34 protein-coding genes are annotated in these 40,529 nt (G+C 39.0%); 22 read left to right on the forward strand and 12 right to left on the reverse strand.

What is annotated here, in order from left to right; translation table 11 throughout:
• Positions 1-213: 213 nt before the first annotated feature.
• From ACIQ6T_RS07780 to ACIQ6T_RS07790, 3 genes are all read right to left on the reverse strand, one after another.
• Positions 214-780 (reverse strand): 50S ribosomal protein L25/general stress protein Ctc, encoded by a 567-nt coding sequence (locus ACIQ6T_RS07780; protein WP_395785332.1) that lies wholly within the window; start codon positions 778-780, stop codon positions 214-216.
• A 61-nt stretch (positions 781-841) separates the two neighbouring features.
• Entirely contained in the window at positions 842-1,783 is a 942-nt protein-coding gene (locus tag ACIQ6T_RS07785; RefSeq protein ID WP_395785333.1) for a ribose-phosphate pyrophosphokinase, read from the reverse strand.
• Positions 1,784-1,855: 72 nt separating this feature from the next.
• Positions 1,856-4,120, reverse strand: coding sequence for an aconitate hydratase (locus ACIQ6T_RS07790; protein ID WP_395785334.1), 2,265 nt, complete (start codon positions 4,118-4,120; stop codon positions 1,856-1,858).
• Positions 4,121-4,524: 404 nt separating this feature from the next.
• Here ACIQ6T_RS07790 and topA point away from each other — a divergent pair, with 404 nt between their 5' ends.
• Positions 4,525-7,017 carry a type I DNA topoisomerase gene (gene topA / locus ACIQ6T_RS07795; RefSeq protein ID WP_395785335.1) on the forward strand — a complete coding sequence of 831 codons (2,493 nt, stop codon included), beginning with the start codon at positions 4,525-4,527 and terminating at the stop codon, positions 7,015-7,017.
• A 6-nt stretch (positions 7,018-7,023) separates the two neighbouring features.
• Positions 7,024-7,914 carry a bifunctional 5,10-methylenetetrahydrofolate dehydrogenase/5,10-methenyltetrahydrofolate cyclohydrolase gene (locus tag ACIQ6T_RS07800; protein ID WP_395785336.1) on the forward strand — a complete coding sequence of 297 codons (891 nt, stop codon included), beginning with the start codon at positions 7,024-7,026 and terminating at the stop codon, positions 7,912-7,914.
• Here the strand turns inward: ACIQ6T_RS07800 and ACIQ6T_RS07805 are convergent.
• Genes ACIQ6T_RS07805 through ACIQ6T_RS07825 form a run of 5 tightly spaced genes read right to left on the reverse strand, consistent with a single transcriptional unit; the run spans position 7,911 to position 12,110 of the window.
• A complete protein-coding gene (locus ACIQ6T_RS07805; RefSeq protein WP_395785337.1) occupies positions 7,911-8,819 on the reverse strand; it encodes a class I SAM-dependent methyltransferase in 909 nt (302 codons plus the stop codon). The genes ACIQ6T_RS07800 and ACIQ6T_RS07805 overlap by 4 nt on opposite strands.
• A gap of 3 nt (positions 8,820-8,822) precedes the next feature.
• Complete coding sequence (locus tag ACIQ6T_RS07810; RefSeq protein WP_395785338.1) at positions 8,823-10,421, reverse strand: hypothetical protein; 1,599 nt, start codon at positions 10,419-10,421, stop codon at positions 8,823-8,825.
• Between the two features lie 3 nt (positions 10,422-10,424).
• Positions 10,425-10,829 carry an EVE domain-containing protein gene (locus ACIQ6T_RS07815; RefSeq protein WP_395785339.1) on the reverse strand — a complete coding sequence of 135 codons (405 nt, stop codon included), beginning with the start codon at positions 10,827-10,829 and terminating at the stop codon, positions 10,425-10,427.
• Positions 10,830-10,831: 2 nt separating this feature from the next.
• The gene (menB, locus tag ACIQ6T_RS07820) at positions 10,832-11,656 is read right to left on the reverse strand and encodes a 1,4-dihydroxy-2-naphthoyl-CoA synthase (RefSeq protein ID WP_395785363.1); all 825 of its coding nucleotides are present in this window, start codon (positions 11,654-11,656) and stop codon (positions 10,832-10,834) included.
• Complete coding sequence (locus ACIQ6T_RS07825; RefSeq protein WP_395785340.1) at positions 11,646-12,110, reverse strand: DUF2452 domain-containing protein; 465 nt, start codon at positions 12,108-12,110, stop codon at positions 11,646-11,648. Before ACIQ6T_RS07825 ends, menB begins: the two co-directional genes overlap by 11 nt.
• 84 nt (positions 12,111-12,194) lie before the next feature.
• Between ACIQ6T_RS07825 and ACIQ6T_RS07830 the strand changes: the two genes are divergently transcribed.
• From ACIQ6T_RS07830 to ACIQ6T_RS07885, 12 genes are all read left to right on the forward strand, one after another.
• A complete protein-coding gene (locus ACIQ6T_RS07830) occupies positions 12,195-13,232 on the forward strand; it encodes an AMP-binding protein (RefSeq protein WP_395785341.1) in 1,038 nt (345 codons plus the stop codon).
• Between the two features lie 2 nt (positions 13,233-13,234).
• Positions 13,235-14,005: a hypothetical protein gene (locus ACIQ6T_RS07835; RefSeq protein WP_395785342.1), complete on the forward strand. Its 771-nt coding sequence runs from the start codon at positions 13,235-13,237 to the stop codon at positions 14,003-14,005.
• A gap of 10 nt (positions 14,006-14,015) precedes the next feature.
• Entirely contained in the window at positions 14,016-15,416 is a 1,401-nt protein-coding gene (locus tag ACIQ6T_RS07840) for an aldehyde dehydrogenase family protein (protein ID WP_395785343.1), read from the forward strand.
• 26 nt (positions 15,417-15,442) lie between these two features.
• A complete protein-coding gene (locus tag ACIQ6T_RS07845; RefSeq protein WP_395785344.1) occupies positions 15,443-18,169 on the forward strand; it encodes a hypothetical protein in 2,727 nt (908 codons plus the stop codon).
• Positions 18,136-19,218, forward strand: coding sequence for a hypothetical protein (locus ACIQ6T_RS07850; protein WP_395785345.1), 1,083 nt, complete (start codon positions 18,136-18,138; stop codon positions 19,216-19,218). Before ACIQ6T_RS07845 ends, ACIQ6T_RS07850 begins: the two co-directional genes overlap by 34 nt.
• 49 nt (positions 19,219-19,267) lie before the next feature.
• On the forward strand, positions 19,268-21,208 hold the full coding sequence (gene thrS / locus ACIQ6T_RS07855; RefSeq protein WP_395785346.1) for a threonine--tRNA ligase: 1,941 nt from the start codon (positions 19,268-19,270) through the stop codon (positions 21,206-21,208).
• A gap of 99 nt (positions 21,209-21,307) precedes the next feature.
• Positions 21,308-21,868: a translation initiation factor IF-3 gene (gene infC / locus ACIQ6T_RS07860; RefSeq protein WP_395768265.1), complete on the forward strand. Its 561-nt coding sequence runs from the start codon at positions 21,308-21,310 to the stop codon at positions 21,866-21,868.
• A 77-nt stretch (positions 21,869-21,945) separates the two neighbouring features.
• A complete protein-coding gene (gene rpmI / locus ACIQ6T_RS07865; protein WP_395785347.1) occupies positions 21,946-22,140 on the forward strand; it encodes a 50S ribosomal protein L35 in 195 nt (64 codons plus the stop codon).
• Positions 22,141-22,221: 81 nt separating this feature from the next.
• Positions 22,222-22,566 (forward strand): 50S ribosomal protein L20, encoded by a 345-nt coding sequence (rplT, locus tag ACIQ6T_RS07870; protein ID WP_377982564.1) that lies wholly within the window; start codon positions 22,222-22,224, stop codon positions 22,564-22,566.
• A 72-nt stretch (positions 22,567-22,638) separates the two neighbouring features.
• Positions 22,639-23,745 carry a cysteine desulfurase family protein gene (locus tag ACIQ6T_RS07875; protein ID WP_395785348.1) on the forward strand — a complete coding sequence of 369 codons (1,107 nt, stop codon included), beginning with the start codon at positions 22,639-22,641 and terminating at the stop codon, positions 23,743-23,745.
• Positions 23,746-23,747: 2 nt separating this feature from the next.
• A complete protein-coding gene (locus tag ACIQ6T_RS07880) occupies positions 23,748-24,719 on the forward strand; it encodes an XdhC family protein (protein ID WP_395785349.1) in 972 nt (323 codons plus the stop codon).
• The gene (locus tag ACIQ6T_RS07885) at positions 24,716-25,471 is read left to right on the forward strand and encodes a DUF3050 domain-containing protein (RefSeq protein ID WP_395785350.1); all 756 of its coding nucleotides are present in this window, start codon (positions 24,716-24,718) and stop codon (positions 25,469-25,471) included. The genes ACIQ6T_RS07880 and ACIQ6T_RS07885 overlap by 4 nt, the downstream gene beginning before the upstream one ends.
• A gap of 93 nt (positions 25,472-25,564) precedes the next feature.
• Here ACIQ6T_RS07885 and dnaK read toward each other — a convergent pair whose 3' ends face one another.
• Positions 25,565-27,451 carry a molecular chaperone DnaK gene (dnaK, locus tag ACIQ6T_RS07890; RefSeq protein ID WP_395785351.1) on the reverse strand — a complete coding sequence of 629 codons (1,887 nt, stop codon included), beginning with the start codon at positions 27,449-27,451 and terminating at the stop codon, positions 25,565-25,567.
• Positions 27,452-27,611: 160 nt separating this feature from the next.
• Here dnaK and ACIQ6T_RS07895 point away from each other — a divergent pair, with 160 nt between their 5' ends.
• Entirely contained in the window at positions 27,612-28,607 is a 996-nt protein-coding gene (locus ACIQ6T_RS07895; RefSeq protein WP_395785352.1) for a fatty acid desaturase, read from the forward strand.
• Between the two features lie 35 nt (positions 28,608-28,642).
• Here the strand turns inward: ACIQ6T_RS07895 and ACIQ6T_RS07900 are convergent, their stop codons facing one another.
• Both ACIQ6T_RS07900 and pgmB read right to left on the reverse strand, forming a co-directional pair.
• A complete protein-coding gene (locus ACIQ6T_RS07900) occupies positions 28,643-30,943 on the reverse strand; it encodes a family 65 glycosyl hydrolase domain-containing protein (RefSeq protein WP_395785353.1) in 2,301 nt (766 codons plus the stop codon).
• Between the two features lie 78 nt (positions 30,944-31,021).
• Positions 31,022-31,669, reverse strand: coding sequence for a beta-phosphoglucomutase (gene pgmB, locus ACIQ6T_RS07905; protein WP_395785354.1), 648 nt, complete (start codon positions 31,667-31,669; stop codon positions 31,022-31,024).
• 35 nt (positions 31,670-31,704) lie between these two features.
• Between pgmB and ACIQ6T_RS07910 the strand changes: the two genes are divergently transcribed.
• The 7 genes from ACIQ6T_RS07910 to ACIQ6T_RS07940 are packed head-to-tail and all read left to right on the forward strand — an operon-like array spanning position 31,705 to position 39,872.
• Complete coding sequence (locus ACIQ6T_RS07910; RefSeq protein ID WP_395785355.1) at positions 31,705-33,567, forward strand: alpha-amylase family protein; 1,863 nt, start codon at positions 31,705-31,707, stop codon at positions 33,565-33,567.
• 3 nt (positions 33,568-33,570) lie between these two features.
• Complete coding sequence (locus tag ACIQ6T_RS07915; protein WP_395785356.1) at positions 33,571-34,893, forward strand: MFS transporter; 1,323 nt, start codon at positions 33,571-33,573, stop codon at positions 34,891-34,893.
• Positions 34,875-35,651: an N-acetylmuramoyl-L-alanine amidase-like domain-containing protein gene (locus ACIQ6T_RS07920; protein WP_395785357.1), complete on the forward strand. Its 777-nt coding sequence runs from the start codon at positions 34,875-34,877 to the stop codon at positions 35,649-35,651. The genes ACIQ6T_RS07915 and ACIQ6T_RS07920 overlap by 19 nt, the downstream gene beginning before the upstream one ends.
• On the forward strand, positions 35,648-36,778 hold the full coding sequence (locus ACIQ6T_RS07925; RefSeq protein WP_395785358.1) for a MalY/PatB family protein: 1,131 nt from the start codon (positions 35,648-35,650) through the stop codon (positions 36,776-36,778). The genes ACIQ6T_RS07920 and ACIQ6T_RS07925 overlap by 4 nt, the downstream gene beginning before the upstream one ends.
• Positions 36,771-37,412, forward strand: coding sequence for a hypothetical protein (locus ACIQ6T_RS07930; protein ID WP_395785359.1), 642 nt, complete (start codon positions 36,771-36,773; stop codon positions 37,410-37,412). The genes ACIQ6T_RS07925 and ACIQ6T_RS07930 overlap by 8 nt, the downstream gene beginning before the upstream one ends.
• Positions 37,405-39,120, forward strand: coding sequence for an IlvD/Edd family dehydratase (locus ACIQ6T_RS07935; protein WP_395785360.1), 1,716 nt, complete (start codon positions 37,405-37,407; stop codon positions 39,118-39,120). The genes ACIQ6T_RS07930 and ACIQ6T_RS07935 overlap by 8 nt, the downstream gene beginning before the upstream one ends.
• On the forward strand, positions 39,120-39,872 hold the full coding sequence (locus tag ACIQ6T_RS07940) for an SDR family NAD(P)-dependent oxidoreductase (protein ID WP_395785361.1): 753 nt from the start codon (positions 39,120-39,122) through the stop codon (positions 39,870-39,872). The genes ACIQ6T_RS07935 and ACIQ6T_RS07940 overlap by 1 nt, the downstream gene beginning before the upstream one ends.
• Here the strand turns inward: ACIQ6T_RS07940 and ACIQ6T_RS07945 are convergent.
• A partial coding sequence (locus ACIQ6T_RS07945) for a dipeptidase (protein ID WP_395785362.1) occupies positions 39,869-40,529 on the reverse strand: 661 nt, incomplete at its 5' end. The genes ACIQ6T_RS07940 and ACIQ6T_RS07945 overlap by 4 nt on opposite strands.

Below are 40,529 nucleotides of genomic sequence, written 5' to 3' on the forward strand. Positions count from 1 at the left end.
CCCGTGCTGGCTGATGATCGTCAATAAATGCTTTAACACTTGAAAGCTTGAGATCGTAGGAGTACTTGATTTTTCTTGACATAAAAAAACACCCAATAAGTTGTCCAACTTTTTGGGTGCAGTTCAATTAGAGGCCTTTTTTTATGAATTATACAAAATAAAATAGCCTGGCAGAAGCCAGGCTATTTCGATCTATCATTCTCTCCTGAAAATTTAAGCGGTTAATTTACCTCTTAATGCTCTTGGGATTTCAATTGTTGCTACTGGGTTGGATAATGGATTTAAAATTTCACATCCTTCAACAACTAATTTGTTTACTTTAACTGTCTGACCTAAGTCTAAACCTGAAATATCAGCTGTAACAAAATCTGGAATATTGGACACTAAACCGCGTAAAGAAACTTTACGTAATTTTTGGACCATTTTACCTCCTTTGATTACACCTGGTGAGTTACCAACAATCTTGATTGGTACTTCGATTTTAATTGGCTTTTTAGAATCGATTTCTAAGAAGTCAACGTGTAAAATCATTTCATTCACTGGGTGAAATTGGGCATCTTGTAAGATGGCCCGGTGAATATCACCTTCAATGTTTAATTCTACTTCATATACGTCTGCAGAATATAATAATTCACGGAAAAGTATCATTGGTACAGCAAAGTGTACTTGCTCCTCACCACCGTAAAGAACACATGGAGCTAATGCTTCTAAGCGTAAATCTTTAGAACCTTTTGTTCCTAGTGTAGATCTCTTGTATCCTACAATTTCTAACTTTTTCATTTTGTTTTTGTTAGTGTTTTCAGTCTTTCGCACGTAGGCTATCCCCCGAAAACGGTTAAAATTAATATTTAATAAATAATGAACTGATAGATTCGTGATCACGGATACGACCGATTGCTTTAGCAAATAATTCAGCAACCGATAGCACCTTAATTTTTTCCGATACATTCTTTTGAGGAATGGTATCCGTTACCAATAATTCAGTCAAAACTGAGTTGTTGATATTATCATACGCTTTACCCGAAAGTACAGGATGGGTAACAACTGCACGTACTGAATTTGCACCCTTATCCATGATTAACTGAGCTGCTTTACATAATGTACCACCGGTATCAATTAAATCATCAACAAGAATGACGTCTGCACCTTTAACATCACCAATTAGTTGCATGGATGCAATTTCATTAGCCCGTTTCCGATGCTTATCGCAAATGACCATATCTGCATTAAAGAATTTGGCCATGTTGCGCGTACGAACTACACCACCCACATCGGGGGATGCAAATAAGATATTTTCTAAATTCAAAGATTTCAAATAGGGAACAAAGATGGCATTTCCCTCCAAGTGATCCACTGGAAAATCCATAAACCCTTGTATTTGACCGGCGTGTAGGTCAATCGTCATTAAACGATCTGCCCCAGCGGCGGTTAATAAATTACCTATCAACTTAGCACCAATTCCAACCCGTGGACGATCTTTACGATCTTGACGTGAATACCCAAAATATGGGATGACAGCGGTTACGTAATGGGCGGATGCCCTTCTAGCGGCATCTATCATCAATAATAATTCCATTAAATTATCCGCTGTAGGAAATGTCGACTGAATAATAAACACATCACAACCTCGCACAGACTCATCAAAACTAGGTGACATTTCACCATCTGAGAATTTTAAAGTAGTAACTGCACCCAAATCCTTTCCGTAAAATTTTGCAATATCCTTTGCCAAATAATTCGATGCAGATCCAGAAAATATTTTAACTGCGTTAATCGCTGCCATGTGTGTGTTAAAAAAGGGCTTAATTATAAAAATTAAGGCGCAAAATTAGTAATTCTGCGCCTTAAATCAAATCTATTTTACAGAAGCACGAATAATATTCAATGCACCACCTGCTTTGAACCATTCGATCTGTTGTTCATTATACGTATGATTTACAGCAAAGCTCTCCTTAGAGCCGTCACCATGCACTAATTCAATCGTTAATGGTTTACCCGGTGCAAATGTTTCTAAACCTAAAATGTTGATTGTATCATTTTCTTGAATCTTATCGTAATCTGATTCAGTAGAGAAAGTCAATCCCAACATCCCTTGTTTTTTCAAATTTGTTTCATGTATACGTGCAAATGATTTAACTAACACTGCACGGACTCCAAGGTGACGAGGCTCCATGGCAGCGTGTTCACGTGATGAACCTTCGCCATAATTTGTATCTCCTACAACAATAGTTCCTACACCTGCTGCCTTATAGGCGCGTTGGGTTGCTGGTACAGGCCCATATTCTCCAGTTAATTGATTTTTTACATTGTCAGTCTTCTCATTAAAGAAGTTAACTGCACCAATCAACATGTTATTAGAAATATTATCCAAGTGACCACGGTATTTTAACCAAGGACCTGCCATGGAGATATGATCTGTCGTACATTTTCCTTTGGCCTTGATCAATAATTTCAATCCTGTAATATCAGATCCTTCCCATGCTGAAAATGGGTCTAATAATTGTAAACGGTCTGAAGTAGGTGAAACTTTAACCTGAACTCCTGAACCATCCTCCGCCGGTGCCTGATATCCCGCATCCTCTACAGCAAATCCTTTTTGTGGTAGTTCATCCCCAAAAGGCGCATCTAATTTAACTTGTTCTCCTCTTTCATTCGTAAGGGAATCTGTTAATGGATTAAATGTTAAATCTCCAGCAATGGCTAAAGCCGTAACTATTTCTGGTGAAGCTACAAATGCAAATGTGTTTGGATTACCATCCGCACGTTTCGCGAAATTTCGATTAAATGAGTGAACGATAGTGTTCTTTTCGCCTTTTTCAGCACCTGGTCGCGCCCATTGACCAATACATGGTCCACAAGCATTGGAGAAAACGGTAGCACCAATGGAATTAAACATATCAATAAAACCGTCACGTTCAATTGTGTAACGCACTAATTCTGAGCCTGGCGTGATTGTAAATTGAGCTTTTGTTTTTAATCCTTTGGCAGCAACTTGTTTAGCTAGGGACGCAGCACGTGCGATATCTTCGTAAGATGAGTTGGTACATGAACCGATTAGGCCAACTTCTACTTTCGTAGGCCAACCATTTTTCACGGCCAATTCTTTCATTTTAGAAATTGGCGTAGCCAAATCTGGTGTGAATGGACCATTTACATGAGGTTCTAATGTATCTAAATTTATTTCGATTACTTGATCGAAGTATTTCTCAGGGTTTGCGTAAACTTCTGGATCAGCTGTTAAATGTTCGCGTACTTGATCAGCCATGGCAGCTACATCCGCACGACCCGTTGACTGTAAATAACGGGCCATTGAATTATCGTAACCAAAAGTGGATGTCGTTGCACCAATTTCAGCACCCATATTACATATAGTACCTTTACCCGTACATGACATGGAAGTTGCTCCTTCTCCGAAGTATTCAACTACACAGCCAGTACCACCTTTTACGGTTAAAATTCCTGCAACCTTTAAAATAACATCTTTGGGAGCGGTCCAACCATTTAATTTACCTGTCAACTTAACGCCAATTAATTTGGGGAATTTTAACTCCCAAGCTAATCCAGCCATCACGTCACATGCATCTGCACCACCAACACCGATAGCGATCATACCTAAACCACCCGCATTTACCGTGTGTGAGTCAGTACCAATCATCATTCCACCAGGGAAAGCATAATTCTCTAGAACTACTTGGTGAATAATTCCTGCACCTGGCTTCCAGAACCCAATGCCATATTTGTCAGAAACCGACGATAAGAAATCGTAAACTTCTTTATTTTTATCTACTGCAACAGCTAAATCGGATTTAGATGCCACTTTAGCTTCAATTAAATGATCACAATGCACAGTTGAAGGCACGGCCACTTGAGGACGACCTGCTTGCATAAATTGCAACAAAGCCATTTGAGCAGTTGCATCTTGCATAGCTACACGGTCTGGAGCGAAATCTACATACGAATTTCCACGTTCGTGTGCCGCAGAAGGAGTTCCCTCCCAAAGATGACTGTAAAGGATTTTTTCAGTTAATGTTAGCGGTTTTCCCGTTAATGCACGTGCAGCAGCAATGCTTGCAGGCATTTTATCGTAAACCGCTTTAATCATTTCAATGTCAAAGGCCATGTTAATTATTTTAAAATAAGAAATTGCTCGCAAAATTAATAGATTCAGAGCAAAATTGCCAATTTTGATTACTTGATTTGCTCTGTTTTATTTTTTATCAATATATTTCTATTTAGACAGATTTTCATTTAAAGTTTTTTTTTCGGAATTAACTAATTTTCTTCATTGGGACTTTTTATATCACGTCGAAGCATTATTTGTTGGGACAAATATTCAAGACTATCCTCTATTTACACCTTGCTTATATGTAGAAATCTATAGGTATAACCCAAATTCAATTGAGTAAAAAAAATAATATCATTATTTAGTTTTTTTTTAGTGCTTTGTCTCGAATTGTGTACAAATACATTTTAAGGTTCTATATTTGAAATCTTTTCTAAAAAACAACTTGTAAATAATATCTAATGGCAAAAAATTTGGTCATTGTTGAGTCCCCTGCTAAAGCAAAAACGATAGAAGGTTATTTGGGTAAAGATTTCATTGTTAAATCTTCCTTCGGTCATGTTCGGGATTTACCTACCAAAGGTGATAAAGCCATTGATATTGAGCACGATTTTCATCCTACATATGTTGTCTCCCCAGATAAAACAAAAGTAATATCTGAATTAAAAAGTCTGGCAAAATCATCTGATGAAGTATGGTTAGCGACTGACGACGACCGTGAGGGAGAAGCTATTTCATGGCATTTAAAAGAAGCTCTTAATTTAAAAGATAATACGAAACGTATCGTGTTTCGTGAAATCACGAAAAGTGCAATTCTTAAGGCAATTGAGCAGCCTCGTGAAATTGATATGGATTTAGTGAATGCCCAACAAGCGCGTCGTATTATGGACCGTTTAATTGGCTTTGAACTCTCTCCTGTATTGTGGTCCAAAGTTCAAAAAGGTCTTTCTGCAGGTCGCGTGCAATCAGTTGCCGTACGATTAATCGTAGATCGTGAGCGTGAAATTGAAAAACACGAAGCGGCTGCTTCTTTTAAGGTGGCTGCCCTATTTGATCTTCCGGGTAAAAAAGTATTAAAAGCTGAACTTTCTAAAGCATTTGCGACGGAAGGTGAAGCACTTGAATTTCTAAAAAAATGTGTTGGTGCGCAGTTTTCGATTAAAAATTTAGAGACAAAACCAGCGAAGAAAACACCAGCTCCGCCGTTTACCACATCCACTTTACAACAAGAAGCTTCGCGTAAATTGGGGTATGCTGTCGCGACAACCATGTCAATTGCGCAAAAATTATACGAATCAGGGCGAATTTCATATATGCGTACCGACTCAACCATGTTGTCTCAAGAAGCGCGTGATAAGGCAAAAGTAGCCATTGAGAATGCTTATGGTGCCCCATTTCATCATACGAGGCAATTCAAAACAAAATCTGACAGTGCTCAAGAGGCACACGAAGCGATTCGGCCTACAGATTTTGCGCTGAGTACTTTAAATGGAGATTCGCGTGAACGGAAGTTATATGAGTTAATATGGAAACGTGCCATTGCTTCTCAAATGTCGGATGCACTTTTAGAACGCACGACAGCACAAATTGAAATTTCAACCACGACCGAGATATTAGTTGCTCATGGTGAGGTTATCGCCTTTGAAGGTTTTTTAAAAGCCTATCTAGAAGGAAAAGATGATGAAGATGATGAGGAAAACAAGGATATGTTACCTCCTTTGTCCATTGGACAACTATTATCGCTTGATGAATTAAAAGCGCAAGAACGTTTTACGCGTCCAGCTCCTAGGTATACAGAGGCTAGTTTAGTAAAGGCCATGGAAGAAAAAGGAATTGGAAGGCCATCTACGTATGCTCCTACTATTTCCACAATTATTAAACGCGCCTATGTTGAGAAGGAGGATCGTGCAGGTCGAGAGCGTGCTTTTCAAACATGGACGTTAAAAGACGATGAAATTTCCGGTGTTAATGCGACCGAAATTGTAGGTACAGAGAAAGCTAAACTTTTTCCAACCCATATTGGAACGCTTGTCACCGACTTTTTAGTTGAAAATTTTCAGGATGTAGTCGATTTTACATTTACGGCTGAAATGGAAGATGAATTCGATAATGTTGCCAAAGGAAAGCTTCCTTGGGTGAAATTAATGAAGGATTTTTATGGCTCTTTTCATAAGACAATCGAAGACAGTAAATCTATCTCGCGCAGTTCAGTTGGTGGTGGCCGCGAATTAGGTGTAGATCCTGAATCTGGTAAAAAGATATCTGTGCGTTTAGGGAAATTTGGTCCTTTCGTTCAACTAGGTGAATCCGGAGATGAGGATAAACCTGTTTTTGCTAATCTAGCTAAAAGTCAATCCATTGCAACGCTATCTTTAGAACAAGCTATAGTGTTATTGGCACGCCCTAAACTACCTCGTGAAATTGGAATTTTGGATGATATGCCTGTCATTATTGGTGCAGGAAAATTAGGTCCTTACATTAAATATGATGGTAAATTTACTAGTTTGCCTGAACCAAATGATCCGTTTACCATTGTGTTAGATCAAGCTATTTTGGTCATGAAAGCCGCTCAAATTGCAGCTGAATCAGCTGGTTTAGGTTATTTTGAAGACCAATTAATTGAAACTGGTAAAGGCCGATTTGGTCCTTATGTCAAACATAATGGAAAGTATGTATCCCTTGGGAAGACAGATAATTTAGAATCATTAACTCAAGCGCGTGCTATTGAATTAATTATGGCTAAGCGTAATACAGAAGCTAATAAATTCATTAAAGAATTTCCAGAAAATGCGGCCATTAAAGTTGTTAATGGAATGTATGGACCTTATATTCAAATAGGTAAACGGAATGTTAAAATTCCTAAAGATCAAGATCCTGCTTCCCTTACTTTGGAAGATTGTATCGCTTTAGGTGACGCTGCTCCCGCACCTAAAAAGACAACGAGAAAAAAATAAGTACCTATGAGCCAAATTATTGATGGAAAGATGGTTGCCGAATCTATGAAATCGGCTATCGCTCAAGAAGTAAATGAATTAGTCGCTTCCGGTAAACGCCCCCCTCATTTAGTAGCTATTTTAGTTGGTGAAAATGGCGCATCTGAAACCTATGTAGCTAATAAAGTTAAGTCCTGTGGTGAGCTAGGCTTCGCTTCTACCCTACTACGATTTGACCCTACGATTACTGAAGCAGAATTATTGAAGGCTGTTCAAGATGTAAATGATAATCCAGAAATGGATGGTTTAATTGTTCAATTACCTTTGCCAAATCATATTAATCCTGATCGTGTGATGGAAACGATTCATCCGTCAAAAGACGTCGACGGTTTTCATCCAATCAATATAGGCCGAATGGCCAAAGGTTTACCGGCATACATCTCGGCTACTCCGCAAGGAGTTTTAGATTTGTTGGCCTATTACAACATTGAAACAGCAGGAAAACACTGTGTGGTTGTTGGCCGCAGCCAAATAGTCGGCTTACCTATGTCAATTTTAATGCAACGTAATCATCCACAAGGAAATTGTACGGTCACATTGACGCATTCAAGGACGGCTAATTTGGAGGAAATGTGCCAGCAAGCCGATATATTGATAGCGGCTTTAGGTAAACCTGAATTTATTAAGGCAGCGCACATTAAACCGGGTGCTGTAGTAATCGATGTGGGTTTGACACGTATTGTGGATACAAGTAAAAAATCTGGCTTTGCGCTAAAGGGAGATGTAGATTTTGATGAAGTATTTCCTCTATGCTCTTATATAACGCCCGTTCCGAAGGGTGTAGGTCCTATGACGATTGTGTCACTTATGAAAAATACACTTCTAGCTGCTAAAGGAGTTATTTATTCGAAGAATTAAGACTGGTATAAATAGCGATGGAAAACACCCAAAGGTAGTTTTTTATCGTATTGGTCATTTAAGTATAATTCGCCAGATTGAGCATTTTCAGGTACATTGAAAATGCCATTAACAAGGTTTTCTACTACGAGCGTTGAGAATCCCAATGAGTATACATTTGTCAGTAAAATATGTTCTTTAGGATCTAAAATCTCCTTTACAGAACGCAATAAATCATCTATCTGCTCTTCTAACACCCATTTCTCTCCTTCTGGACCACGGCCATAAGCCGGAGGATCTAGTAAAATTCCTTGGTAATGGTTACCCCTTCTTGCCTCTCTTTTGACAAATTTTAACGCATCTTCAGCCATCCATCGAATCGAATCAAGTTTTGAAACTTCCATATTTTCGCGTGCCCAAGATAAAACGGGTTTTACTGAATCTACATGGGTTACATCTGCACCCATTTGCCGACAAACTAAACTGGCTCCTCCTGTGTAGGCAAATAAATTTAAGAATTTAGGCTTGGGCGTAGTTAATTTGGGAATATTGGTGGCTAAAAACTCCCAATTGGATGCCTGCTCAGGAAACAGACCCACGTGCTTAAAAGATGAAAGACTAATTTTGAAATTTAATGCTAAATTCTTTGAATTATAGGGAATGAACCATTTATCGGGTACCCCTTTTTTTATATCCCAAACGCCCCGCTCATTACTTCCTTTTTCTTTTCTAAAGTGAGCATTTGCCTTTAAAGACCAAAATTCTTCGGATAATGATTTTGTCCAAAGTGCTTGTGGTTCGGGTCTTCGAACACAAAATTCACCAAACTGCTCAAGCTTTTCAAAATTTCCTGAATCAATTAATTCATAACTCTTACCCCAATATTCGGGTGTTTCAATGGTAATAGCAGCTTGTTTGTTTTCCAAAATTTAGGGATTGAATTGAATCTTATTGATAAAAAATACGTCTCTTTTTCCTTCTTCCGTATTACTAATGGATTGAGTACCATGTGCAATGAAATATGGACCGTACCAATAATTTAAATCTAGTTTTGATGATTTCCGAACGCGGTCAGATTCATTTTCTGTCTGTATGGTTAATATGCGCTCTTGTTCAACTGTTCCGGATTGGCTAATTATTTTACTAATTATTTGATTATCCTTACTGTATGAAAGTGTAACCTGATCGTCCAATACGGAAGTTTTGATTTTTTGAATTAACTTTTCTTCTTTGGCATCATTTAATGGAATTGAATGATCCCAAAGTACTTGGCCATTTTCATCAAGTTCAGCCACAATTGCGTGCGTGTAAACCCAACCATCAAACTGCTGATTACTACCATAAGAATTATACCCGCGATATCCCCATGGACTGTAATAGCTTGAAAAAGGTGAATACAAGCCATAGTAACCGTATCCCCAGCGATACGGATTATACAACATGCTCCATGGGGAATAAAAATTAGAAAAACCTCCCATGCCCATCATGCCAGGTCCATAGAGTCCCATGTTATTGTATCTATAATCAGGATAAAAAGCTTCCGCTACAACGATGTAATGATCTCCTTTTCGGATTACTTCATGCATCAGTAAGCGGTAATCAAGACGTAATTCCTCTCCTTTTGCAGCTTTTTCCTTTATTTTTTTGGCTTGTCTTTCCTGTTGCTTTGGACTAAGAAATTCAAAGAAATTCGTGAATTTGGTGAAGCTCTGAAAGTTTGTATGTTGTAATTCACCGTCAATAAATGATTGGAAATAAAATCCTTGCGAACTTGGTCCCTTAGAAGACCCAATCGTATTTTTATGTCCATAGGTGCCCACTACGATTTGCAATGAATCATTCATTTGACTTAGTTTCCCGTTCATCATCGCGAACTCCTCAGATGGTTTCATTTGGACAGAACCCAATAAGTTTCCATCTTCATCAAACGAACGAATAATTAGTTGATAATCCTTGGCCCGTTTTCCTACTGAATAAGTCACATTGACTTGCTGGAACGCAGTATCTAAGTCCATGGATTGTATTTCAGCATCCCCTTTCACAACCGATGGTAGGATTTGCGTTTTCTTTTCGTTCAAATTAGTGAAAAGTATCACGGCTTGACTATTGACGATTCCGCCAATAAATAAGGAGGAATTTAGGGCTTTGAAATTAGAGATTTCGATGCGGTCAACAGATATAATCTGGAATTTTTCAATTTTACCACTAGTCGTATTTACGCGAAAAATGATGTACGAATTACTTTTAAATCTACTAAATAATAAAAACAAGTATTTACCATCGAAGCTATGTGTTACAAAATCCTGAGATGCTTCTACTGTTGCATTATACGACCAAGACTGTACTAAACCCGTGTTGAATTTTCTAATATTGAACTCTTGCTTATTTAATTGGCTAATCAATACAACCCCTTGATCACCAATAGGAATCGTGAAATTCTCAATATTGCTATTGGCTTGAAGAACTTCGATGCGCTGGCCACAAATTAAATGGCTAGTAATTAAAAAGAGCAGGAGTAACTTTTTCATAATTTATTCAGCAAGGCTTAAAATAATGTCAAATTCTGCTTTGAGTACCGGAGTTACGGATAATCTAGATTGTTTGATTAACGCCAAATTACTCAAACGCTCATCGGATTTCATTGATTTTAACGTAACAGTTTTAGCTAATTTTTTAATTGGTATTAATTCAACAACTACCCAGCGGTCATCTTCGGTTGTAGGGTCTTGGTAAAATTCCTTGGATATTTCTGCTAAACCAACGACCTCAACTCCTTCATTTGAATGGTAAAAAAATACCCAGTCCCCCTTTTTCATCGCCTTCATATTATTTCGTGCCTGGTAATTTCGAACACCGTCCCAAACAGATTTCCCCTCTTTAACGAAATCATCCCACGAATATTTGAATGGTTCTGATTTAACTAACCAATAATTCATGATTACGGGAATTTAGGGAATTTTGAGAAATCAGGTTTGCGTTTTTCCAAAAAGGCATTTTTACCTTCTTTGGCTTCATCAGATAAGTAATACAATAACGTCGCATTTCCTGCTAATTCTTGAATACCTGCTTGGCCATCTAACTCCGCATTAAAGGCCGATTTTAACATACGAAGCGCTAACGGGCTCTTTTCTAATATTTTTTCACACCAAGCAACGGTCGTATTTTCTAACTCCTCTAATGGGACTACTTTATTAACCAATCCCATTTGTAATGCATCTTGTGCATCATATTGATCGCAAAGAAACCAGATTTCACGTGCTTTTTTTTGCCCTACAACCCGAGCTAAATAAGAAGCACCAAATCCACCATCAAATGAACCTACATTTGGTCCTGTCTGACCAAAACGAGCATTTTCAGCCGCAATGGACAAATCACAAATTACATGCAAGACATGTCCACCTCCAATGGCCCAACCAGCCACCATAGCTACAACAGGCTTTGGAATCGTACGAATTTGACGTTGTAAGTCTAATACGTTTAAGCGAGGAACATAATCTTCGCCAACATACCCTCCCTCACCGCGTACGCTTTGATCACCACCCGAACAAAAGGCTTTACCGCCTTCTCCCGTTAAAATTATAACCCCGATTGACGTGTCTTGTCTAGCCAATTCCATTGCCTCAGACATCTCTTGAACGGTCAGCGGAGTAAATGCATTATGCTTGTGTGGGCGATTAATGGATATTTTAGCAATTCCGTTGTATTGCTGAAACAAAATTTCTTTGTACTCTCTTATTGGTTTCCACGGAAAATTAGAAATCATCATGTTGTTTGGTTTCTTCGTTATATGTTACATCCCACGTGTGGTCTGCAAGTAAAATTACCTTGGCTAGATAGCGACTATATTTAAACGAGCGACCCCACTCATGTGGAGCGACTAAAGATAATAAATCACTGCCATCCTCTTTTTCGTACATATAATACGTTTCACTAATAATAGGCTCAAAACCCATTGCAGTGTCATATATACGTTCTGAAATTTCTTTTCGATCGGCAATCATTTTGGCTTGTTTTGCCAAAACTTCCATTTGCTCGTAAAGCTGATTCATTTGTCGGTCCGTCTGCTGACGCATCGCTTGAATAGATCTCCCTTTTGTTTTGCCTATATCTTCCGGTTTAATTACAGCTCCTCCTGCCGTGTGCGCGTAGGGAAGTAAGCCCGGATTTTGGGCAACTTTATCTGGATTAATGGGATTTACAAATGGATCTTCGCTCATGTACATAAGGTTAAACTGATTAACCTTTTATTAACTCACGAAATTAGAGAATGTTTGGCTATTTTTGGAATGATTTAATGTTTTATGCTTCTTTTCTCTCCGAGTGCTTTAGAATATCCCATACCTGCTACTGAATTTGAGAAGCAGGTTTTTGACTTTTGTCAAAAATGGAAAAAGGGACAAGCATATTTTCATTTTATGACGTCCGGCTCAACCGGTTCCCCAAAACCAATTCAAATCTCTCGAGAAGCCATGATTGCCTCAGCAAAGGTGACTGGTGAATGGTTACAATTAAAGCCAAATGATGTGGCTCTTGTGTGTCTACCGATACATTATATCGCTGGATCTATGGTTTTAGTCAGGGCATTGGAATTGAATTTACAACTACTTTTAATAGAGCCATGTATTAATCCGCTCAAGGATTTACTGCCAATTTCTATCCAACTTGCCTCTTTTGTTCCAAATCAATGGTATGCTATTTTAAATGATGGTATTGATTTGCCAACCTATTTTTCAAAAGCAAAGGCAGTGCTGCTCGGAGGAGCTGCTTTAAATCCCACGATTATTTCGCAAACCAATTTCCAATTTCCAATATTTGCAACATATGGAATGACAGAAACCGTTTCGCATGTGGCTTATCAAATGCTTAGCCCTACTCCTTCTACTTGTTATAAAATTTTACCATATATAGATTTTGAAGTTGGCGTAAATAACTGTGCCCGCTTCAAGGGAGCTGTGACGGGCCAACAATGGGTTCAAACAAACGATATCGTTGAACAAATTGATTCGTGTCATTTTAAGGTACTCGGACGTGCAGATCGTGTCATTAATTCGGCTGGGCGTAAAATTCAAGCGGAAAAGGTCGAGCAAGAAATAGCGTCCTTATTTTCTGAGCGTTCAATTTTTATCAGCGGTGTACCCAATGAAGTTGTAGGTCAAAAAGCAGTACTATTTATTGAAGGATTGGGTTTGGTTGATGAAAGTTTGGTGAATCAAAAATCACTTCCGGCATTGCAATCATGGGAAATTCCAAAGCAGGTTGTCTATCTGCCTAAATTTGAAACTACGGAATCCGGTAAAATCGACCGACTAAAATCCGTAGCTTTGTACCTTAATTCGTAAAAATGAACCCAGCCAAATTAGAAAAGAAGTTTCAGTTGTTTTATGAAAGTCCAAACAACGTACCTCCACCCTATCATTTAGAGGCGGCGTTTGAGTTTACTGATTTTTTGTCGGATGCACCTACCCTTAAATTAACTATTCAATACATTGACCGAGATGACTTTTCGCGGGAAGAGTTGCTAGCCGAAGGTTTAAATACGGAAGATACATTTGTGTGGGAAGGATCTTTACCCACGGCGTGGCGTAATCGCTTAGAAGATTCGTTTCGATTATATAAATCAGGTTCCTGTGATCCACGTGATGAGGAGCCATTTATTACATTGGAAGCGGCTGATACTACAACGGCATTACCCGTTATATTGGAATTAGATGATACGCTTATTCAAGAATTCATGCAGGCTATTTTGGAAAATGCGGGGAAAGAAATGCCCTTATATTTGGGATTTCAATTTGCGGATGAAGATGGTTTATGGGTTCGTATTGAAGGCGAATTGTCATTCTATAATTTAAGTTTTAGGTATTCCAAAGATGCGAATGACTTAATTCGATTTACGGATGATTGGAAAGGTCTTCAAGAATTAATGGCTGTTTTATTTATAGGAGAATTTGTTTTTGAAAAAGGAGTTGAAGAATTGAAACCTAAAACTGAGTTTGCCATATATCCTGGCGATGGTAAATGGTATGTTGCGGGTGATACGTGGTTTAGACCATCAGGGAATAAAGGATATTTCGATTTGATTGAAGAAAAATTAAGAACATTGTTTACCATTTAATTGATGTACTATGGAACAACAAATTAATGCTATTTATGCGTTACAAAAATCTTCATTACAGCGTTTAAAAAATGCGAGTGCAGCTTCGCGTATTGAAAAATTACGATCTATCGAGACGTATATGCTTGCGCATAAACAATCTTTATTTGATGCGCTTTATGCTGATTTTAGAAAGCCGAGCTCCGAAGTAATAATCGCTGAGCTTTTAGGCGTTAAAAAAGAGATTAATTACATGATTAAGCATTTGAAATCATGGATGAAACCACAGAAAGTAGGCACGCCGCTTATGCTGATGGGGACTCAAGGGCAAATACAATTAGAGCCCAAAGGTATGTGTCTTATTATTGCCCCATGGAATTATCCGTTCAACTTAGCGATTAATCCCTTAGTTCATGCTATTGCGGCAGGGAATGCAATCATGCTAAAGCCTTCTGAAATGAGCGAGCATACGTCAGCATTTATAAATAAAATGATTACTGCCTTATTTGATTCATCGGAAGTAGCCGTATTTGAAGGAGATGCATCAGTGGCTAGTTATTTGTTGGAGCAGAAATTTGATCATATTTTTTTCACAGGTAGTCCTATGATTGGGAAAAAGGTAATGGAGGCGGCTTCCAAACATCTTTGCTCGGTGACATTGGAATTAGGTGGAAAATCACCTGCGATTGTTGACGAATCTGCCGATATTTCTTCTTCAGCTCAGAAAATTGCTTGGGGTAAGTTTTTAAATAACGGACAGACATGCATAGCTCCTGATTATTTATATGTGCATGAAAAAGTCAATTTTCAATTTTTACAGGCCTTAGAGCTTTCAATAGCTAGTTTTTATGGCACAGGAAGCGAAATTGCTACGAGTAAAGATTATGCGCGTATTGTAAACAAACGTCATTTTAATCGCATAAAACATTTAGTGGATGAAGCCGTTTTGCAAGGAGCTAAAATTTTGATTGGTGGAGATTTTGATGAATCCACTTGTTTTATGAGTCCTACGATCTTAACCAATTGTACGATTGATATGCAAATTATGCAGGAGGAAATTTTTGGACCAATATTACCTGTGATGACTTTTAAAAATGAAGTGGAAATTACAGGATACTTAAGTCGGGAAGAAAAGCCTTTGGCTCTTTATATATTTAGTCAAAATCAAATTTTCTCGGACTTTATCGTTCAAAACACTTCATCAGGTTCTTGCTTAATTAATGATTGTTTGATTCAATTTGGACATGATGAACTACCTTTTGGTGGTGTTAATAATTCAGGAATTGGCAAGTCGGGTGGAAAATTCGGATTTTTAGAATTTTCGCATGCTAAATCAGTTTTAGTCCAACGAACAAATTTGGTACGTTATTTTTATCCTCCATATACGGCGAAAAGAAAGTGGCTCATCGAACAAGTCTTGAAATGGTTTTAAGGTTTTTTGCCTTATTGATATTATGTATGTGTGGTCAATTAAGTTTGGCGCAGGTGAATTATTCCATACTAGATCAAAATCCTTTTTCGGTACGTCATCGTCAAATCCAACTTCAACGATTTCCTGTTCAAATCATATATCCTGAAGGGTTAGATTCACTTGCTCAGGTTACAGCGAACCAATTGGATCGATCGCTTTCAGCGGTTGGTCTTGGATTGTCCGCATCCTTACATCCGTGGAAAATTGTCCTGCAAAATCAAGGAATGGTTTCCAACGGTTTTGTTTCATTAGCTGCTCCAAGAGCTGAATATTTTATGCTTCCTCCACAGGATCCAAGTTTGCTTGGGACGAACGATTGGATTAGTTTGTTAGCTGCGCATGAATCTCGGCATATGTTTCAAAATGAAATTGGACGTACCGGTCTTGCCAAATGGATGTACTATTTGTGGGGTAATAATGGTCAGATGGCATACACTAATTTGCTGATTCCTAATTGGCTTTGGGAAGGTGATGCGGTGGAGACAGAGACGCGCGTTACTGGTTTCGGCCGCAGTGTAATTCCTCAATTTCAAATGCCTTTAAGGGCCTATTTAGATTCTTTTGGTGCGCCAAGCTATGCTAAATTAATGGGACGTTCGTTTCGAGAATATGTTCCGAATCATTATGTTTTTGGTCAAAAATTTTCACATCTTTTACAACAGCGTTACGGCCAGGATGTAATTGGGCGCATTTGGCAACAAACTTTAAATACACCCATTCCCTTCTCGTTTTCAAGATCTGTAAAAAAAATAACGGGTAAATCGGTAGATAATTTTGCTAAAGAAATACTAAGTACCACATCTGTCATTAAAAAAATCAAGCTAAAGCAAAAAGGATTTACAAATTATTTTTATCCAAATCCAGTTAATGATTCAACTTTTGTAGCCATAAAAAATGGATTTGATGCGAATATCCAATTGGTTTTGCGGACACCTAATTCGGAGAAAAGACTCGTATTCATTGGTCCTTATTTTGAAAATGCAATGTTGGCAGCTTCTTCAAACTACGTCATTTGGTCGGAATATGTCTTTAACCCAAGATGGGGCCAAAAGAATCAAACCGTTTTTTATTTATATGACTTGGTGAATCATAAACGAATAAAATGGGGGTCACTTGGTCAAGCAACTAACCCAAGTATTTCTGCTGATTCAAAATACATTGGGGCATTAGTGTATCGTTTGTCAGGTGCGTCAACGTTACAAGTTATAGATCGAATTTCTAAACAAGTAGTTTCTCAATTAGTCGCCAAACCAGGGGAACAGTTTGTTCAGCCTCGTTTGCAAGGAGAATCTGATTATGTATTTATCAAGAAAAAAGGCCAGTCCAAATCAATTATAGTATGGAATTGGAAAGAAAATATCGTGCGCGATTCTATTCAATTAGGGCCTATTAATGCGTCTCACCCCTATTTAGCGGGTGAAAATATCTACATTAATTTACCCGTTGATGGTGTAGATCAGATCGTAGGCATTGATTTAAAATCTAAACAGGCCCGAGTTCTCACAGATGAAAAGTATGGTGCCTATTTCGGAATTCCCGTGGGCAATAAATTAGTTTATTCGAATTACACCGCGACTGGACATGCTGTTGTTATGGGTGATTCGACAGCTAAAAAAACCGTTAATATTTCTTTTGCTCCCCTTCCAATTGTAACAGATACACTGAGTTCGTATGTCTCATCCTCTTACTCCAAGTGGAAGATTTTCAACCCATATGCTTGGGGGCCTTTGGTAAGTTCTCAGGGGAATAAACTAGATGTAGGCATTGTTAGTAAAGATGTTTTGAATAATCTGCAAGCGAGTTTTGGGTATCAATGGAATGCAAATGAACAAGTAGCAAATACGTTCGCACGTTTGTCTTATCAAGGTTTTTTTCCAGTTATTGATTTTAATTATGAATCGGGGAATCGTTTTTCTGAGTTGAATTTGCCTACGCCAACAAATCCAAATGCGGTGAGTTCGGATCAATGGAGTCAAACAAAATATTCGTTGGGTCTACGTATTCCACTTAATTTGACACATTCTGCATTTTTGGAATCTTTAGAGATAGGTTCAAAAATTGATTTTTTACAAGTTTCCGGATACGATTTAAAGAGGCGTTACATTACAGAAGCTTTTAATGGGACCTATACGTCAATAAATTATCATGTTTCCTATTCTAAAATGTTCAATCGAACTTACCGCGATTTACAATCAAAATGGGGTATTCAAGTTGTTGGCAGATTTAATTCAACTCCTTTTGCTCAGTCTCTGCAGGCTGAAATTTGGTCGATTCAATCAAAACTATTTTTTCCAGGATTTTTGAAACATCATGGATTGAGTTTACGAACGGGTTACCAACAAGAATCTAAGGGAAATTACCGATTTGGGAGTTATTTGAGTTTTCCTCGTGGCTATTCGTACGCTTCTTTCGATCAAATGTTTAGCTATAGTTTGGATTATCGATTCCCGTTGGCATCTACAGATTTTAACGTAGGTCGTTTTATTTATTTAAAGCGTATAAATGTGGATTTATTTGCTGATGGTGGCCAAGGACGTGTTATGCAAAAATCTAAATTGTTAGTTCGTGATTATCAATCCTTAGGTGTAGATTTGTCTTTCCAACTGCATTTAATGCGGTTTTCGCAAGAATTTGAACTTGGTGTTCGAGGTGTATATTTGCCACATACAAAAGAATTTGCATGGTTTCCTTTGGTACTCGATATCGGTTTTTAATCGTTATTTGTTCTTTTTGGCTTTATTCATGCGAACCATCGGCGGATCAGCGTGGTGAAATTATTCCGCCGAAATCAGCGTATAGTCAAACACAGCGTCCAAGTCTTGTTGTTTCTTACATGACGCAATTGCTTCGTGAAAATGAAAGTCCTCATTTGTATTATTTGCGCGCCAAAGCCTATTTTCAATTACGTGATTACGTGCATGCTGAAAATGATATTGAGCGTTCATTAGAGAAAAGTCCGGGTGATGTGGATTACTTGTTGTTGTCCTCTCAAATAAAATGTCAATTGGGTTGGTATTCTCAAGCTCTTGAGGAAGCCAAAGCGTTGGAATCTTCAGGAAATAATTCGCCAGCGCTATTTTTGGTATTAAGTGAAATATACGTGGCATCTAATTCAAAACGTGTTGCAGCGAATTATTTACAGCAAGCAGTTACACAAGGGATACCTGTTTTGGATAAATCATATAGTTCCTATTTACAGAATTTGGTTCGTGGGGATAGCTTGTTGGCCATGCAATCGATTCAACAAAAAGATTTGGTTCATCCCCAATTAAGCTCTGCTTATTTTAGATATCAATTGCCTCGTATGGCTCATTTATCGTATCAAAATTTAATTTTAACTGAACTTAAGAAGTATCCATTTGATCCGTATCTCTTATTAAATTGGGCGCGTTTTTTAAGTCAAATTGGCCAATATGAACGAGCTGAGAAGGTTTATCTCCACCTTTTGCCCCTTTTGCCGAAAAATCCATTTGTTGTGTTGGAGCTCGGACAATTCTATGTTCGTATTGGAAATAATAAAAAAGCGCTTGTTTATTTAAGTCAGGTACCCAGGCAATCTGGGGGTTACCGAGATGCCTTGTTCAATCAAGCGTTAGCTTATTTGAATATGGGTGAAAAATCACGCAGTTTGGTTGTTTTAGATTCAGGCCGACTTCTATTTAAGGCTGATGTTAGATTTATGCAAATGCGTGACAGACTGCTTGGTAAGCGATTAGATAGCATGCAACTTGTTGTGGATTCTACCGCACAAAAAAGCGATTAACAGCTGTTAAGATTGCGGCTTAATTTGTACCTTTGCAAAAATTTTTTCTATGATTAAGATATCTTTTCCTGACGGTCAGGTTCGTGAGTTTGAACAAGGAATCACTCCTATGGATGTGGCATTGTCCATTTCAGAAGGTTTGGCTCGTAATGTATTAGCAGCAAAATTAGATGGTGAAGTTGTGGATGCAAATGCTGCTATTTCAGGCGATGCTACCTTACAATTGTTGACCTGGAATGACACGGAAGGTAAAAAGACATTTTGGCATTCATCTGCTCACTTAATGGCAGAGGCAATTGAGGCGCTATATCCTGGAACTAAATTTGGTATTGGGCCAGCGATTGAGAATGGTTTTTATTATGATATCGATTTAGGTGATCAAGAATTTGGATCGGATGATTTTAAAGCTATTGAGGATAAGATGGTGGAGTTGGCACGTCAAAAGAGTGCTTATGCGCGCAAATCGGTAGCTAAGGCGGATGCTATTGCCTACTTTAAGGAGAAGAATGATGAATATAAATTAGAGTTGCTTGAAGGTTTAGAGGATGGTAAAATCACTTTTTATACTCAAGGTAACTTTACAGATTTATGTCGCGGGCCACACATTCCATCGACTGGATTTATTAAGTCGGTGAAGTTATTAAGTGTGGCTGGTGCATATTGGCGGGGAGATGAAAAGCGCAAGCAGATGACGCGTATTTATGCCATTACGTTTCCTAAGGCAAAGGAGTTGGAGGATTATTTATTCTTATTGGAAGAAGCGAAGCGTCGGGATCACCGGAAATTGGGTAAAGAATTAGAATTGTTTGCGTTTTCGGAGAAAGTGGGTATGGGATTACCTTTGTGGTTACCTAAAGGCACTATTTTACGCGAGCGTTTAGAAAATTTCTTAAAGCGTGCACAGGTTCGTGCGGGTTATTCCCCAGTAGTGACGCCTCATATTGCAAGTAAAGAATTGTATGTTACTTCGGGTCATTATGCGAAATATGGAAAGGATTCATTTCAGCCAATTCGTACACCAGATGAGAATGAAGAATACTTATTAAAGCCAATGAATTGCCCGCATCATTGCGAGATATACAAGACAAAGCCTCGATCGTATAAGGATTTGCCTTTGCGTTTAGCTGAGTTTGGAACCGTTTACCGGTATGAGCAATCGGGTGAATTACATGGGTTAACGCGTGTGCGTGGCTTTACGCAGGATGATGCCCATATATTTTGTCGGCCAGACCAAGTCGAGGAAGAGTTTATGAAGGTTATCGACCTTGTTTTATATGTGTTTAAAGCGCTTGGCTTTTCTGAATATTCAGCTCAAGTATCACTACGTGATCGTGAGAATCGCGAGAAATACATTGGAAATGATGAAGATTGGGATCGTGCTGAAAACGCAATTATTCATTCGGCAGCTGAGAAAGGTTTACCTACGGAGGTGGTTTATGGGGAGGCTGCGTTTTATGGCCCAAAACTAGATTTCATGGTGCGTGATGCATTAGGTCGTAAATGGCAGTTGGGTACTATTCAAGTTGATTATCAATTACCTCAACGTTTTGAATTAGAATTTACGGGTTCTGATAACTTGAAGCATCGTCCGGTTATGATTCACCGGGCACCTTTCGGTTCTTTGGAGCGATTTATTGCAATTTTGATTGAGAATACGGCGGGTAATTTCCCATTGTGGCTTTCGCCTGATCAGTTAGCAGTTTTGCCTATTTCAGAGAAGTATGAAGATTATGCCAATGAAATTTATTTACGTCTCCAAGAAGGAGATTTACGTGGGTATGTAGATCATCGGAATGAAAAAATGGGACGTAAGATTCGGGATGCAGAAGTTGGTAAAGTGCCATTTATGATCATTGTGGGAGAAAAAGAGCAGGCAGATGGGATGGTTAGTATTCGCAAAAAAGGAGAAGGTGATTTAGGCATGATGACCTTGGATGCGTTTATGGCATTGGCTGGGGAAGAAATAAACCAACAATCTTATTCGAATTAGAAAAAAATGATAATTTAGGCCCTCGAGTGTCATTTGTTTGCAATTATGCGGTTTTTAAATTAGCTTCGAAGTGATTTTTATTTTAACAAATTATAATTTATGGCTTTACGCCCCAACAACAATTACAGAGGAAATAAAAGAGAAGAAGAACCTTACCGCATAAATCAGTTGATTCGTGGTGTTGAAGAGGTTAGATTAGTGGGTGAGAATATCGAGATTGGTGTTTATCCGTTCGCGAAGGCTTTAGAGATTGCAGAATCCCAAAATTTAGATTTGGTTGAAATATCGCCCAAGGCTGTTCCTCCGGTTTGTAAGGTCATTGATTATGCTAAATTCAAGTATGATCAAAAGAAAAAGCAAAAGGAGATTAAAGCCAACGCCACTAAAACTGTAATTAAAGAAATCAGATTCGGTCCGAATACGGATGAGCATGATTTTAACTTTAAGTTAAAACATGCGGTTAATTTCCTTAAAGAAGGTGCTAAAGTAAAAGCCTATGTTCACTTTGTAGGTCGTACTATTGTTTTCAAAGAGCGTGGCGAGATGTTGTTGTTAAACTTTGCCAAAGGTCTTGAGGACGTAGGTAAGCCTGATGACATGCCGAAATTAGAAGGAAAACGTATGAGCATCATCTTCTCCCCTAAAGCAGCTAAGAAATAATTATTAATTATCGTGGAATGTAGAGGTAATTTTATTACTTTTGCGTTCCAATTTTTACATGTCTAATCAATTAAAGAATGCCAAAAATTAAAACCAACTCTGGAGCGAAGAAGCGTTTCAAAGTAACGGGAACTGGTAAGATTAAGCGTAAACACGCTTTTCATAGCCATATCCTTACTAAAAAAACAACGAAACAAAAGCGTAATTTAGTACACGCTACATTAGTTTCACCAGCTGATATGGGTCGCGTAACATTAATGTTAGGACTATAATAAGCGAATTCAGTTATTGTTAAACCAGAAAGTAGGCTAAAGTAATCGAAAGATTCGCCTCATTTCAAAAAACAAAAAATTATGCCAAGAAGTGTCAATCACGTAGCCTCAAGAGCTAGAAGAAAGAAAATCCTTAAGTTAGCGAAAGGATTCTATGGTCGCGGTAAAAACGTTTGGACTGTAGCCAAAAACAAAGTAGAGAAAGGTTTGCAATATGCATACCGCGATCGTAAAGTTAAGAAAAGAGATTTTCGTGGACTTTGGATTCAGCGTATCAATGCAGCAGTTCGTACGGAAGGAATGTCTTATTCTGCGTTCATGGGCAAATACAATAAATCTGGAATGACTTTAAATCGTAAAGTTTTAGCTGACTTAGCGATGAATCACCCAGAAGCTTTTAAAGCTGTCGTTAAGAAATTAGCGTAAGCCAAATGAAAAGTCCCGATTTAGTCGGGACTTTTTTTTTATCCATTATCTTTGTTGCCTAATCTGGTAACGTTGCAAAAGCCCATCTATTTCGATTATGCCGCAACCACCCCTGTTCATTCAGCGGTGCTTAACGATATGCTCCCCTATTTTTCAGAGGATTTCGGTAATGCAGGTTCTAATCAGCATTATTACGGTTGGGTCGCCGAAGAAGCGATTCAAAAGTCACGCGCATCCATTGCGAAGTATTTCAGTTTACCTGCATCAAGTATTGTATTTACTTCTGGTGCAACAGAATCAAACAATCTGGGTATTCAAGGATTCTTGTCTGGAAGTAAGCCAGGGCATATCATTACATCTACCTTGGAGCATAAGGCGGTTTTGGCGGTATGTCATCACATGGAGTCGCTCGGTTGGTTAGTTACCTATGTAACTCCCAATGAAGCTGGTATGCTTGATGTGGAAGATGTCAAGGCTGCGATACAATCCGATACCGTTTTGATTTCGCTTATGCTCGTGAATAATGAGCTGGGTACGATTACAGATTATGAAGCCATACGTGCGTTAGCTGATACGCATCAAATTACCTTTCACTCTGATGCTACGCAGGCTATTGGAAAAATAGACCTTAAAGGTAAGGCTTTGCCTCATTTGATGAGTGTCTCAGGGCATAAGGTGTATGGGCCGAAAGGCATAGGGGCGCTAATCATCCAACCGGGAGTACATATTCACCCATTGGTATTTGGTGGTGATCAGGAACGGGGAATTCGTAGTGGTACGTTGGCAGTCCCACAAATCGTAGGTTTAGCTGCATGCTTTCAATTGATTCCTGAATTATTGACACACGCACAAACGTTAGCTGCGTATAAATCGCGTATTATTCAATCTGTACCTGCGCATTGGAAATTGAATGTGTCAAGTGAGTCTACTGTTCCTCATATACTAAGTATTTCGGTGCCTAAAACCGACTGGGAAACCTTGTTTCAGCGTATTCCCAATGTAGCCATCTCGAATGGTGCTGCGTGTAATGCCAAAACGCATTTACCCTCACATGTGTTGAAATCGATTGGATTGTCTGATGCGGAAGCTTTAGCAACTTTGCGGATCTCCATGGGATTAGGCACGACCTCACAAGATGTTGATTTTCTTATTTCCTATTTACATGAAAAGTTGAATTGAATATGAAAGAATTAATTCAAATTCTTGGCCAATTAGAGCGCTTGCTGAACTCAGGGGAATCATTTGCTTTAGCTACCGTGGTTTTTGTGGAAGGTTCGGCTTATCGCCGACCAGGTGCTCGGATGCTCATTGACGAAAATGGAAATTGGTGGGGCGGAATTAGCGGCGGTTGTATAGAAGGTGATTTGTTAAAGAAAGCGCAATTGGCGATGCGCCAACAAGCCATTAAGAACATCACGTATGATACGCGTGAAGATGACCCTTTCCAGTTGGGTATCGGATTAGGCTGTCAGGGATTAATCGAAATTATTATTGATCCTATTCGCGAACATGTAGAACAAGTTGCTGCACAATTAAATAAGTGTTTAGATTCAGGACTGGCGTATACACTAGAGAGTACGTGGGAAGGTTCAAGCTTTTCTATTCAGGCGGTAGTAGAAAAAAGTAGATCATTTACGCAGAAAGGAAACAAACAGATCTTTATAGAACATATTCCAGCAAATACGCGCATTTGGATTGTTGGCAATCAATTTGACGCCATCAGTTTAATTCAACTATGTAAGCAATTGGCATGGGAAATTCACTGGGTTGGCAATAAGCTAAAAATGAATCCAAGCGTTCGTGATTCGGTCCAAGCATGTTATGATTGGGATGATGATTTATCCGTACGAAATACGGACTGTCTAGTGCTAATGACGCATGATTTTGATCGGGATGTTGCATTTTTAAGCAATCAGTATGCGGTCGATCGGTGGTCATATGTGGGTATTTTAGGCCCGAACAAACGAATGGATCGAATATTGAAACAAATTCCAACGCTTCAAGTTAATTTACTATCAAGTCCAATTGGATTAGATATTGGCGCAGAAGGTCCAGATGAAATTGCGATTTCGATTGTATCTGAGATTTTAGCAGTAAAAAATGGTCGTAATGGCCAAGCATTAAAATATAAACAAGGTAGTATACATTTATGAATTCCTTAGTAGCACTTAAAAAGGCGATTGAGCCGCACCAACAAGCTTTATTAACACATTCAATTAATAGTTACATTCAGTCACCTACTGATCTAGCCAATTTCATGCAACATCATGTGTTTGCGGTTTGGGACTTTATGTCTTTGGTTAAGAAACTTCAAAAAGAACTAACCTCGGTTGATCAGCCTTGGGTTCCTAAGGGAACTCCTGAAGTACGTTTTTTGATTAATGAAATTGTACTGTGCGAAGAGTCGGATGTAGACCAACATGGTCAATATACGAGTCATTTTGAATTATATGTTCGCGCGATGCGTGAATTAGGTATTGATGTTTTACCAGCTTTAAAGGAATTGACTAATTGTCAATCTACTGCTGGTGTATTAGCTATATTGCCTTCACTAGAGATTCCTAATTCAGTGAGTGACTTTCTAACATTTACCTTCGAATCGATACAAAATAGACCCATTGAGGAAGTGGCTGCTATTTTTACATTTGGTCGGGAAGATTTGATTCCAGGTATGTTCCAGCTCATTGTGGACCAATTAAAACAGGATGCACCTGCTAAAATTGAAACATTGGTCTATTATCTAGAGCGTCATATTGAAGTTGACGGAGATCATCATAGCCAATTAGCCTATCGCATGATGGAGGAATTATGTGGTGATGATACCGATAAATGGGCAAGAGCCACACAGGCTGCCATTGAGTCTTTACAAGTGCGGAAGCGTTTGTGGGATGGAATTGTTAAATAGAGGTGAGAGCTAAGAGGTAAGAAGTAAGAGGTATTTGACATAAAAAAGCCCGATCTGTGTAGGATCGGGCTTTTGGATTTTAGCGAAGGGGGTTTATTTAACCTCTTCGAAGGCAACATCTTCAGCGCCACCATCAGCGGCAGTATCTGTAGGTTGTGCTCCTTCTCCTCCTTCTGTTGCACCTGCAGCATACATTTCTTGCGAAGCTGCAGTCCAAGCCGTATTTAACTTCTCTAATCCAGCATCGATACCTGCTAAATCTTGAGAAGCATGTGCCACTCTCAATTCTGCCAAAGCACCTTCGATTGCCGTTTTATTTCCTTCCGATAATTTCTCACCGTATTCCTTCAATTGCTTGTCAGATTGGAAAATCAACGCATCTGCTTGATTGATTTTTTCTACTTTTTCTTTTTCTAATTTATCCGATGCTTCGTTCGCCTTCGCTTCGTTACGCATTTTCTCGATATCCTCATCTGTCAAACCACTAGATGCTTCGATACGGATTTTTTGCTCTTTACCAGTTCCTTTATCTTTGGCAGAAACGTTAAGGATACCATTCGCATCGATGTCAAATGTAACTTCGATTTGAGGTACACCACGTTGTGCAGGTGGCAAACCATCTAAGTGGAAACGGCCTAATGAACGGTTATCTTTCGCCATCGGACGCTCACCTTGTAAAACGTTAAGTTCTACGGATGGTTGGTTATCCGCAGCCGTCGAGAATGTTTCCGATTTTTTTGTCGGGATTGTCGTATTCGATTCAATCAATTTCGTGAATACACCACCCATGGTCTCAATACCTAATGAAAGTGGAGTAACGTCAAGTAATAAAACATCCTTCACCTCTCCTGTTAATACACCACCCTGAATCGCAGCTCCTATCGCAACAACCTCATCTGGATTAACTCCTTTAGAAGGTTTTTTGCCAAAGAATTTTTCAACTTCTTCTTGAATACGAGGAATACGAGTCGATCCACCTACCAAGATTACTTCATCTATATCAGCATTAGTATAACCAGCATTTTTCATTGCTCGTTTACACGGTTCCAAGGTGCGACGGATTAAGCTATCAGCTAATTGTTCAAATTTTGCTTTGGACAATGAACGAACTAAGTGTTTTGGAATACCGTCAACTGGCATGATGTATGGCAAGTTGATTTCAGTAGATGCACTTGAACTCAATTCGATTTTAGCTTTTTCGGCAGCTTCTTTCAAACGCTGTAAAGCCATTGGATCTTTACGCAAATCGATGTTTTCATCCGAAATAAATTCTTCCGCTAACCAGTTGATGATTACCTGATCAAAGTCATCCCCACCTAAGTGCGTATCACCATCAGTCGATTTAACTTCAAATACACCATCACCTAATTCTAACACAGACACGTCAAAAGTACCGCCACCTAAGTCAAAAACGGCAATTTTCATATCCTTACCACCTTTGTCTACACCATAAGCTAATGCAGCAGCTGTAGGCTCGTTGATGATACGTTTTACTTCTAAACCAGCGATTTGACCAGCTTCTTTTGTTGCTTGACGTTCTGCATCATTGAAATATGCAGGAACCGTAATGACAGCCTCTGTAACAGTTTGACCTAAATAGTCCTCTGCCGTTTGCTTCATCTTCGTTAAAATTTGAGCTGAAATTTCTTGAGGTGTATACAAACGATCACCAATACGAACGCGCGGCGTATCGTTATTTCCTTGCTCAACTTGATATGAGATTGTTTTTAATTCTGAACTTACTTCTGAATATTTTTTACCCATGAAACGCTTCACAGATGAAATCGTATTCTGAGGATTTGTAATGGCTTGTCTTTTGGCAGGATCACCCACTTTACGTTCTCCATTTTCTAAAAATGCTACAATGGAGGGTGTCGTTCTTCTACCTTCTGAATTAGCGATAACAACAGCCTCATTCCCTTCCATAACCGCCACACATGAGTTGGTGGTACCTAAGTCAATTCCAATAATTTTTCCCATGATTATTTATTTTAATTTTCACCCTTTTACACAAGGATAATGCCATCCTATTCATTCCTGTCACTTTATGCCAAATTGTCACAAATCAAGATTTATTCCGCTAAATCGTCATTTAGTCAGTCTTAATTGTATCTTTGGGGGCTTTAATAACATGTAAATTATGTCCACTTTCTCTGATTTTACTTGGGTAGCAAGCGCCGAACCACATCGGCAGCGAACACGAGATATCATTAAAAAACATCCAGAGGTAAAAAAGTTGATTGGAAAAAATCCCTATACTTTCGTCTGGATTTTAGGTTGCGTAAGCTTGCAGATACTTCTTGCCTATTTAGTAAAAGATGCCTCATGGTGGTGGATTATTGGCACAGCATGGTTCATTGGCGCTTTCCCTACCCATACTCTTTTTGTCTGCATCCATGAATCAGCCCATAATTTGATTTTCAAAAAGAGTGGTTGGAATGTTTTTGCTGGCATTATTGCCAATTTCCCCTCCTTATTCCCGACAGCCATTTCCTTTAAAAACTACCACTTAAAGCACCACGCTTTTCAAGGAGTACATGAATTAGATGCGGATTTACCAGATTATTGGGAAGCTAAATTGATTAATAATTATGCGCTAGGTAAAATGGTTTGGTTGCTTTTATACCCATTCTTTCAAGGTTTTCGTACGATTAGATGTATTGAATTGGCTGTTTTTGATCGTGGGGTAATCTTAAATATTTTGGCCCAACTAATTTTTGATGTTTTAATCGTCTATTTCTTAGGCTGGCCTGCCCTCGCCTATTTAGGTTTAAGTTTTTTGTTTTCAGTAGGCTTACACCCCTTAGGGGCGCGATGGATCCAAGAGCATTATTTGGTGATTGATAAAAATCAAGAAACGTATAGTTATTATGGCCCTTTAAATGGTGTCAATATGAATGTTGGCTATCATAATGAGCATCACGATATGCCATCCGTTCCCTGGAATAATTTGCCCAAGTTAAAGTCGGCAGCACCTGAATTTTACGATCAATTAAAATATCACACCTCTTTTGTGAAGCTATTAATTACATTCTTATTTGCGCAGGAAGTTAGTTTGTTCTCTCGTATAGCTCGAAAAGAACGTGCCGGGGTTTCATTGACAGATAAATCTACTCCTGATATTGACATAGTTTAAATCAAAAGGCCAAGAATTTCTTCTTGGCCTTTTAATTAGATTACCTGTGTACTTTCTCCAGGTATCGTATACGAACTACCTTTGACCTTTAACGTGATTGGATTAGCTGATAAATTGGCAATCTCAATCCCTTTCTTAAGTATCCTAATCGCTAGTTGGTTTGATCTAAAATTGATCTTAAATGCATATTCTTCCCATTGACTTGGAAGGAATGGATTAAAACTTAACTGGTCATTCACCAGCATCATGCCACCAAATCCTTTCACAATGGACATCCAGGTACCTGCCATACTTGTGATGTGGCAACCATCCTCAGTATCATTGTTGTAATCATCTAAATCTAATCGTGCAGCACGCGTATAGAATTCATACGATTTGTCTTCTTTACCCAATTTTGCAGCTAGAATATTGTGCACACATGGACTCAATGATGATTCATGAACAGTTAAAGGTTCATAGAAATTGTAATTACGCTCAATTTCTTCTTTGCTAAAATCAGTCTCAAAGAAATACATGCCTTGTAATACATCAGCTTGCTTAATGTAGCAAGAACGTAATATGCGATCCCACGACCAGTTTTGATTGATGGGTCTTTGACCCGCTGGAATAGCATCTACAGGTGCAATTACTTTATCCAAGAATCCGTCTTGCTGTAAGAATATTCCCTTTTGTTCATCACGCGGGAAATACATGTTTTGAATGATATGTTCAAATTGAGCAATTTCCTCGTTTTTGAAATTAGTTTTGGCTAGTTTATCTTGGGCGGTTTCTGGGTAATTTGATTTGATTTCCTGCAATACAGCCAATGTATATTTCAAGCACCAAACAGCGAAATAGTTTGTGTACCAGTTGTTGTTTACGTTGTTTTCATATTCATTGGGCCCCGTGACGCCTAGCATCACATATTTTTGTTGGTTCTCTGACCAGTTCACGCGCTGCGCCCAAAAACGTGAAATGCCGATTAATACTTCCCAACCATAGTCAACTAAATGCTTACGGTCGTTTGTATAATCTACATAATCCTTAATTGCGAAAGCAATAGCCCCATTTCGGTGAATTTCTTCAAAAGTGATTTCCCACTCATTATGGCATTCCTCACCGTTCATCGTAACCATCGGATATAAGGCCGCTCCTTGATTAAAACCAAGTTTTCCTGCGTTTTCGATCGCGCGATCTAATTGTTTCCAACGGTAGATTAATAGATTTTTGGATACATTTTGAGGTGCCGTAGCTAAATAGAACGGAATACAATAGGCTTCTGTGTCCCAATAGGTAGATCCACCATATTTTTCGCCTGTAAATCCTTTTGGACCAATATTTAAGCGATCATCTGCTCCTGTGTATGTTTGATTTAACTGGAATATGTTAAATCGGATGCCTTGTTGGGCCGATACATCACCTTTTATAACCACATCATTAATCGCCCATTTCGTTTCCCAAGCTTCGGCTTGTTCTTTTTTTATGGTATCGAATCCTTTGGCGAAAATGCGATTTAAGTAGTCAATTCCTCGAGATTCTAAGGCTGATGCTGGGTGATTTTCTGAACTTAAGTTGACAGCAAATTTGGTAATGCTTAATTTTTCATCTTGTGCTGTTGGCACTAAATAGGTTAACGAACAATACTTTTCTTTCGTTTCAGTCTTTGCGGCTAATGATTGCTTTTGTCCATTGACAGCTAATTCAATTTTTTGACCTGTGAAAACTTCGAATCCTGTTTTCTTCGTTTTGGACCAAACGAAAGAGGTGTGATCTTTCGCGCCTACTTTTACTTCATCCCAAAACTTTTCATCGTAGTTCGAATCCTTATTTTTTATATCACCGTCTACGAATGCTTTGACTGAGATTGTGGCTGAAAAATTAAGTGGGATTATTTGATACGAAATTACACCTGATTCATCATCAGCCATGCTATTTAACCGTATGGATTCAATGGTAATTGATTTTCCTGAAGCTAATGAAATGTCACATTGGCGTAAAATGAATCCTTCTTTCATGTTTAATTCACGGTAGAAGGAATTAATTGTGCTCGTGTGCAGATCTACTATTTCCCCGTCAATGGTAATCTCTAGGCCATTCCAATTAGCCGCATTAAGTACTTTAGCGAAATATTCGGGATATCCATTTTTCCACCAGCCTACGCGTGTTTTATCTGGATAATAGACACCGGCTACGTAATTACCTTGAAGTGTTTTCCCTGTATAAGTTTCTTCAAAAGAACCGCGCTGGCCCATGCGGCCATTTCCTAGTGAAAAGATTGATTCGGTTATTTCATTGAACTCAGGATGAAATTTGTCTTCGATGATTTTCCATTCATCGAGTTTTAAATATTGTTTCATGTAAACTCAGGGTTATTAGGTAAGCTGTACAAAATTAAACGAATGTCTCTTTTTGTAAATTCTGTGCTAGTGTGTTTCTTAAAATTGCAATAATTCGGATGCTTGAATACCTACAAAATTTGGGATTACCTTGTCGGCCTGACGCAACATCTCCGCATCTCCTATTCCAATAGCATGCATATTTCCAGCTTTGGCAGCTTCTACGCCAGCTTGTGCATCTTCAAAAACGATGCATTCGGTAGGTAAGAAACCTAAACCACTTGCTCCTTTTAAGAATACTTCAGGATCTGGTTTACTCTTCGTGACCTTATTTCCGTCAATAATTAAATCAAACCATTCGATTAGGCCCGTTTTGGATAAAATGATTTCAGCATTCTTGCTAGCGGAGCCTAATGCGATTTTATAGCCTGCTTGTTTGATTTGATGTAAGAAATCCAATACACCAGGTAAGATTTCACTTGGATTCATATTCGAAATTAAGTCCAAGTAATTTTCATTCTTTTCAATTAACCAAGTTGATTTTTCTTCCTCTGTGGCGGAATAATTTGCCCAAGCTAAAATTCGGTTCAATGACTCAACGCGTGATACGCCTTTCAATTGTTCATTTTGTTCTTCTGTTAACGCATAGCCAAACTTAGTACCTAAGTTTTTCCAAGCTTGAAAATGATAAATGGCTGTGTCAACTAATACGCCATCTAAATCAAATAGGCACGCCTTGTAAGTCATTTTGGGTGATTTTTTATGAAAATCTGTTTATTTGAATGTTCAAAATTATTACATTTACTTATGCCAAGAAAGCTTTTTCTGCTGTGCTAGGCTGTTTATTTTACAATATGCTACGATTTACACGTTATTTATTTTTGTTTTTGGCCTGCTTTGGCCTATCGCCTAATTTGAATTCCCAATCTACTATGCCTGCCGCTACGAATCCTTCCGCTAAATTTATTGTGTACCAAATGATGTTTCACCTGTGGGGAAACACCAATACAAATTTGGTTCGCAATGGATCGGCTCAACAAAATGGAGTGACCAAATTCAAGGATATCTCATCCAAAGCATTAAAGGCTCTAAAAGCAAAAGGTATTACGCATGTGTATGCAACAGGTTTGATTGAACATGCCACTATGGAGGATTTGACAGCATTTGGTTCGCCTTTAGATCATCCATCTGTGGTGAAAGGTCGGGCAGGTTCCCCATTCGCCATCAAGGATTACTATGATGTAAATCCATTTTTAGCCGAGAATCCAGCGAAACGTATGGATGAATTCAAGGCTATGTTGGCCCGCTTTCATGAATCCGGCATCAAACTGGTCATCGATTTTGTCCCTAATCACTTAGCGAGGCAATATCATTCTGATCAAAAGCCTGCTGGAGTCGTTGATTTTGGTACGCAGGATAACAATCAGGTCTCATTTGCACCCTCGAATAATTTCTATTATTTACCAGGTACCCAGTTTTCAGTGCCTGAAGGCGTTCATCCGCCTGTGCCTGTTACAATTCCATATACAGAGATTCCAGCCAAAGTATCTGGAAATAATGTATTCAATTCACAGCCTTCCATTAACGATTGGTTTGAAACAGTGAAGTTAAATTATGGGGTGGATTACCAGCATGGAAATAAAACGCATTTTAACCCTACTCCCGATACATGGGTAAAAATGGTTCAAGTTTTGAATTATTGGGCAGGTTTAGGTGTAGATGGATTTCGATGTGATATGGCGGAGATGGTGCCTGTCGAGTTTTGGTCTTATGCGATTCCGAAGATTAAAAGCAAACATAAACAAGTGGTTTTCATCGCTGAGATTTATCAACCCAATTTATATAAGGACTATATTTTTAAAGGGGGATTCGATTATTTATATGATAAAGTGGGTTTATACGATGGGATTCGTCGCTTGATGCAAGAAAAGCCAGAGGCAACCACAGCGGACATAACGCGTGTTTGGCAAAATGAATCAGGTGATTTTTCGAAACACATGCTACGGTTTTTGGAAAATCATGATGAACATCGCTTGAATACACCGGCGTTTGCAGCGAATAATTTTTGGTCAACCATTCCTGGAATGGTCGTGACTTCAACCTTGCATGATGGTCCATTAATGATTTACATGGGTCAAGAATTTGGTGAGAAAGCGAATGAGATTGAAGGATATAATGAAGCAGATGATCGTAGTTCGATGTTTGATTTCTGGCGTGTAGAGACGCATCAGCGTTGGATGAACGGAGGGAAATTTGATGGTGGCTTATTGAGTGCAGCGGAGAAGGAGATTGATCAATTTTACCAACAGTTATTTAAGCTGGTACATACTTCGGATGCAATCCAACAGGGCGCTTTTTTTGATTTACAATATGCGCAGGATGCTGGGTATGATGCCAAACTTGTGTATTCATTTTTACGCTACACTGCCAAAGAAAAACTATTAATCGTGACAAATTTTGATGCGAAGCAAGGGCATGAGTTTACGATTCAATTACCTCAATTAGCGCTAGATATGATGCAGGTAAAATCATTCAAATTAGCCAAAAACACCTATTTTACACCGCCGAGTACCTTGGATGCGCCTCGATTAACAGGAAACAAGATTTATATTCCGGCGAATAGCGCGTTGATATTTAATTTATAAACCATGAAAAAATTAACAAAACCACACTTATCCTTAGGTCAAATTTTTAATATGAGTGTTGGCTTTTTAGGCATTCAATTTGGCTTTGCTTTACAAAACGGAAATGCCTCTCGGATCTTACAAAGCTTTGGCGCGGATGTCGAACAATTATCATGGTTTTGGTTGGCCGCTCCACTAACAGGTATGTTGATTCAACCAATCATCGGTTTTTACTCAGATCGAACTTGGAATGGCTTGGGTCGTCGTAAACCGTTCTTTCTTACGGGTGCCATTTTGGCGGCCTCTGCCCTATTATTTTTTCCACATGCGGGTGCTTTAGCGGGTTATCTGCCTCCTATGATTGTGGGTGCTGGTATTCTGATGATGATGGATGCGTCATTCAATGTGGCCATGGAACCTTTCCGAGCTTTAGTAGCAGATAATTTACCGGAGGAACAAAATACGTTGGGTTTCTCAATTCAGACATTTTTAATTGGAATCGGTGCTGTGGTGGGTTCCTGGTTACCCTATATTTTAGGCGAATGGATGGACGTTTCAAAATTGGCAGAACCAGGTCAAATTCCAGATAATGTCCGGTTCTCCTTTTATGTTGGCGCTTTTGTCTTTATCGCAGCTATTATTTGGACGATTGTAGGTACGAAAGAATACTCTCCTGAGGAACGTGAGGCAATGGGTTTTGAGACGGAAGGAAAAGAGGATACCCTTGTTTCTGTGTTTCGGTATATCAAGGAAATGCCCACGACCATGCGTCAGTTGGGTGTAGTTCAGTTTTTTTCTTGGTTTGGTTTGTTTTCTATGTGGGTGTTTTCAACCCCAGCTATTGCACATCACGTGTATGGATTGGAATTAAATGATCATCAGTCTGCTGGATATCAGGATGCGGCCAACTGGGTAGGCATTATTTTCGGGGTGTACAGTGGGGTGTCGGCTGTTTATGCTGCCTTTCTGCCTCGTATAGCCGCTTTCTTAGGGAATAAAGCTACCCATGCTTTTTCGTTAACGGCAGGTGGTATTGGTTTGATCTCAATCTATTTTATTCAAGATCCTCAAATGCTCATTTTAAGCATGGTGGGCGTTGGTATGGCCTGGGCAAGTATCTTAGCGATGCCCTATGCTTTGTTGGCCGGCTCTATTCCCATGTCAAAAATGGGAGTTTACATGGGGATTTTTAATTTCTTTATCACGGTTCCTCAGATTGTCAATGGTATCATTGGAGGTTCCATTGTGAAGTATTTTTATAATGGTAATTCGATTTATGCAATTATCATGGCAGGTGTATTTTTTATCGCTGGAGCAATCAGTGTATTATGGATTCGCGAAAAGTAGTCCTCTTTTTCCTTTGTAGTTTTTATTCAGTTTTGGGTCAAGTCACTCCTGCTTTACGTTTGGCTATTCAAGAAACCCGAAGTAATCATGATTTGACTCGTGTAGGTTTACAGTTTATAGGTAAGCCTTATCGAGCTAATGCCTTGTCTAGTTCCAATCCTGAAGAACTCGTTGCTGATTTAACATCCTTTGATTGTGTAACATTTATTGAAAATTCGTTGGCATTAGCACATGCTGCCGGCGATGAGTCTGTATATCGGAAATCTTTGGTGCATTTTCGCTACGCAGGTGATTCTGTTCAATACGAAAAACGATACCATTACTTTTCGGATGCCATGCGGCAATTAGGTTACCCTTTGCTAGGTACGCGGGATATGCTTCAGAAATTTCCTAAATCATTTTCATTTTTAAGTAATTACTTAGCTTCTAAGCAGCCAGGACAAATCAATCTTGCTTTGCTTCGTTCAAGAGAAAATCAATTGGCTCAAAATGAATTTTATTATACGCCTAATGCCTTAATTGATCGTTTATTGCCCTTATTAAAATCTGGAGATTTGGTGGGATTAGTTTCTAAAAATCCTGCGATTGATTTTTTGCATACCGGTATGATTTATCGAAAAGACGGAAAAGTATATTTATTGCATGCGTCACAGGATTTTAAACGTGTGATGGTTAGTCAACAGACACTAGGTGAATACTTGAAAACGCACCGACAATTTATTGGTGTTTCGGCATTTAGACCTATTTTTAAGGAATGAAAAAATACAACTTTGATCAGGTCATTGATCGCACCCATACAAGTAGTTTTAAATGGGATAACGTAAGTTACCCTGCTTCGGGGATGTTACCTATGCCAGTAGCTGATATGGATTTTCCTGTCGCGGATGAAATTTTAGCTACGTTAAATCGAATCACTGATCATGCCGTTTTGGGTTATGCGATTGTCCCAGAATCCCTTAAAGTGGCGATGCAAGCTAAAATCAGCCAGGATTACGGTTGGGATACCTCATTAGACTGGCAAGTTTGGATTCCGGGTATTGTTCCTGGCATTGCTGCTGCTTGTGCAGCGTTTACGAATCCTGAGGATGGAATATTAACTGCTGTTCCAGTATATCATCCATTTCATTTAGTGGCTGGCTGGGTCGATCGACCTTTAATCACGTTTCCGATGGTTCAAGAGGGGAATCGCTGGACCTATGATTTCGAAGCGTTTGAAATAGCACTAAAAAAAGGGCCCAAAGTATTTCTGTTTTGTAACCCACATAATCCAGGGGGTACGGTATTTAATGCGCATGAAATTGAGCGGATTCGTATGTTGTGTGCCCAATACGATTGCCTAATTGTCTCGGATGAAATTCATGCTGATTTGCAGATAAGTTCACAAACTAAACATCTGAGTATCGCCACTGATATTAATTTCTTTGCGACTTCTAAGGCTTATAATACAGCTGGTTTAGGTGGTGCTGTTGCGATTATCCCTGATAAAAATATTCGCGATGCGTTTACTAAAAAGACCTTTGGCTTTTTTCCAATGCTTACACGGCATAGTATCGAGGTGATGGAGACCTCATTAACGATGTCATCGGATTGGTTGGAATCACTGCTACCCTATTTGCGGACTAATCATGACTTACTTTTAGCATCAGTTAATAGTCTTCCTGGTTTGACTATGCTGCCTTTAGAAGCAACTTATTTGGCTTGGATCGGCTATGATGCAAAACTACATGGTGATTTTCAAAAGCGTTTATTCGATGCTGGATTGCATGTGTTGCGGGGAGAACAATTTAAAGGAGGGGATTTTATTCGTTTAAACTTTGCTTGTCCGCGTGTGCAGTTAGAAAAAGCCATTTCAATTATTCAACAAGTTATACATTCGCATGCTTAAAAGCCTACTCTTTCTGGGTCTTTTAGCTGCTTTAGGGTTTCTCTTTTGGTACATCGCTGCGTATGATCAGCAGTCAAGTGCTGAGGTAAGTCTCGAAGATAATTTAATGGCCATTGGCTTTGCTGATTCATTAAGTCAGCAATCGCAGCCAGATTCAAGCGCAACATTCTCCGTGGAGCCTACTGTCATTAATGCGTTTATTGAAGATTTTGAAGCCAAGGTAGATTCGAATGTCTTTCAAGTCTTTAAAAGTAGCCAACTGATATTTTCGAAAAAGTTGGTATGGCCGGTGAAGCAAATTTTAGCTTCTGATTTAAATGGGAATCAGTTGCCTGAATTTTGGATTTATGGTCAAAATGCAAGTAAACGAACTCAAATTTTGGCTTTTGAATATGGTTCAGGACATGTACGTGAGATTACTTTCCCAACTTTAAAGGGCCGACAAGCCTTTGGTTATATTGGTGGAGATTCTTTATATTTTGAAAAGAATAGTTTAGTACGATTAGTAAAATATGTAAATGATCCCTATGCGGATTTTGGTAACGGATATCGAGCATGTTTTTATACTTTTGGCAAAGACCAAAGTTTTATTTTGAAAAAGACCTTAGACTTAGAAAACATAACTTATGAGTAATTCAAAATTGCGTTCCCAACAGTGGTTTGGAAAAACTGGAAAAGATGGATTTATCTACCGTGCTTGGATGAAAAACCAAGGTATACCCGATGATTATTTTCAAGGGAAACCGGTTATTGGTATTTGTAATACGTGGTCAGAATTGACACCATGTAATGCCCATTTTAGAGAGTTAGCTGAATTCGTTAAGAAAGGTGTTATTGAGGCAGGTGGATTTCCAGTGGAATTTCCCGTCATGTCTTTGGGTGAAACGTTAATTAAACCCACCGCCATGTTGTATCGCAATTTGGCGAGTATGGATGTAGAAGAGTCTATTCGCGCTAATCCAGTTGATGGTGTTGTCCTGATGTGTGGTTGTGATAAAACGACTCCTTCCCTCGTGATGGGAGCATCTAGTGTGGATTTACCTACATTAGTGATCTCAGGTGGACCGATGATGAAAGGTAAATTTAAGGGAAAAGATATAGGCACATCAGATGTATGGCGCTTTGCTGAGGCCTATAAACTAGGCGAATTATCTCAAAAAGAATTTATTGAGGCGGAAGCTTGTATGGCTCGTACGCCTGGACATTGTGCGGTGATGGGTACAGCTTCTACAATGGCTACGATGGTGGAAGCTTTAGGTTTGAGTTTACCTCAAAATGCGGCTATTCCGGCAGCTGATGTGCGTCGCAAGGTATTGGCGCAGCATTCTGGTCGGCGAATTGTAGAAATGGTGAATGAGGATTTGAAGATGTCCAAGGTATTAACCCGACAAGCTTTTGAAAATGCGATTCGTGTTAATGCGGCAACTGGTGGATCTACTAATTTTGTGATTCATTTATTGGCCATTGCAGGTCGTATTGGTGTGGATTTACACTTGGATGATTTCGATAAATTCTCTTTAAATATTCCTTTATTGGCGAATATTCAACCCTCAGGTGAATTTTTTATGGAAGATTTGTACTATGCGGGAGGTTTACCAGCATTGATGAATCAAATGAAGGAACATTTGCATACGTCGAGCATCACAGTTAATGGAAAGACGGTTGGCGAAAATATTACAGATACGCCTATTTATGACCCTACGATTATTTCTTCATTCGCAGAACCATTCAAACCAGATTCTGGAATCGCTGTTGTACGTGGAAATTTAGCGCCTCAAGGTGCTGTGTTGAAACCTTCTGCTGCTTCTCCTGAATTGTTCAAGCATCGCGGTAAGGCAGTTGTTTTTGAAAATATTGAGGATTATCACGCACGAATTGATACTCCTGAATTAGATATCGATGAATCTTCAGTTATGGTATTGAAAAATGTCGGCTTGAAAGGATACCCAGGGATGGCTGAAGTGGGCAATATGGGAATTCCGAAAAAATTACTGATTAAAGGAGTTAAAGATATGGTTCGTATTTCAGATGGACGTATGAGCGGTACGGGATTTGGAACGGTTATTTTACACGTTTCACCTGAATCAGCAGCTGGAGGACCTTTGAATTGGGTTCAAAATGGAGATTATATTTCACTAGACGTAGAAAGTCGGTCTATAAATTGGGAAGTTTCGGATGAGGAATTAACTGCACGTAAATTAGCTCAGCCATTAGTACCTCCAACCCATCCGCGTGGATATGTGAGTTTATTTATTGATCATATTGAACAACCTGACAAAGGTGCGGATTTTGATTTCTTAAAAGGAGGATCAGGTTCCACAGTAACGCGCGATTCACATTAATGAAAATATACGTAATCACAGGAGCTGGCCAAGGAATTGGATTTGAGTTAGTAAAACAACTTTTATCCAATGGCCATTTTGTCGTTTGGAATGAAATAGATTACGACGTAAAAGTTGCTGCGGTCCAACAATTGAATGATCTAGGATTGCATGCGTATGTTTGTATTCAGGAGGATGCAAGTTCAACTGCGTTTTTACATGAGTTAAATCAAGTATTAGATGCATCAACGCATGATTTAGCTGGTGTTGTTTGTAATGCAGGAATTACAACTTTTGGGGACTTTTGGTCATACCAGCGTGCTTCCATGGAGCAAATCTTGCAAGTTAATTTAGTGGGTACTTTTTTTCTAATTCAATCCCTAGCGCAACGTTTTCGTGAAAAGCAGATTGCTGGTTCCATTGTGGTCATGTCATCAGTTACAGGTCATCAAGCGCACCCTGATTTAGCTGCCTATGGTATGACAAAAGCCGCTTTAAATCAGTTAGTGAAGAATTTAGTGATCGATTTATCCCCTTTCCAAATTCGGATTAATTCGGTTTCACCGGGAGCAACGATTACCGAACGTACCTTGAAGAATGCAGAATATCAATCTGATTGGGCGAAAATTACCCCTTTGGGAAAGGCGGCTGAGGTTTCAGACATTGCAGCTGCCACCTTATTTTTCTTATCGGATCAAGCCAAACACATTACCGGTCAAACTTTGATCGTTGATGGCGGCTGGACTTCCATCAGTCCTCCTCCGAAACATTAGGCCCACGCTTTTTCTAAAAAATTCAACCAGTTTTGGTGGCAGATCTTTTTGATATCATCTTCCGAAAAACCTCGTTTAGATAATAATTCAGTAATTTTTTGCAAGTCGGCAATCGTCTCCAAATCATGCGGACATTGTTCCTTGCCAAAACCTCCATCCAAATCAGTTCCCATGCCTACATGATTTGTATTTCCTGCCAATTCACAAATATGGCTCAAATGGTCAATCATGGTATTTAATGTCACTCCCATAGATTTTGGGGTTGATTTTCCGCGTTCCCAATTTGGTACCATCATCCAAGCGTCCAATGGCATTCCGATGACCGCTCCCCGACGAATCAATTCCTTGAACTGAGCATCTGAGAATTGGCGGTTATGATCTACAAGGGCCCGACAATTATGATGACTTGCCCACACATGGCCGTCAAAGTGTTCCATCGCTTCGTCAAAACTATCATCACATAAGTGCGTGGCATCTAGAATAATGTTCAATTCCTGCATTTTTTGCAGTAATTCACGCCCTTTTGGACCAATACCCCCAGTGGCATTTGTTCCTTGCGCATATCTTCCAGGTCCATAATGTGCGGGTCCTAAAGCCCGCAACCCTGCTTCATGAGCGATTTCCAAATATTCTAAAGACACGATTGAATCAGCCCCT

It is taken from the genome of Aquirufa sp. (genome assembly GCF_044377215.1).
GTDB lineage: Bacteria > Bacteroidota > Bacteroidia > Cytophagales > Spirosomataceae > Aquirufa.

Excerpts from the sequence above, each read along its gene's own strand:
- ACIQ6T_RS07780 (WP_395785332.1), bottom strand. The coding sequence starts at position 780 with ATGAAAAAGTTAGAAATTGTAGGATACAAGAGATCTACACTAGGAACA.
- ACIQ6T_RS07785 (WP_395785333.1), bottom strand. The coding sequence starts at position 1,783 with ATGGCAGCGATTAACGCAGTTAAAATATTTTCTGGATCTGCATCGAAT.
- ACIQ6T_RS07790 (WP_395785334.1), bottom strand. The coding sequence starts at position 4,120 with ATGGCCTTTGACATTGAAATGATTAAAGCGGTTTACGATAAAATGCCT.
- topA (WP_395785335.1), top strand. The coding sequence starts at position 4,525 with ATGGCAAAAAATTTGGTCATTGTTGAGTCCCCTGCTAAAGCAAAAACG.
- ACIQ6T_RS07800 (WP_395785336.1), top strand. The coding sequence starts at position 7,024 with ATGAGCCAAATTATTGATGGAAAGATGGTTGCCGAATCTATGAAATCG.
- ACIQ6T_RS07810 (WP_395785338.1), bottom strand. The coding sequence starts at position 10,421 with ATGAAAAAGTTACTCCTGCTCTTTTTAATTACTAGCCATTTAATTTGT.
- ACIQ6T_RS07815 (WP_395785339.1), bottom strand. The coding sequence starts at position 10,829 with ATGAATTATTGGTTAGTTAAATCAGAACCATTCAAATATTCGTGGGAT.
- menB (WP_395785363.1), bottom strand. The coding sequence starts at position 11,656 with ATGATTTCTAATTTTCCGTGGAAACCAATAAGAGAGTACAAAGAAATT.
- ACIQ6T_RS07825 (WP_395785340.1), bottom strand. The coding sequence starts at position 12,110 with ATGAGCGAAGATCCATTTGTAAATCCCATTAATCCAGATAAAGTTGCC.
- ACIQ6T_RS07830 (WP_395785341.1), top strand. The coding sequence starts at position 12,195 with ATGCTTCTTTTCTCTCCGAGTGCTTTAGAATATCCCATACCTGCTACT.
- ACIQ6T_RS07835 (WP_395785342.1), top strand. The coding sequence starts at position 13,235 with ATGAACCCAGCCAAATTAGAAAAGAAGTTTCAGTTGTTTTATGAAAGT.
- ACIQ6T_RS07840 (WP_395785343.1), top strand. The coding sequence starts at position 14,016 with ATGGAACAACAAATTAATGCTATTTATGCGTTACAAAAATCTTCATTA.
- ACIQ6T_RS07845 (WP_395785344.1), top strand. The coding sequence starts at position 15,443 with ATGTGTGGTCAATTAAGTTTGGCGCAGGTGAATTATTCCATACTAGAT.
- ACIQ6T_RS07850 (WP_395785345.1), top strand. The coding sequence starts at position 18,136 with ATGGTTTCCTTTGGTACTCGATATCGGTTTTTAATCGTTATTTGTTCT.
- thrS (WP_395785346.1), top strand. The coding sequence starts at position 19,268 with ATGATTAAGATATCTTTTCCTGACGGTCAGGTTCGTGAGTTTGAACAA.
- infC (WP_395768265.1), top strand. The coding sequence starts at position 21,308 with ATGGCTTTACGCCCCAACAACAATTACAGAGGAAATAAAAGAGAAGAA.
- rpmI (WP_395785347.1), top strand. The coding sequence starts at position 21,946 with ATGCCAAAAATTAAAACCAACTCTGGAGCGAAGAAGCGTTTCAAAGTA.
- rplT (WP_377982564.1), top strand. The coding sequence starts at position 22,222 with ATGCCAAGAAGTGTCAATCACGTAGCCTCAAGAGCTAGAAGAAAGAAA.
- ACIQ6T_RS07880 (WP_395785349.1), top strand. The coding sequence starts at position 23,748 with ATGAAAGAATTAATTCAAATTCTTGGCCAATTAGAGCGCTTGCTGAAC.
- ACIQ6T_RS07885 (WP_395785350.1), top strand. The coding sequence starts at position 24,716 with ATGAATTCCTTAGTAGCACTTAAAAAGGCGATTGAGCCGCACCAACAA.
- dnaK (WP_395785351.1), bottom strand. The coding sequence starts at position 27,451 with ATGGGAAAAATTATTGGAATTGACTTAGGTACCACCAACTCATGTGTG.
- ACIQ6T_RS07895 (WP_395785352.1), top strand. The coding sequence starts at position 27,612 with ATGTCCACTTTCTCTGATTTTACTTGGGTAGCAAGCGCCGAACCACAT.
- ACIQ6T_RS07900 (WP_395785353.1), bottom strand. The coding sequence starts at position 30,943 with ATGAAACAATATTTAAAACTCGATGAATGGAAAATCATCGAAGACAAA.
- pgmB (WP_395785354.1), bottom strand. The coding sequence starts at position 31,669 with ATGACTTACAAGGCGTGCCTATTTGATTTAGATGGCGTATTAGTTGAC.
- ACIQ6T_RS07910 (WP_395785355.1), top strand. The coding sequence starts at position 31,705 with ATGTTCAAAATTATTACATTTACTTATGCCAAGAAAGCTTTTTCTGCT.
- ACIQ6T_RS07915 (WP_395785356.1), top strand. The coding sequence starts at position 33,571 with ATGAAAAAATTAACAAAACCACACTTATCCTTAGGTCAAATTTTTAAT.
- ACIQ6T_RS07920 (WP_395785357.1), top strand. The coding sequence starts at position 34,875 with ATGGATTCGCGAAAAGTAGTCCTCTTTTTCCTTTGTAGTTTTTATTCA.
- ACIQ6T_RS07925 (WP_395785358.1), top strand. The coding sequence starts at position 35,648 with ATGAAAAAATACAACTTTGATCAGGTCATTGATCGCACCCATACAAGT.
- ACIQ6T_RS07930 (WP_395785359.1), top strand. The coding sequence starts at position 36,771 with ATGCTTAAAAGCCTACTCTTTCTGGGTCTTTTAGCTGCTTTAGGGTTT.
- ACIQ6T_RS07935 (WP_395785360.1), top strand. The coding sequence starts at position 37,405 with ATGAGTAATTCAAAATTGCGTTCCCAACAGTGGTTTGGAAAAACTGGA.
- ACIQ6T_RS07940 (WP_395785361.1), top strand. The coding sequence starts at position 39,120 with ATGAAAATATACGTAATCACAGGAGCTGGCCAAGGAATTGGATTTGAG.